Origin of the sequence: Flavobacterium sp. CF108, assembly GCF_900129795.1 — a bacterium.
Lineage (GTDB): Bacteria > Bacteroidota > Bacteroidia > Flavobacteriales > Flavobacteriaceae > Flavobacterium.
Genome location: NZ_FQWW01000003.1, coordinates 173014 through 230427 on the forward strand (window position 1 = coordinate 173014; position 57414 = coordinate 230427).

Below are 57414 nucleotides of genomic sequence, written 5' to 3' on the forward strand. Positions count from 1 at the left end.
ATGCAATTGCCAAACGCTGTTTCATTCCCAGAGAAAAAGTACTGAATTTGCTGTTTTTTCTTTCAGATAAACCAACAAGATCAAGCTTTTCTCCAATTTTAGAATAATTGATGCTTTTAATTTTGCAGACCAATTTTAGGTTTTCTTCGGCGGTCATGTACGGATAAAAGTTCGGGCGCTCGATAATAGCACCTACTTTTTTCAAAGCTTCATGCGTTTGTACATTTCCGTCAAACCATTTATAATCGCCTGATGTTCTGTTTACAACACTTAAAACAATTCCTAAAGTGGTCGATTTTCCACTTCCGTTAGGGCCTAGAATTCCGTAGACGTGGCCTTTTTGTATACTAAAAGATACATTTTTAAGCGCCTGAATGCGCCCGTATCTTTTACTGAGATTCTGAATAGTAAGGATGGTTTCCAAATTTATTTCGGTTTTAGTTTTTAGTATGACGATTCAAATTCTATATTGTTACGCCAAATTTATTTTTATCAGCTTATTGATGTAAATTTGTAATAAAGATATTCAAAATGAGCGAACCGTTGATGGTGTTAAAGAAACCTTCTTTTCCTTTAACACAGCCACTTTTAAGTTATTTAGACAGATACGAGCGTATTTCGAAAGTATCTGTGTTTTATGATGACTTATTGCGATTTTCGGGTTCGGTTAACGTTTATGATAAAAATGAAACCGATACGCTATGGATTCGGGTTTACTATAATGAATTTGAACGAAATGAAATTGACCTCAATTTAAAGAAAATCTACTCGCTTTTGCATTCTGATGGAAACAACGAGATTATTCAGTTTCTAAATATTGATGCCATCGACTATTGTACTTTTGGAAATTCAAAACCTTTTAGAATTAAAGTCCGTAATATTCTCAACGATAACTACGTCCACTTTTATATTAAAAAAGCCGATGCTTCAAGGATTTACGGATTAGAATTAGAAGATATTCTTTCGCCGGATAAAATCAACTTTTTGGTTTACAACGACACTTTAATCGAAGAACATATTATTGGGATTCCCGGCGATGTTTTTATGGATACGCTGCTCGATAAATGTACCGAAATGGAGAAAGCGCAAATCGCCAAAGAATTCGTTAAATTTAACGAACGCTGTATGATTAGGCTTTTGGGCGATATGAGAGCGTATAATTATGTCATTGTCCCAATTCACGATTTCGATCAGGTAGTTTATAAAATTCGTCCTATCGATTTTGACCAGCAGTGTTATGAAGGAAACTTCAAAGTATATCGTCCGCAGTTTTTTAAAGAAAACTATCCCATGATTCAGCTGATTAAAGAGAAGCTAGAAGAACGTTCGATCATCCAATATAAAGATGAAGAAAGAGCGATTCTGGCCAAACGAATCCATTCTGCCGAAAACAGAATTAAGAAATTATTGAATATAATGTGTCACGATACCATTTCGACAGAGGAACATCTAAATCAATTAAAAATGGAATTGTACCGATACACAAACGATATGAAATTTAAAAACGCAAGATCAATGGGACACATCATGCAGGCGGCATTTGAATTTATCATCCGTAATTTTAAAAACACGAACTTAGTTTAAAGTTATTGGGCCACAGATTACACAGATTGAACGGATTAAAGAATTAAAAAAAAAATCATTTTAATCTGTGGCTAAACAAAAAAATCAATCTTATGAAAAAAACTTTTTTAGTAGCCGTTTCTATTGTTTTATTAGCTTGTCAGCAGCAATCTGGTGATGATTTGAAAACGCTTTATTCGCTTCCGAAAAAATTAAAAGAAGTTTCGGGAATTACGTATTTTCCGCAAACCAATGTGATTTATACTTTGGAAGACAGCGGAAATAAAAATGCCATTTATGCTATTAATTCTAAAGGAAAATTAGAAAAGACAATTACAATTTCAAATGCCACAAATGTGGATTGGGAAGATATTACCAAAGATAAAACAGGAAATATTTACATTGGTGATTTCGGAAATAACGATAACGAACGTAGAGATTTGTGCATTTATAAAGTGGCCAAAAATCAATTGAATAAAGATGTGGCTTCCGCCGAATATAAAATCTCATTTTCATATCCGGAACAAACCGAATTTCCTCCAAAGAAAAAAGAACTATTCTACGACGTTGAAGGTTTTTTTGAACACAACGGTTATTTTTATCTTTTCACCAAAAACCGAAGCAAAGGTTTTGACGGAACTGCTTTTATCTACAAAATCAAAAATGCAAAAGGAACCCAAAAAGCAGTTAAAATAGGAGAGTTTAAAACGTGCAGTAATTATAATCATTGTGTTTTAACAAGCGCAACTATAAGTCCAGACGGGAAAAAAGTGGTTTTATTAAGTCACGATAAAATAGTTCTGTTTAAAGATTTCAAAGGAGATTTATTCCACAAAGGAACCCAAGCCGAAATAAGCCTAAACCATTTCTCTCAAAAAGAAGCAATAGTTTTTAAAGACAACAACACCTTAATCGTAGCCGACGAAAAAACAAACAAAATAGGAGGGAACGTCTACGAATTTAAGCTCTAAGTTGCTAGGATTCTAAAAAAAAGTTTGCCACGAATTACACAAATTTCCACGAATTAATTTTAAACAAAAAATTAGTGAAAATTAGTGAAATTAGTGGCAAAAAAACTTTGAACCTTTGTCGCTCTGAACCTTTGAACCTTTTTTAAAAACTGTAAGCTGCTCCAAAAATAACTCTCCCCACTTCATCAGGAGATTTAAAGTAAGAGATTCTGGCCGTTAAAACATTAATAGCATTCAGCCAAAAACCGCCGCCGTAATCTTGATGCCATTTTCTGGATTCTTCACCGTCAAGCCAAACTCTTCCGTAATCAAAACCACCTAAAATTCCGTACGTAAATGGAGCAATCGTTTTACGGATTTTACCCAGACTTAAACGCAAATCAGAGCTTTGAGAAAAATAAGAATTTCCTAAAAAACGCTCATTTCTAAAACCGCGTAAATCAGTATCGCCGCCTAAAGCAGCGCCTTGATAAAATTCGTAATTATTATTAAAAATAGCTTTTCCTTTTACATAAGTTGCCAAAACCAGTTTTCCGTTATGATCCAATTTATGGGTGAAACCTAAAAAGCTTTCCAGTGTTGGGAAATTTTTCTTTGTATCATCTAAATTGGTTGTCCATGTTGCGGCAATCATAAAAGCCATCCCTAGATTTGGTTTTGCAGCAAAATCAGAGTTTTTAAAAAGATATTTTATTTTTAAACTTCCATAATTCTGACTGTTAAATACATCAGGATTTACAATACTTGGGATGTTGATAAATCTGTTTTCTGTTTCTTCAACCGTCATTCTCTGGAAAATTGGCTGAACACTAAACTCACTTCCATATCTTCCAACGTGGCGAATGGCAGTCGAAGCATTAAATTTTCTGATTCGCACACGGTTATAATCCATTCCTAAATCATCATTATATTGAGATTCATTTCCGTAACCAAAATAATTCATCGCAAAATTTGGAGTCGTATAAAGCGATTCAACATCAATAACCCATTTTCCTAATAAACCCGGGAAATGTGCAGCATAATTGAACTCTAAACCTCCAGTTGCGAAATAGTAAAAAGCATTTAAAACATGTCTTTGTGTGTACGGATTCTGCTTAAAGTTATTTACCGTGTAATTTAAGTTAACACCTAATTTTACACCATCATCTGGATTAAAACCAATATTTGGTAAACCGGAAACAACATTATATTTTGGTTTTTGAAAATTATATTGGTTAACGTCATAATCGTCTGTTAACTGCGTTTGGGTTTTAGAATCTAAATTATAAGTATTCTCTTTTGATTTAAAATCGTAAACAATAACTTTTCTTCCGTTTTCAATATTGTACGTATCATTGTTTTGACCGCCAATTAAACGAACTTTAATTCTCGATTTTTGATCGCCTTTTACTTCAAAAACATCATTATCATCTAAACCATAAATCCATAAATTTTTGGTTTTAGCATCGTTTACTGTTTTGGTATAAACTAATTCATCGCCTTCTTTCTTCACTCTGAAAACCTGAATTTCAATACTTTTTCTGGCATTATGATTCAAAACAAACTTGTCTTTTTTATCTGTCCCCGCAATCATAACCGTTTTGCTCAAAACATCAGAATATTTTGCCGCATATTTTTGAAGATCTCCTTTTCGGATTTTTAATTTTCGAATGATATCGTCAACCGTTCCATCCTGAACTTCTTTTGGCATCGCTTTAAAAGCATTTTCAATATCACTGTCAGATAAATTATCCTGAATAAATTTAGCCTGTTCAATCCAGTCTTTTTCTTCTGCAGTTTTTAGAAAAGCCAAATCCATAGGATAAGGTTCTCTGCTCAGCCATTTTACATTGCCAATTTTATCTTTAAAAGTACGCATGTGTCGCAATGCCGGAATGTTCATTAAAATAGAAAGCAGCGCACCATCATATTTTGCAAACGCCTGATCCCTGTCTCTTGGAATTGGCCTGTAAATAACTTTGCCGTCTTTTTTAAACTCAGCCCAGCGCCATTGATCGGCGTGACGGTCCCAATCGCCAATCAACATATCAAACAAACGTGCTTTTATATATTCTTTTTCGTCAACAGAATATTTTTCATCTTTATGAAGATTAGCCATCATATCATCTGTACCAATAATATCGCTTGGATTGCCGAAGTCTTTGCCGTCTAAATGATTATCAGCTGGTCTTTCTTCCACCATATACAATTGATCTCCAAAACCTGCATTAAATTCGCCTAAACCGTTTTGTTTTGGGATATAATATAAAACAGGATTGGTATGCAAAACACCAATTTTGTCTGACATACTGCCAGTTACAAATGGAGCGTATGGATGTGAAGTGGTATAAAAATCAAATAAGAAACTTTCTGTATAAGTATCTTCAAAATCATTAACAATGTATTGATCTTTAAAAGCTACAGATTGTAAAAATACCGATGCACTTTTTTTCATGCCGCGCATTACATATTCACGTTCTTTTGGATCAGACATTCTTAAAGAAACAGATTGATGCCCGCCGCCTTCGCGAATAGGTTTCAAACCGCCTTTTAAAGTATCTAATGTGGCTACAGGAACATTTATAGGCATGCTGTAATATTTTCTGTAATGCTGTCCGAATAAAAATTTATGGACCAAACTTTTATCTGTCATTTTAGTAGAATAGATAGAAGTTGTAATTCTTGGAGGGAAATTATTCGGAATATTTGAAGCCCAGTTAATTTCTTTTGCTTTTATAATTTCACGTTCAAAAAGCAGTTTTTCTTTATTGTTTTCATTTCCATAAAATGAAACTTTAGCATCGCCTCTTTTATATAAAGTTAAAGCGGCATAACCGTTTCCGCCATACGAAAAATCAAACGGATTTATAGCTCTTGCAGCTTCAGATTTTGATCCGGCGCCGCTGATAATCTGTTGAATATTTTCTTTGCTGATATATTGCAGGTTATGATCGTGTCCGGAAACTACAATTACATTTTGCTGCTTTTGCAAAAGTGTTTTTATTCGTTTTGCATATATCGTATATTGTTTATTTTGAAGATCCTGAGGACTTACTCCAGATGTTTTTCTCAATAAATTAATGAAAGATCCAATTACCGGAAGAGGGATTTTTTTCTCTAACGGAAATAGTTGTTTTTCCCAAGAATATTGACCGCCGTGACTTCCGTTGGTTAATAAAGGATGATGGATTGCCAAAACAACCGTTTTTTCCTGATTTTTGTTTAAGATGCTTTCCAGTTCCTTAAAAAAATCTTCTCTCGTTTTTATGCTGCAATTATCATTTATTGTAGGGTGATTATCCCAATCTTCCAGAAACCATTCACTGTCAATAGCTACTAACGTTGTTATACTATCAATTTTTACATCTTCGATTGGGCAGGATTTCCTTGGCAGAAAAGCTTTTTTATCATTTAAATTTTTTGTCACAAAATCGGCCTGTAATTCCAGACCTTTTATACCGCTGTACCAATCGTGGTTTCCGGGAATAAAAATTGTTTTTCCTTTAAAACCCTTAGCTAATTTTAACTGGTTCGTTAATTTTGTTTCTGCCAAAGCTTTATCATCAGCATTGTCAGTAGGAAAACCTTTCGGATAAATGTTGTCTCCTAAAAAAAGTAAAGTCGATTTTTTACTCGCTGTTTTAAGTTTTTGATGTAAAAGTTCAAGTGTTTGCTGTGCCTGCTCTTCATCAGCATTTCCGGCATCTCCAACAAGATAAAAAGTGTGGGCAATTTTTATAGTATCTGTTGCGTTTTCTGTTTCGTTAGCGCTAACATCTTTTCCGTACTGCGCCTTATGTGTGGCACAAGAATAAATAAATGTTAAAGTTATAATTGCTAATGAAAATTTTTTAACCTTAGCAATAAAATGATTATCCAAAAACAATTTCATAATTTAGTGGTATAAAAATATTCTTTTATGAATCTAATAGAACAATCCGAGGATTTCGTCGGTAATTTACTCAAAGATAAACTTTCTAATTTATATTCTTACCATAATTTTAACCATACTTTCACGGTAGTTACAGCGGTAAAAGAGCTTTGCAAAAAGGAAGATGTAGAAAGTGATGACAAAGAGGCACTTTTAGCTGCAGCCTGGTTTCATGATACAGGATATATTGAAGGTTACGAAAATCATGAAGTTAAGAGCGTAAAGATTGCAGCTGATTTTTTAAAGGAAAAAGGAAAATCAGAAAAATTTATCGAATTGGTTTCCAGTTTGATTTTGGCTACAGCCAGAGACTACCATCCAAAAACACATTTAGAAAAAATAATTAAAGATGCTGATTATGCCCATTTAATGGGAACAGAATATGTTACAACCATCGAGTTATTGCGTTTAGAGCTAAAAAACACCGGAATTGTAAATTTTTCGAATGCCGAATGGACAAAAGAAAATCTGGACTTTTTACTGAATAAACATAGGTTCTATACGGATTATGCTTTAAGAAAATGGCAGCCTTTAAAAGAAAAAAATCTCATTTTGATTCAGAAAAAAATAAGCAAACAGGAATTGAAAGCTGCAGAAGAACTTGAAAAAGAAACCAAAAAAAGTGAAAAAGTTGAAAAACCAGATCGAGGCGTTGATACATTATTTCGTGTTACGCTTGGAAATCATACCCGTTTAAGCGGAATTGCCGATAGTAAAGCGAATATTTTATTATCTGTAAATGCCATTATTATTTCGATTGCACTTTCATCTATCATTCCAAAATTAGACAGTCCGAAAAATGCACATTTAGTTATCCCGACATTTATTATGCTGATGTCGAGTGTAATCACTATTATTTTTGCGATCCTTTCTACAAGACCAAAAGTAACATCGGGTGTTTTTACAAGAGAAGATATCGAGAATAAAAAGATTAATTTATTGTTTTTTGGAAATTTCTACAAAATGCCTTTAGAAGAATACGACTGGGCTATGAACGAAATGATGAAAGACCGCGATTATCTTTATTCAAACATGATTAAAGATTTATATTATCTGGGATTGGTTTTACAGCGAAAATATAACCTGCTCCGTATTGCGTACAACCTATTTATGTTTGGAATTATTGTTACTGTAATTGCGTTTGTAATTGCATTTAAGTCGATTTAAATTTTAAAACGTATAAAAATTAGACGCGGATTATACGGATTCGCTTCGCGAAGACGCGGATAAAAACAGATTTTTTATGTATTTATATAAATCCGTATAATCCGCGTTCTATTTTTATAAAATTTGACTATAAGAAAAAGCTCAACTTTTAGTTGAGCTCATCTAATAAATCCTGATAGGTAATTTTCTTTATTTTCGAATTATTTACGTTATTAATTACTTTTACACGAATCGCTTTTAAACCAGAAACTCCCTGAAGATCTTCAACTTCAAATTGTTCAATTGATGGTTCCAAAACTTTCTTGTGCTGCAAATATTTGATGTATTTTAAATATTCTGCCTCTTCACTGTTTTGAGAGTAAACGATTGTAATTTTCTCTTTTTCAGTAATTCTTTCAGTTGTTCCTTTAATGTTCGATTTGTCGATACGTTTTTTAACGACTTCATATCTTGCATTATAAGTTCCGTCAACGTCGAAACGTTTTTCATCCATTCTAAAACGGATAGAAAGCGGCGAACTGAAAACCAAAATCAGCGAAGTAACATCTAATTCATACGGAAGCGATTCCTTAAGCTGATGATGCTCTAATTCCATTTCGCATAAAGTCTGTAACTGCCACAAACGTAAATTGTGCAGGTACATAATGTCAAACGGTTTTGTTGGCGAAATCGAAGCTCCAATATATAAGTTATGCTCAACACCATCCGTTTTAAAACGTTCGTAATAATGCGGATAAATTTGCTGCGCTTCAACCTGTTTTTTGTCTAATACAGAAGCCAGCCTTTTATTGATAATCGACATTGCATTGTCAAACTTCTTTCTTTCCTGATAAAACATTCCGGTTTTTTCATCCAGACTTTCAAAGTACAACTCTTCTAACTTTTTATTTTTAGCATTGTCTTTGGTATTTTTCAATATCGGATGAATTTCATCTTCAATATAACGCTGAATATGCTGTTCCATATCTGCTTTTAGCGGAAAATCCAATTCACTTCGAAGAGATTCCAATTCAAATTTTCTTTGCTCTAAAAGTACCAGATTTGAATTCGGTTTTTGATTATCGAAAATTTCCAAAAGAGCAGTAAGCTGATTTTTCAAGTCGATTTTAACCGTTTCATTTCGGTGTTCAGATGAACCTTTAATATCAATTTGTCCGTATAATGGGAATACATTTTTAAATACAATTTCCTTAAAAATATAATCTTTAGTGTGATTTATATTTTGGAAATAGTTTTGAGATTCTTTTCTGAATTTCCAATAAACGCTTGGGTGAATCGTAGTATATTCACGCTGAATAATAGCTTCAACCTGATGCTGCATATCTGTATTATAGCGATCAATAGTATCTGTTAAATACGGTAAAACCAATTCTAATTTAGTCGCATTTACACTGTTTAATTCGCGTATATTATCAGAAACCAATTCGACAACGCCCAATAAATGGTCGTCTTTTATAACTGGAGCAAAAACACAGCTTTGAATTCCTTGTTTCAATAAATGCTCACCAAGTTTTTGGTTTGAAGATTCTTCGATAAATTTTTTCACGTTTGAAATTACAAACGGTTCCTTTTTATCTAAAAGATTTTCAAATGAACATCCAAAAAATGCGTTTTTACAATCCACTTCCTGAGCAGATGAAAGTAAAAAACTCTGCATTTGGTTGTCAAATTTTATTGGTCGTATAAATTTTTCTTCCTCAGGGTTATAGATAATAAAACCAACTTTTAAACTCGGAATTTTAAAAATAGATCTAAAGATGTTCTCTATAATTTCTGTAGAGGCAACTCTTGAAGTTTCTGGTTTTAAAAGATTACTTTTTAAATTAGAGATTGCACTTTCTGTAGTTGCATCAAATAAAGAAACAATTCCGAAGCCTTTTAAAATCCAGCTTCTTGGCGGAAATTTAGATTTCCATAAATCAATATCGTTATAATTATCAATCAAAACATCAATATCGTCCTGTGTAAGCTGTGGTGCATTCTCTGTAGGTGTGATTTCCATGAAATCGGCATTGTACAGAATACGATAATGTTTTTCTACACCTTCTTCATCCGGAATATCGTAGAAAAAAGGTTTATTAAAATCAATATTTTGACGATAATAAGCGCTTAAAATCAAACAGCAGTTATTGATATAGAATTGGTGATCATCAAAATCACGAATTTCCATGTAAAACTCATCACCGGCATTACGTAAAATTTTCTTGAAACGCTCTGTATAATTAAATGATATATTTTGAAAAGGTATTGTTATGGCTTTTATTTCATTGTTTGTTAAAGCCGTAGGGAATAAGTCAGCAGCAATGTTTTTAATTAAAGCTTCATTATCCTTAATAGTGCTGTAATCGCGAATTCCTGTTCTGAATTCCGGATACGCTTCAATTTCTTTTAAAATCGCTTTGGCGTAGTTAGATCGGTAATCAACATTAGATAAAGCAATCTGCTCAAAAGATTCAATTAGTTTATGAAATGAGATTATCGTTTCGAAAGGACTTTCGGTTGGTAAAAGACGATCCATCTGTTTTTTGTTTTTAGAATTACAAAATTAAGCATAAATTAAGAATTGGCGACATTTTACGATTTGTTTCGTTTATAGTTTCATAGGTATAAACCCTTATAAAATGGCACTTTTAGAAGTAAATAATTATTTTAACAAAAAATTAACTTTATAAATAACGGAACGATCGTTCCGTTATTGTATCTTTGTACCATAATAATTGAATAATCAATAACTTAAATAACAAACAAAATGAAAAATTTAGAAAACAAAGTAGCTATTGTAACAGGAGGAAATAGTGGAATTGGATACGCAGCAGCAGCTGATTTAGTATCAAAAGGAGCAAAAGTAATTGTAACAGGAAGAAACAAAGAAGCTTTGGCAAAAGCCGAAACAGAATTGAACGTTACCGGAATTGTTGCAGATCAATCTGATTTAAAATCAATTGATAGTTTAGTAGAACAAGTAAAAGCACAATTCGGAAAAGTGGATATTTTATTTTTAAATGCAGGAGTTGCCTCTTTTGCTCCGGTAGATTCAGCTTCAGAAGAACATTATGACAGTATTATGAATGTGAATGTAAAAGGAGTTTATTTTACAGTTCAAAAAGTATTACCAATCCTGAATGATGGAGGTTCTATAATTTTTAATACTTCGATCAATGCTCATGTTGGTATGCCAAATTCTAGTGTATATGCAGCAAGCAAAGCAGCAGTATTATCTTTAAATAAAGTATTCGCTACAGAATTAGCACCAAGAAAAATTAGAGTAAATGCTGTTTCTCCTGGTCCGGTTGAAACACCGCTTTACGGAAAACTAGGTTTAGAAAAAACAGAAGTAGAAGGTTTTGGAGCTGTTTTAGGAGAAAAAATATTATTGAAACGTTTTGGTCAGGCTTCTGAGATTGCAAAAACAGTTAGTTTCCTTGCTTCAGATGATGCATCGTTTATTACAGGAACTGAAATTGTTGTTGATGGCGGACTTACGGTAAACGCTGTAGTATAATTTTTTCGACCTATTCAGGAACGATTGTTCCATTTAATTCTTATATTTGTAAAGAAATTTAATTTTGATGTCATGGCTAGAACGAAGGAATTTAATGAAGATCAGGCTTTAGATAAAGCAATTGAAATTTTTTGGCACAAAGGTTATAACGGGACATCTGCCCAGGATTTGGTAACACATTTAGGTTTAAGCCGCTCTAGTTTGTATGATACTTTTGGCGACAAGCAAAAACTGTTTTCAAAGTCTTTACAACGTTATCAGCAACAGAATCAAGATGCTGTAAAAGAGCTTTTGGATAAATCTGAAAATGTCAAAGAAACTCTGCATGCTATTTTTAAACAAGCGGTTATAGAAAGCCTCGAAGATAGAATTACAAAAGGCTGTTTTATGGTAAATTCTTCGGTAGAGTTGGCTATGCACGATGAAGAAATTGCTAAGATTGTAAAAAGCAACAGCCAGACAATGGAAGAAGTTTTTACAAATGCAGTAAAAAAAGGGCAGCAGGCTGGACATATTTCAAAACAGTTAGATGCGAAAATCTTAGCCCGATTCATCTTTAATAACTATTCCGGAATTAGGGTTTTGGCCCGCGCCGGAGAAAGAGATAAACAAGTTTATGATGATATTGTAAAAGCAGTTTTTTCTCTTTTATAATATCGAAAATAAGAACAATAAAAAAATGGCAATTACATTTTGTAACTGCCATTTTTTGTTTTAAGTAAGTAATAGAAAATGAAAACTTCTTAGCTTTTTTCTTCTTTATTGAAATACACTAAGTAGTAATACATTTGTTTTTCTTCATCCCAGCCTTTTTCAACAAATTTTTCTGCACTTTCTGGATTGATAAAATCCATTTTAATCTGAATGTGAGTATCTAGGTTAATTACGTTTTTAATCGATTTTCTGGCGTCAGAAACTGCTGCGTTGGCAATTGGGAATGAGGTTACATCTTCGATGCTGTATTTTTCTCCTTTATCAACTTTATAGTTTTTGAATTCAGGAATCAAGTCTGGATTGTCTAATACTTCATTCAGGAAATTTTGCTCTTCAAACTGATCATTTTTAGCAAAATAATTCACAGATCGGTTCATAAACATTACTTCCTCTTTTTTGTCTTCTGCTGGTAAAACTACATCTTTTGCGAAGTTCTGGCAGAATTTCAAGTATTTTTTAGTGATGAAGTTCTCATCTTCAAAAGCATCTACAGATAAAAAATGTTCTAACCAATAACGCGCGTCGTAACGGTTGCTGTCTACAGTTAGAATTTTGTACCCTTCTTCTTTTTTATAATTAAAAATCAAACATCCTTTATCTAATTTGCTCAGGTTGATTCCTTGCTGCAAAATCATTTCAAGGTTGCTGTTTTTTTCTTCAAATTGTAAAAAGTCTGACTGCAATTCGCTTTTAAAAATTCCGATTGCGTCAACTACATTATTATCAATACTTAAGTTTGTTAAGTACGTTACATAAACCTCTCCGTTTTTAATATGCGGATGATTCGACTGTTCAAATAAATGTGTCGTGATTTTTTTTGAAATCTCCTGTAAATTAGAAGGATTAGTAAAAATCTCCGTCGCATATTTAAACATATCGTTGTAATCCAAGTCCACTTCGTGCGCAAACTGATAATAGTTTTCTTCTTTCTCTCTAAAAGGTTTAAAGAAGTACTCTTTTATCAAAGGCACAATTTCATCATTTAGATTAAATGGCTGCTCTGATAAAAAAATAGCTTCGTTACGGCTTTTGTTCCCTACGCGGTGTATCGCAAGCGTCTCGATGTGGGTGTTGAATAGGTTTATCATATATTTTAGGTTCAGAGTTGCAGAGGTTCAAAGGGACAAAGGTTATTTTCTGTCTTTTATTTTTCTTATAAAAGAGCTTAACATTCGTTCTATTTCTCTGCTTTCTCCATTTATTTTATTGAATTGATACTTGGTTATATATTTTAAATTGAATGAAATTTCAAGCTGAGTCTGCATTTCAAACAGTGATGAAATTGAAATATTTAAGAATCTCAAATAATCATTATTTCCGTCTCTTCCGTATCCCTCAGCAATATTACTCGGTATTGATATTGAACATCTTCTAATTTGTGAAGATAGTCCATAAATTTCTTCTTTCGGGAATGAATTTGTTAATTGGTAAATTTCGGTAACTAAGTTCATTGACTTCTGCCAAATCAAAAGATCTCTAAAAGTATTCATATTTTGTATTTAAAAATAAAACACAAAAATAAAAATATTCCTACAATAAGAAATCGGAGATTCTAAAGAAAAAACCTCTGAACCTTTGTAACTTTGAACCTCTGTCCCTCAAAAAGATCAATTCCAATTTTCCTCAAATCCATAATCTTCAAAGCTGTCGTCGCCTTCGAACATATCAAGATCATCTTCGTCTAAATCATCTTCAAATTCTCCGTAGATATCGTTGTGCATATCATCTGCTTCGAAGTTTTTTTCAAGTGCTTCGTCTGGCATTTCTCCGTGAGAGAATAAAGTTTCAGGATATGTTGCCCCAATTGCTTCATCTTCAATTGCAGCTAGTTCAACTAAGAAAGTCCACATGCTGATGAAATCATAAACGTAGATAATCTTCGTATTTTCTTTATCTAAAATGCTAGACAATGGATAATCGTTCATGGTTCTTTGTTCACCCGGAACATCGCCAGTATCAAAAAGAGGAATTTCATCTTCCTGATTCCAAGTCTCGTCACAAGTATAAAATGAAGCAACTTCTGATCCGTCAAAACCAAAAGCGTTGAAGATCGCATTGTGTAAATCCTCAAGCGTATCGTCTTCAAGAATAGCAATGTCTCTAAAAATATCTTCTTCGGCGTCTAGAATTACTCTAAATTTATAAACCATAATCTTTGTTTTTATTGAGAGGTCAAAGGTAAAATATAAAAAACGAAATACGAATTGTGAATTACGATTTGTTGAAAATATTTTTCTCTTGTAAAGAAGAGAGGGAAATCAATTGTCAGGCTGAGCGAAGTCAATTGTCAGGCTGAGCGAAGTCGAAGCCCAGATCCAATAGGAGCGCCCTTCGACTTCGCTCAGGGTGACAACCGTATATTCTACATTCCTGCAAGGTTTTCAAAACCTTGTAGGTTTTAATAATTATCAAAGAATATAGCCAAAATTATACCTACAAGGTTTTGAAAACCTTGCAGGAGAATACGAGGAAACATTTACTTCCCAATCAATCTCTTTCTAATTTTATGATAATGTTTGTGGTAAGTACTATGATTAGGATAACTTCTGCTAGAAGTCATATTATTAAAAATCAAAGCCGTTAAAAGTAAAATAAGTACACCGCTTAAAACTGGAGAAAGCACATACATATATCCCAAACCTTTTACTTTTTCTGTTCCAATAACAGCGATTAAAGCCGTTGCGCCTCCAGGTGGGTGAAGCGTTTTGGTAATCTGCATTAAAATTATGGCAAGAGAAACGGCTAATGGTGCAGCGATATACATAATATCCGGAACCAGTTTGTGAACGGTTACACCAACTAGAGCAGAAATTACATGTCCGCCAACTAAATTTCTGGGCTGAGAAAACGGACTCTGAATAATTCCGTAAACCAAAACGCTCGAAGCTCCAAAAGAACCAATTAAATAAACGGCATCGCTTCCAGAAAAATGTAAAGACTGTACATAAGCCAAAATCCCAATTCCGACAAACGATCCTAAAAACGACCAAAAATGTTCCTTATAATCAATTAAAGTTTCTTTATAAAGAATGTAACGTGTTTTGCGATAGCTTCTTTTAATTTTAGGAGTTGGCATAATAATATAATCTGTGGCTATATAATTTATTTCGTTAAGCTTGGGGCATAACTATATACAGTATAAGGATAAAGCGTTTTTGCGGTGTATTTTGAAATTAAACAAACAACAAGAATTGGTAAAAACAATGTATAATCGTTTGTTAATCCACATACTAGGAATATTGCTGTAAACGGAGCATGAATACTGGCACTCAAAACTGCTGCCATTCCGATAATCATAAAATTAACCGGAATTACATTTACATGGAAAAAACTGTTTAAAACCGAAGCCAATAATAATCCTAAAAAAGCCCCAATAAACAGACTCGGAGCAAAAACGCCGCCATCGCCGCCAGAAGCTAATGTTATAGAAGTTACAATTGGTTTTAGAATTAAAATTCCGATGAATGTTAAAGCTAATGTTATCGTTAATGGAATTTGTGCCGAATTTCCGAAAATGCCTTTTATAGCGTGATAACCTTCGCCATATAATTGAGGGAAAATAAATAACGAAATACTTAAAACAGCTGAACCGATAATAATTTTATAATAATGAGTTCCGATTTTTCCAAATTGAGATTTAAAAAACAATACACATTTGGTTAAGTAAACCGAATTCATTCCGGCTAAAACTCCTAAAAGAATAAAATACGGAATCGCTTTTAAATGCCAGGTTACAATAGAAACCGCAAACAAAGGTTCTTCATTTAAAATAGAAAGTAAACTAAAAGCAATGGAAACCGCAATAACATTTGAAATGATAAAAGCACGTGTCACTTTTCTTGAAATAACTTCAAGGGCAAATAAAACTCCCGCAATTGGACTGCTGAAAAGTGCTGTAACTCCGGCAGCAACTCCGGCGCAGATTAATTCTGTTTTATATTGACGGAAAACATTTTCTTTTTCGTGTGCAACTGAACCAATTGTGGCTGTGGCAACTACAGTAGAAACTTCGATTCCGGTAGAGCCTCCAAAAACTACAGTAAGTAATCCGTTGATAAAGTGTGATGGAATTTTATAAGATGGAAGATTTTTTGTGGTTTGTGTGCTTTCAAAAACTTCTTTGATTCCTTTGTTTTCTTTTTTCTTAAAAAGATATTGTCTCAGAAAATAAATTACAGATAATCCGAAAACCGGAAAAAGGATGTAAAACAGTGGGTTTACCGAAACTTGATGAAAGAAGATTTCTTCGTAATACTCTGTGATTTTTTTAAGTGAAATTCCGAGGAAGGCAGAAAGGAAGCCAATTAAAATAGAAACAATAACTAATTTTCGGAACTTAATGAATTGATGATTTTTTTTGATTTGCGCCGTTTTGTTCATCAGAAGTAAATTTGATTCGCACTTTTTTTATGCGGATTACAAAATTAAGAATCAAATTCGGTTTTTTATAGCAAATATTCATTTTAATGTGTTAAAACTGATAAAAACAGGAAAATTCTTGCAGTGTGTTTTTCTTTGAATATTGCTTATTTAGGAGCAAAGGTTCAAAGGAGCAGAGGTTCAAAGTTTTTACTAGCTTAAAATTATTAAAGAAAATAAATTGCCTCTAGCTTTAGCTGGGGGAATAAAATTTGAATAGAAAAAGGCTTTAGCCGAAAATGTATGTTTGGCTAAAGCCTCTCAAGCTTGGCTTTTTAAATCATCCAGCTAAAGCTGGACGAAATTGAAATATTCCTTTATACACGAAGGTAAAAACAGCATTTATACTTATTTTTAAAAGAAAACTTTGTGCCTTAGTGCCTTCGTGGCAAAAAAACTTATCTCTCATAAAACTCTATCGGCAATAAATCAGGATCTGCGATAAAAGTAAAACGTTTTTGAGTCGTTTCATCAATTCTGATAGGTTCTGATTCTATGTTTTTTGAAGTTAAAAAAGCAACAGTTTCATTTAGATTAATTACTTCAAATGCTAAATGACGCAATCCAACGGCTTCTGGTCGTGAAGGTCTTTTTGGTGGATCTGGGAATGAAAATAATTCAATTACATAAATTCCATTTAAAGCCAAATCTAATTTATACGACTGGCGCTCTTCTCTGTAAATTTCTCTTATAATCGTCAAGCCTAAAATTTCGGTATAAAAGGTTTTTGATTTTTGATAATCAGAGCATAAAATGGCAATATGGTGAACTTTATTTAGGGTAAGCATTATTTTTTTGATTCAGGTTCTTGATTTAATTTTCGGATTACTTTTGCCGGATTTCCAACAGCTAATGAATTGTCAGGAATGTCTTTTGTTACAACAGATCCGGCGCCAATAACACAGCCTTTTCCAATTGTCACGCCCGGACAAATAACAGAATTTCCGCCAATCCAGCAATCGTCTCCAATTGTAACTGGATAAGCATTTTCCAGAGATTTTCTTAATTCAGCGTCAAGCGGATGCGATGCTGTATAAATTTGAACATTTGGCGCAATAAATACATTGGAACCAATATTTACAGGCGCACAATCCAGAACAACGCAATTCACATTAAAATAAACGTTTTCTCCACAAAAAATATTATAACCGTAATCACAATGAAAAGGCGGTTCGATATAAAAACCGGCTCCAGTATTGGGAATCAGCTCTTTTAAAATTTCTTTTGCTTTTTTAGTTACTCTGTATTCTTTTACATTTAAACTGTGCAAAAGATTTTTTGCAGTTCGGCGGCCTTTTACTAATTCCGGGTCAAAAGCGTTGTAATATTCACCCGAAATCATTTTTTCTTTTTCAGTTTTCATTATAAGGTATTACATTTTCGTCTTGGCAATTTTCTCATGAATTTTTACAGTTTCCTGCAAAGCTGCGGTGCAGTACCAAGGCGTTAATTCGGCTTCGAGTAAATTGGCTTTTATGGCAGGATCTGTTGCTACGAGTGCTTTTGCTTCGTCAACAGTTTCTACGTTAAAAATATAAATGCCTCGATAATTTCTATCATTTTTCATAAAAGGTCCGGCAACAACGAGTTTTCCTTCTTTTACCAATTTGCCAATGTTTGCCATATGTCCTTCAAACAACTTTTTGGTTTCTTCTTTTGAAGCCGTTGTATTGGTTCCCGATTTTAAAAGACAGAAGACATATTTCTTCATTCCGTATTCATCGGCATTCAGAGATTTTGCCAGATTTTCATCGAATTTGACTTCAGTTTCTTGTGAAAAACCAATTGCAGTCATCAATAAAAAAACGAGTAATAAGAAGGATTTTTTCATAATTAATATTTTAAAGAAGTTTTTTCAAAATCACAATCTGTCCCAAATGATAAACGTCATGCTGAATGATTCCGTGAATATCTTCATAAAAATTATGATTATTATTTTGATCTATTTTCTCAAAATCCGCATCATTAAAATTACTCAAACAATCATTCCACATTTCCTGAGATTTTGCCAGACTTTGCAATGATTGTTCCCAGGCCGGCTCTGATGAATCTAAAATGGGTACAAAATAATTATGATCGGGAGTTGTGATTATTTCACCCTGAACACGTTTTAATATGTTTCTTCTCCATTGTATTAGGTGATTGACAATTTCCCAAATCGTGTTTAAATTAGGGTTGATTTTTTTATAAGCCTGAGCCGCAGTTACATCTTTTAGAGTATCTGCTAAGGTAACTTCAAGCCACGGATTTCCATTATAAATGGATTGATACAAATTCGAAACTCTTTTACTTTCTGACATGATTAACGATGTTTTTCAATTTCTAGCTAAGATACAAATTAGTATTTTACAACTCATCCTTAAAATTCTACAATTGGGTTATTATATATTTTTTAACAGGAAATGTTAAAATACATTTGCCTCATCAAAAACCAGTATTATGAAAACCAGAATTACTTTTATTTTATTATTACTAAGCACTTTTACTTTTGCACAAAATGTTATCTCAGGAAAAGTTTTGGACCAAAAAGGAAAACCAGTTGCCGGAGCAAATATTTATATAGACGGAACTTACGATGGAGCAACAAGTTCTGAAACTGGAGATTTCTCTTTTGAAACTTCTTCAACAGGAAATCAATTTTTAGTAGTAAGCTTTTTACTTTTCGAAACTTTCAAAAAAGAAATTGACGTTGTCAATTATAAAGATCAAATAGTAAAGCTGAGAGAAAATGTAAACACTCTTGATGCCGTTGTCATTACAGCCGGAACTTTAGAATCTGGAGATAAAGCAAGAGTTTCGGTTTTAAAACCTTTAGATATTGTTACAACAGCAGGTTCTGCCGGAAATATTATAGCGGCTTTACAGACTTTGCCGGGAACACAAAGCGTAGGCGAGGACGGACGTTTGTTTGTTCGTGGAGGAGAAGCGAGCGAAACACAGACTTTTGTTGACGGAATTCGCGTGGCACAACCTTACGGAGCAACAACCAATAATTTACCAACAAGAAGCCGTTTTTCTCCTTTCTTATTCAGCGGAATTGCTTTTTCTACAGGAGGTTATTCGGCAGAATATGGTGAAGCTTTATCAAGTGTTTTACTTTTAAATACACAGGATGAAGCAGATCATAATAAAACAGATATTGGTTTAATGACCGTTGGTTTGAGTTTAGGAAATACTCAAAAATGGACAAAAAGTTCGTTAAGCGTAAATATGGCTTATATTAATTTAGCGCCTTATCAAGCAGTAATTCCACAAAATGTTGACTGGAATAATCCATATCAATCTCTTGGCGGAGAAACAGTTTATCGATACAATTTTACAAACGGAATTTTTAAATTATATGCAGCTTTTGATTCTGAAAAATTCGATTTGAATCAGAAAAACATCAATTTCGAAAATCCAATAAGAACAGATTTAAACAATAATAACTTTTATTTAAACTCGTCTTATAAAGGAACTTTTGGAACAGGATGGCAGTTAACGTCTGGAATTAGTTATGGTTACAGCAAAAACAAAACGAAATACGATATCAACGATATTAATACAGATGAAAATGCAGCGCAGTTGAAATTGAAATTGGGAAAGAAAGTTTCGAACTATTTCAAATTGTCTTTTGGAGCAGATTATTTTATTACCAAATTCAATGAAAACTTTGATGACAATATTTCTGTTGAGGTGAAAAACGGATATGATTCTAACATTTTTGCAGCTTATACAGAAGCAGATATTTTATTCTCTAAAAAACTGGCAATGAAAGTTGGTTTAAGATATTCTAACAACAGTTTATTAAATGAAAATAATATTGCACCAAGAGCATCATTAGCTTATAAAGTTTCAAAAAGCAGTCAGTTTTCATTTGCTTACGGAGACTTTTCTCAAACGCCTGTTGTTGATTATATTAAGTATTCAAAATACCATCAGTTTGAAAGCGAAAAAGCACAGCATTATATTTTAAATTATCAGTTTACACAGCCGGGGCAAACTTTTAGAGCCGAAGCTTATTATAAAGATTACACCAATTTAGTGCAATACGATACAAGAGATATTCAGTACAATTCGGTTTTCAATAATAACGGAAAAGGGTATGCAAAAGGATTGGATTTATTTTGGAGAGACAGCAACTTGTATAAAAACTTAGAATATTGGATATCCTATTCTTATATCGATTCAGAAAGACAATATAAGAATTTCCCAGCAATGGCAACGCCGAGTTTTATTGCAAACCACACATTGTCTGTTGTAACGAAATATTTTATTACAGACTGGAAATCACAAATTGGATTTACAAACAGTTACAGTTCAGGTCGTCCGTACAATGATCCAAATCAAACACAATTCATGAACGGAAAAACTAAATCATACAATAGTTTGAGTTTTAACTGGGCGTATTTATTGACAACACAAAAAATCCTTTATTTCTCAGTTTCAAACCTTTTGGGAACACAGAATATTTTTGGATATGATTATGCAAAATTACCAGATCCAAACGGAGTGTATAACAGACAAGCGATTACACCAACCGCAGACCGATTTTTCTTCGTAGGTTTCTTCTGGACCATCAGCCAGAATAAGAGTGAGAATCAGTTGAAAAATCTTTAGTTTGAGGTTCAGAGGTTCAAAGTGACAAAGGTTCATAGGTTTTTGAAATGATAATTTTTTAAGTTTTTTAGAATAAAAACCTTTGTTGCTTTGCACCTCTGGACCTTTGCACCTTAAAAAGAAACAATTCAGCAGCAAAAATCAACAACTCAGTATCATTTAATTTTAAAACAGTAAAATCAGATATACTTTTGAAGTATAAATTAAAAGGTACAAAGAAACAAAGGGACAAAGGTTCAAAGTTTTTTAGAATGTCAATAATAAGAAAATCAAACCTTTGTCCCTTTGCAACTCTGAACCTTTGAACCAAAAAAAAAAGAGTTTTAATCATCAACAAAAAAACTTAGAACCTTTGTCACTTAGAATCTTAGAACCTTAAAAAAAAGAACCATGACCAAAATTATTACAATTACAATGTTATTTATCTGCAGCTTAATGTCTGCTCAAAATGTAAAATTAACTGTTGCTGTTTCTCGTTTAAAAAATAATGCAGGAATTGTAAAAGTAGGTTTGTATAACTCAGACGGTACATTTCTTAAAACGACTTACAAAAGCCTTGCTTCTGAAATTAAAAATAATGAAGTTACCGTAACATTTGACAATCTTCCGGCGGGAGAATATGCAATTACAACGTATCACGATGAAAACAATAACGGAAAACTGGATAAAAACGTGATGGGAATCCCTTCAGAAGATTATGCAGCTTCAAACAATGCTAAAGGATTTATGGGGCCGCCTGCCTATAAAGATGCTAAATTTGTTCTTGATAAAGATTCAAAAATTGAAATTATATTATAAATAGTAACTAACAAACAAATTAATTAACCATTTAAATTACTTATAAAATGAAAAAAATCATCACTTTAATCGCATTATTTGTTGTTGTAATAAGTTCAGCTCAAACTCAATTTGAACAAGGAATGACTAAAGCCTTTGCACTTTGGAAAGAAGGAAAAAATACAGAAGCTTCGGCATTATTTGAAAGAATTGCTTCTGCTGATAAAACCAGTTATCTGCCAAATTATTATATTGCTTTAATGAATGCAACAGCGGTTTTTACTGAAAAAGATAAAACAAAAATCGATTTGTTATTGACAAAAGCGCAAGATGCATTAGATGTTGAATTTATTAAAGATCAAAACAATGCTGAACTTTATGCTTTGCAAGCTTTAATTTATACAGGATATGTTGTGGCTGACCCAATGACAAACGGAATGAAATATTCGGCTAAAGTAATGGAAGCTTACGCAAAAGGAAAAGCGATCGACCCAAACAACCCAAGAATTGTTTTTGGCGAAGCTGATTACCAATTAGGCGGTGCAAAATGGACAGGTGTTGATACAAAACCACTTTGTGCTCAAGTTGATAAAGCTATAGAACTTTTTGCTGCTTTTAAACCAGAAACTCCTTTTTCTCCTAAATGGGGATTAGACAGAGCTTTAGAAGCTCAAAAAAATTGTAAAAAATAAAACTAATATAAGCTACATTATTATAATGAAAGACAATAGAAATGTATATGCAGATTTAAAAAGCGGAACCATAGTTTCGTTTAAGATTTCTATGATCTTTACCGTAATATTTTCAGCTTGTTTAGGAGATGACTTAAATGTACAAAACGTTCTTATTACTTTTTTTATAAGCTGTCTTTATTCTTTTCTGGTAGGTTTTGGTAACGGATATATTAATGTACTGTTAGACAAAAAATGGGATTGGTTAGAGCAGACAAACTTAAGAGTATATTACGGAATTCTGGTTACAGTTTTGTACACGGTTCCGGTAGTTTTAGGAATAAATTATTACATCTATGTTATTCTTCAAAACGTTTCGTTAGAAAAGTTTTTCAGCGAACGAATGATTTGGGTGCATCTGTTTTATATCATGCTGGCTTTAGCGGTTTCTACTTTTATGCAGGCGCGAAGCTTTATGGTAAAATGGAAACAAGCATCAAAATTTGAAATCACGCAGCAAAAGATTATTGCGGGAACGGCAAGTGCTAAATTCGAGAGTTTAAAAAACCAGATTGACCCGCATTTTCTTTTTAATAGTTTAAATGTTCTTAGTTCTTTAATTGAAGAAAATCCGGATAATGCACAGCGTTTTACGACTTCATTATCTAAAATTTACCGATATGTTTTAGAACAAAAAGATAAAGAATTGGTTTCGGTAGAAGATGAATTGTCGTTTGCAAAAACGTACATGAATTTACTGAAAATGCGTTTTGAGAATAGTTTGTTTTATGAATTACCTTCAGTAGATATTAACCCAGACGCAAAAGTGGTTCCGTTATCGTTACAGCTTCTGCTTGAAAATACAGTAAAACATAATGTAGTAAGTGAGCAAAAACCACTGCACATCAGGATTTTTATTGATGGAGATTATTTAGCCATTCAAAATGATTTTCAAAAGAAAGAAGTGTTACAGGACAGGCAAGGCGTTGGATTGCAAAATATTGTAAACCGCTACGAAATTGTAACGAACAGGAAAGTTATAGTAGAACAAAACGAGAAAAATTTCACGGTTAAGATTCCAATTTTAACCAAACAAATTACAGTTATGGAAACAAGTGCAGATTATAGCGACGAAACTAAAGCTTATTTCAGAGCAAAAAAGAGAGTTGAGGAATTAAAAGGATTTTATGCAAACGTAATTTCTTATTGTTGTGTGATTCCGTGCTTAATTTTTGTAAATTTAACGTACTCTCCTGGATTTCAATGGTTTTGGTTTTCGGCTTTAGGTTGGGGATTTGGAGTTGTGATGCATGCTTTTAAAGTATTTGGATACAGCTCTGATTGGGAAGAACGAAAAATTAGAGAGATTTTAGAAAAAGAAAACCAACAGAAAAACTGGAAATAATCATGGAAACGAATCATACAAAAGGAGAACGTTATTATGAAGCTCAGAAAAAAGTGGCTGAAATTAAGAAGTTTTATCAGCATTTAACGGTTTATCTTCTTTGTAATCCCATTGTAATTGTAGTAAATCTTATGACTTCGCCAGGTTATTTATGGTGTTTATATTCTGTACTGGGATGGGCAGTTCCGATAATTTTACACGGAATGAAAGCTTTTAATTTCTCTCCAATTTTTAATAAAGACTGGGAAGAACGAAAAATTCAGGCAATTTTAGACAAAAAAAATCCAAAACAAAAATGGGAGTAATCATGGAAAACAATTCTACTAATAATATCGAAGAAAATGAATTACAGCAATTAGCAAGTAAAAAAGTAGCTAAACTGAAATCATTTTATAAATATACATTTTTTTACATCATTGCTTTAATTGTTTATGTTTTAAAAGAATATACAGAACTGCCTTTGCATTCTTTCCCTTTTCAATTTATAAACGGAGTTGTAATGAGTCTTTGGACGGCAGTTTACATTAGTTGTGTAATTGATATGGTGGTTTCTTTTAAATTTCTTGGTCGAGAATGGGAAGAACGAAAGTTAAGAAGCCTCTTAGAAAAGAAAAATAAAGTACAAAAATGGGAGTAATCATGGAAACGAATTGTAACAACGAACATGAAAGATTTGAGTTTGAGCAAATCTTTAGAAAAAAAGTAGTTAGACTCAGATCCTTTTATATTCATGCTTTAATGTTTGGAGCAGGATTGGCAGTTTTTGTGTTAAAGGAATATTATGGAGCTCCGTTGAACTTTTTTCCGTTAAACTTTTTAAACGATGTTGTAATGGTAATTTGGAGTTCGGTATTTGTATGTTCTGCAATTGATTTATTTGTTTCGTTTAAAATTCTTGGAAACGAATGGGAAGAACGCAAGCTGAAAAGTATTTTAGAGAAAAGACAAAAAAAACAAAAATGGGTATAATCATGGAAATAAAATATAACGAAGAAGACAGATACTATCTTGCAAAAAAGAAAGTAGAAAATATAAAAGGTTTTTATGCTAATCTTACCTCTTATATTGGTGTAAATATTATTTTGATTGTCATTAATTTATGGACATCACCAGAATATTTATGGTTTTTCTGGCCCTTATTGTGGTGGGGAGTTGGAGTTCTTTTTCACGGATTAAAGGTTTTTGAAGTATTTCCGGTTTTAGGTAAAGATTGGGAAGAAAGAAAAATCAAAGAACTGATGGAAAAAGAAAAAGAGAATAAAAATAAATGGCAATAATTTAATTCAAATAAAAATGGGACGATTTAGAAGACGCATGTACGAAGACTATGCACATGAATTTAGTACAGATGAAAGTTACAATATCGCATACAGAAAAGTAAAAAGAATAAAAGGCTTTTATTCGCATTTGAAAGTTTATCTTATAGTAAATGCGATTATCATTATTTCTAGTTTGAATAGCAGAGGCTTTATAGGAAGTCATTTTGAAATTAGAGGTTTTAGAGATTGGGAAATTTTTTCAACGGCGTTTTATTGGGGAATTGCTTTAGCCATTCATGCATTTTCAGTTTTTGGACCTGATCTTTTTTTCAATAAAGAGTGGGAGGATAAAAAAATTAAAAAATATATGGAGAAAGAAGTTCAGAATAAGAATAAATGGGAGTAATTTTAAATTATATTTTTTTTCAAATTTTGCACATTAGTCAATGACCACATTAATTATAGAAGACGAAAAACCCGCTGCGCGATTGTTGCAGCGAAAGCTTGAAAAGTTAGATATTGCTGTAAAAACAATGTTACATTCTGTAGAAGAATCCCTTCATTGGTTTAGCAATAACGATCATCCGGATTTGATTTTTCTGGATATTCAATTGTCAGATGGTTTATCGTTTGAAATTTTTGAAAAAATAGATATCAAAAGCGCCATTATTTTTACAACAGCTTATGATGAATATGCCTTAAAAGCATTCAAATTAAACAGTATTGATTATCTCCTCAAACCAATTGACGAAGACGATCTGGAAGTGGCGGTTACTAAATTTAAAACGCGCTTGCCAAAACCAAGTTCAGAAACTCAAAATCTGCAGCTTGACTTTGAACAGATCCGCCAAATGCTGTCAAATCCTTTTGAGAAAGTTTATAAAAAACGATTTACGGTTAAAATTGGTCAGCATTTAAAAGTAATTACTACAGAAGAAATTGAATGTTTTTTTAGTGAAAACAAAGGAACTTACATTCATACCTACGACAATCGAAACTACTTAATAGATTCGACTTTAGAGATTCTGGAGCAGGAATTAGATAAGAAGGATTTCTTTCGCGTAAGCAGAAAATTTATTGTCCCGCTTCAGGCCATTAAAGAAATTCAGGTGTATACCAATTCACGTTTAAAAGTAATTTTACCAACTTACAAAGAAGATGAGGTTGTTGTAAGCCGTGAAAAGGTACAGGATTTTAAAACCTGGCTGGGGTAAAATTGATTTTTGTTTTAATGATTGCGTGAACGTATGTGTTTATGATTATCATTTCTGACGGATTGAAATCCGTCTCTACAATATAGATCGTTCCTTCGGAACTTTTTATGGCGTATCATTACGATTTCTACGTATTAAATCCGTCATAGCAATATTTATTATTCCGCCTAAAATTTCAAAATTATCCCAATAAAGAGCCAACGGCTCGATTTATATTGTAGAGACGGATTTCAATCCGGTTAACGAAACATAATTTTTTTATTTTATTCAAAACATTATTTGCTCAATCGGTGCAATGTATAAGTCATTGCGCTTAAAAGGAAAAACGCCATAATTTGGTGAATTAATCCTAAAGCCAAAGGCACGCTGTATAATAATGTAAATACTCCAAGAAGGAATTGTATAAAAACAAAAACTACTAAAGTATTGATCCCGTTTGCCTGCGTATTGGTAAGCGTATATTTTTTGCTTTTAAAGAAAAGAAAAAGAATAATTGCAACTACTACATAAGCAAAAGTTCTGTGTACAAACTGAACACCGCTTTTTCCTTCAATTAAATTTTTAATCAAACTAGACTGCTCAATAAAAACCGATTCGTGAATAAATTCTCCATCGCTCATTAAAGGCCAGTGATTGTGAATTAATCCGGCGTTTAATCCGGCAACAAATCCACCATAAATAATCTGGATTAATAAAGCGACTAAAGCATATCTGGCGATTTTGCGAAGCGGTAATATTTTATTAATATTTCTTTCCGGATAAATCAAATCCAGCGCAACCCAAAGTGTATAAGCGAAAGTGATAAACGCAAAAGTTAAGTGTAATGAAAGTCTAAAATGACTTACATCTGGATTATCAATTAATCCGCTTCGAACCATAAACCATCCCAAAAATCCTTGAAAAGCGCCCATTGCTAAAAGCACAATACATTTTTTAATTGTTGGCGTATCTAATTTTTTTCTGATTAAGAAGTAAACAAAAGGCACGAAGAAAACTAACCCAATTATACGACCGATGAAACGGTGAAACCATTCCCAGAAATAAATAAATTTATAATCTGCTAATTGAAAATCGTTGTGAATATTGATTTTTTGGTACTCAGGAAACTTTTTATACTCATCAAAAGCAGCCTGCCATTTTGCATCAGTTAAAGGCGGGAATGTGTCGGTAACCAAATGCCAGTCCGTCATTGATAAACCTGAATTGGTTAAACGCGTGATTCCGCCCACGACAACCATTAAAAATAATAAAACACAACCTGATAGTAACCAAACGATTACTGATTTATTCTCTTTTTTCATTCTTTTCCGATTAATTCGATTTCGTTTGTTTTGTTTATTTTTCTTAAGTAGATTCTTGAAATAAATATATTTAGAATACTATTTAGCAGAATAATTATTAATAATGTAATGACCCTTCCTCCGTTTGTAATATCATCAATATCAAGATGCATTAAATCTATTAAAACAGCATTTTGAATAAATAAATAGAATGTTATTACTAGTGCTAATAAAACAATACTAATAAGTACAAATATTAGTTTGTGTCTTATTTGATTTTTATTGTTGTTTTTTAAGTTCTTAATGAAAAGAAGGTTTAGAATTGTAATCATTATCAAAAGCACAATTAAAAAAACAAAACCTAAAATATCCATTATTTCTTAAGAGTTAAATTTAACTTTGCAGCTCTTTTAATTACAAAATCATACGCAGCCTGATATTCATTCGGAATATCTCCTTCTAAAATAGCTTCTTTTACCGCTTCTTTTAAAACTCCAATTTCACGAGAAGGTTTTAAATCGAACATTTCCATAATTTCTTCGCCTGAAATTGGCGGTTGAAAATTACGAACATGATCGCGTTCCTCAACTTCAACAATTTTCTTGCGAACAATTTCAAAGTTTTTATGATATTTCTTAAACTTCGCGGGGTTTTTGGTTGTGATATCAGCTTCGCATAAAGTCATTAAATCCTCAACATCTTCACCAGCATCAAAAACCAAACGACGAACTGCACTGTCGGTTACAATATCCTGAGCCAAAACAATTGGACGTGAACTCATAATCACCATTTTTTGCACAAATTTCATTTTGTGATTCAATGGCATGTGCAAACGTTCGAATATCTTTTTAGCCATTTTTCCACCCAAAAATTCATGTCCGTGAAAAGTCCAGCCTTGTTTTTTGTTGAAACGTTTTGTGGGTGCTTTTCCAATATCGTGTAATAAAGCCGACCATCGTAACCAAACATCATCTGTATTTGGGCAAATGTTGTCAACTACTTCAAGTGTATGGTAAAAGTTATTTTTATGTGTATGACCTTCAATTTCTTCTACCTGATTTAAAGCTGTTAATTCAGGTAAGATTAAATCTAAAAGTCCGGTTTTATATAAAAGTAAAAAACCGGTAGACGGTTTTGGTGTAGAAAGAATTTTATTTAATTCATCTACGATTCTTTCGCCTGAAATAATCTTGATGCGATCAGCATTTTTTGAAATCGCATTCAAAGAATTTTCTTCGATTTCAAAATTCAACTGCGTGGCAAAACGAATGGCACGCAGCATTCGCAGCGGATCATCAGAATAAGTAATATCCGGATTTAAAGGCGTTTTGATGGTTTTACTTTCTAAATGTGCCAATCCATTAAACGGATCCAAAAGATCTCCGAAGTTGCTTTTGTTTAAAGATAAAGCCAAAGCGTTAATCGTAAAATCACGACGATTTTGGTCATCTTCAAGCGTTCCGTTTTCTACAATCGGATTTCGGCTGTCAAAATTATAAGATTCTTTTCGGGCACCAACAAATTCAATATCGGTATCTTCAAAACGAAGCATTGCTGTTCCGTAAGTTTTAAAAACCTGAACTTTTGGTTTATTCGGAAGTAAGTCAGAAACTTTAAGCGCTAATTCGATGCCGCTTCCAACTGCTACAACATCGATATCTTTTTTAGAACCTCGGTTTAAAAGCAAATCACGAACGAAACCTCCTATCACATAAGAGTCTACATTTAATTCCTGAGAAGCTTTCGAAATAATATCGAAGATTTTGTTTTGTAAAGCAGTTTTATAATTTGTTTGTATAGCCACGAATTCACTAATTTTTGAATAAAGATGATTTCAATTTTCGAAGAAATGAAATGCATGCAAATTTACAACATAGAAAATCGCTATTATAATCTATAGCTCACTTTTTTGAACAATTTCACATTTTGATGCGTTGATTTTTATGAATTGAGAAAGGGCTGCCACGAATTACACTAATTTTCACGAATTATTTTTTTTTCTGCCACAGATTAAAAGGATTAAAAAGATTAAAAAAATCTGTGGAAATCTTCTTAATTTGAGCAAAGAATAATTAGTGAAAATTCGTGGCAGAAAAATATAGCCACAGATTAAAAGAATTAAAAGGATTAAAAAAAATCTGTGAAAATCTTTTTAATCTGTGGCAAAAATCTTCGCAATCTATGTGAAAGAATAATTCGTGAAAATTAGTGTAATTCGTGGCAAAAAAAATATACAACAATAAAACAAATCAATTGCAATAACATATTTTTAAAAATTCAATTTGTATTTTTGAATCATATAAAAATGCACAAATGAAAATTGTTATATCGCCGGCGAAATCACTGAATTTCGAAAAAGAATTACCTACTGCTCAACATACTGAACCTTCATTTTTAAAAGAAGCGCGTCAGGTTCATAAAATATTAAAAGGAAAAAAGCCAGCTGAATTATCCCATTTAATGTCAATTTCAGACAAACTTGCCGATTTAAACTGGAAACGAAACCAAGACTGGAAAACACCATTTACAGTTGAAAACGCCCGTCCGGCAGTTTATACTTTTGATGGTGATGTTTATACAGGTTTAGATGCCTATTCAATTCCGTTAGAAAAATTAGATGTTCTTCAGGATAAACTTAGAATTTTATCTGGACTTTACGGTGTTTTAAAACCGCTTGATTTAATGCAGGCATACCGTTTAGAAATGGGAACAAAATTACCTGTTGGAGAATATAAAAACCTGCATGAATTTTGGAAACCTGTTGTTACAAAAGCTTTAAATAAAGAATTGACAAAAGGGGAGTTGTTCGTGAATTTAGCCAGTAACGAGTATTTTTCGGCAGTTGATGTTAAAGCTTTAAAAGTTCCTGTAATTACTCCGGATTTTAAAGATTACAAAGACGGAAAATTAAAAATGATCAGCTTCTTTGCAAAAAAGGCGAGAGGTATGATGGTTCGTTATATTATTGATACAAATGCTGAAACTATTGATGACTTAAAAGGTTTTAATTACGAAGGTTATCATTTTGATGCGAATCTTTCGAAAGGAAATCATTTGGTTTTCACGAGATAGATTTTTTAAAGGTGCTAAGGTTCTTAGTTGCTAAGATACTAAGAGTTTTTACTTACTTTTTAACCGCAAAGAACGCAAAGATTTACGCAAGGTTCGCAAAGTTTTTACACAAAGCTTTGCGAACTTTGCGTTTTTAAAACATCTTAGAGATAAATTCTTTGCGCTCTTTGCGGTTAAATTAAAAAAATAAACGCCGAATTCTAAATTGAATTCGGCGTTTTTGCGTATTATAAAATTATTATTATTAGTGCATTGCGTCGGCTGCGCTAATCTTGTTCTTCCCTTTTTTGATAAAGAGAATAATCGGTATACAACATAAAAACATAATTCCCAGATACATAAAAATATCCATGTAAGCTAAAACAGTACTTTGTTTTAATACTGAATATTCTATTCCCTGATAAGCTTTTTTAAGTGCAACATCGGCGCTATATCCTTTAGACATAAACGCTCTTTGCATTCCTGCGATACGCTGTTGAACATCATATCTTGCAGGATCTAGATTGTTAATCAAATCAACTCTATGTTCCTGGCTGAAACGTGTGATGAAAGTGGTAATAATTGCAATACCAAATGAACCTCCTAACTGACGCATCATTCCGGTAAAAGCAGCTCCTTCACCAATTTGTTTTCCTTTTAAGGTTGAAAGCGAAAGTGTTGTAATGGGAACGAAAAGTAAACCTAAACCAATTCCTCTCAAAATTAATGGCCAGTACATATGTTCAACACCGGTATCAGGAGTCATACGACTGTACATCATAAAAGTAAAGAGGAAAAATACAAAAAATCCAACTCCAACCATGTATCCTTGCGGAACACCTTTTTGAATCATATTTCCAACAAATGGCATCATAATCGCCGTTGTGATAGATCCCGGAATTAATAATAATCCCGCATCAGTTGCTGTCCATCCTAAAATCGACTGCGTGTAAATAGGGATAATTAACGTTGAACCATATAAACCGAAACCAAGAATGAAACACATTACAGTTCCAATTCTTAAATTCCCATCTTTTAAAACACTTAAGTTTACAATTGGATGTTTGTAAGTCAGCTCTCTCCAAATAAAAAGAACCAATCCTAAAACAGTCACAACACTTAAAGTCACAATAAGTGAATCGTTAAACCAATCATCTTGCTGTCCGTGTTCAAGAACGAATTGTAAAGAACCAATAAAGGCGCTCAACAAGAAAATTCCCCACCAGTCAACCTGATTTGCTTTTAATTTCTCTCCATATTTCGGACTTCTTACGAAAGTTAAAGCTAAAATAGTAGCGATAATTCCAAGCGGAATATTGATGTAAAAGATATAAGGCCAAGAATAATTATCTACTAAATATCCCCCCAAAGGCGGACCCAAAGTTGGACCTACAATTACACCCATTCCGTAAATTGCTTGTGCCATACCACGTTTTGCAACCGGATAACTTTCTGTAATAATCGTTTGGGCTGTTACAAGTAAAGCTCCACCACCCATACCTTGTACGAATCGGAAGGCAACAAGTTCCCAAATATTACTGGCATTTCCACACAAAAAGGAACAGACGGTAAATATAATGATAGAAGCCACAAAATAATTACGTCTTCCAAATTGCTGAGATAACCAGCTCGTCATCGGAATTACAATAACATTCGCAATTGCGTATGCTGTAATAACCCACGCCACATCGGTCAAGGTAGCACCAAGACTTCCGCGCATGTCTGTTAGAGCTACGTTTACAATCGTCGTATCTACAATTTCCAGCAAGGCACAAAGTACTGCCGTAATGGTAATAATTACGCGTCGGTAACCGTATTCTACTAAATCGTCGTCTGCTTGTACTGCTGCTGCCATTTATTTATTTTAAATGTACGTCTACGTCAACATTCATTCCTGGTCTTAAAAGTTTTACTTTTTCAGGATCGTTTGCTTGATCTAAACTAATTTTTACTGGTAATCTCTGAATTGTTTTTACGAAGTTTCCCGTAGCATTATCAGGAGGTAACAATGAAAAACGTGATCCTGTTGCTGGAGAAAATGAAGTTACAGTACCTTTAAACTCATAGTTTGGATAAGCATCAACTTTTAAACTTACTTTTTGTCCCACAACCATTTTGTTTAATTGTGTTTCTTTAAAGTTAGCTACAACCCAAGCTTCAGTATTGTTAATGATGTAGAATAAAGATTGTCCTGGCTGAACTAGTTGTCCCGGCTGAATATCTACTTTAGAAACCTGACCGTCAATTGCTGCTGTAACTACTGTATAAGAAAGGTTTAAGTGAGCAACATCAAGCATTGTTTTTGCTTTTTTGATATTTGCAGAAGCTACTTCTGTTTGTTTGTCAGAAACTTTAGATTTTGACTGAATTACAGATTTTTGGTAAGAACTTGCTCTTTGTTGTTGCTCTAAAACACGTACTTGATTTTCAGCTTCATCTTTTGCAGTTTGAGCTTGTTCAAATTGTTGTTTTGTAATAGTATGTGTTTTATATAAATTGCTGTAACGGTTAAAATCGTTTGTAAGCTGTCTCAATCTAATTTTAGCACTTTCGATAGAACCACCAGCAGATTTCATTTGAGCGTCTGAAACAGAGATGCTTGCATAAGCACTTCCAATATCAGCTTTTGCAGCTTCGTATTGACCTTCAGCTCCTAGTAATGCAGCGTTTGCTTCATCGATTTTTAACTGATAATCTCTTTTATCGATAGTAAATAAAGTATCTCCTTTTTTTACATAGTCATTATCTTTCACATATACTTTGCTGATATATCCTGATACTCTCGGAATAATTGGGTTCATTTTTTTCTCAATTTGAGCATCATCCGTTTCTTCGTGAGCCAATGAGTGTAAGTATTTTGATATTCCGTAAGTTCCTCCCACTAAAACCAAAACGGTTAGTATGATGATGAATTTTTTATTTGTCTTTTTCTTTTCCATGAGAGCTTCGATTATATTTTAGAAAGATTGAATGATTGTGATAATTGTCCTGATACTGAAAGTAATTCGTAATATTTTTGAATGATGGTTGCTTTTGCTACAGCAGTATTGATTTTTGCACTTAACTGCTCAACATCGGCTTCAACAAGATCATTGGTATCTGAAAGACCATTGTCGAATTTATCTTTTACCAGTCTGTAATTTTCTGCAGCCTGTTGAAAAGCTTCTTCATAAACCACACTTTGATTGATCGCTAAGTCATAATCTTCAATAGATTTTTGAACTTCAACTTTTATACGGTCAGTCATAATAGCCTCAGTATTTTTTACTTCTAAAGCTTTGCTTTCTGCTTCTTTTACGTGTGCGCTGTTTTTAAGAATCCCAGATAAATCATAAGATAAACCTAAACCAAAATTCATAGCATATTTTACCGTAATAATATCTTTAAGATCTAAAGCAGTATAACCTCCAAGTAATGAAATTGTTGGATAATATCCGGCTTTTGCAATCTTAACATTAGCTTCTGAAACTTTTTGCTGCAAACGAATAGCCTCTAGATCTTTTCTGCTTTCAAGTGCCAAAACATCAGATGTTGGAGCACCAGTTGTTTTTAAGTTAAAGAAATCATCTTCGTTAACCTGAATTTTTACAGATGGCTCTAATTTAAGTAATGTCGTAAGATAAAAATTGATGTTGTTGATGTTGTTATTAGCTTCATCAATAGATAATTGCGTTTTTGAAACCAGTAATTGTGCTTTCAATAAATCATTTCTTGGGATGATTCCGTTTTTCTCTAATTCAATAAAATCAGTAACACGCTGTTTAGCACTTTTTTGATTTTCAGTTAAAACATCTAAAGTTTTTTGTGCTTTGTACAAAGCTGTATAATAAGTAATTACTCTTAAAGCAACATCTTCTTTTGTTTTAGCGGCAGTAACGCTTTCAGCTTCATATAAGCTTTCATAAGCGTCAATACTGTTTTGGATTTTAAATCCTGCAAAAAGAGGTAAACTTAAATTTGCCATTCCAAGCATTGCACGATCCGGAGAAGCTAAAGAAGCACTTTCTCCCTGATTTGGCATATCGATTGAAGCTTTTGTTAATCGCTGATATTGCCCTGAAACTTTTAAATCTGGATATTGATTATTCTTAACCGTTTGTAATTCATATTTCTTTGAGTTTACCTTAGTGTTGGCAAGCGTAACTTCGTTACTCTTTTCCCACGCCATTTTTACGGCTTCATCTAAAGTTAAACTTGTTTTTTCTTGTGCTTCTATTGAAGAAATTCCTATAAAGAAAACTCCAAAGAGCATTAATTGACTAATTTTCATAAACAAGTAGCGCTTTTATAGTTTGTTGAATGTGCTTTGTAAGACTGTTTTTAATGTAATCGTTGTATAACGTTTCTGTTTTTAGATTTAAGAGTTCTTCAAAAAATGATTTGTTCATATGGAAATGAAAAAAAGTTCCCATAATCGTTGGTGTAATCAACGGAATAATGACATCTTTTCTAAAAATTCCTTTTGACTGGCCTTCTTTAATAATCGTTTCAAGAGATTTTAGATTTCCCTTTTTCAGCTCCGTAAAAGCAGCAAGGCTTTCCTCTCTTTTTTTAGAATTAAGTTCGAAGTGTAAAACTCTGAAAATCCCTCTGTTGCAATTAATTCGATTAATATAAATTTCGACTAATTTATTGACTTTATCAAGAGGGTGAAGATCTTCGTGTTGCAAACTTTCAATTTGCAGTTTTAAATCGGCTGTTTTATGAATAATTAAAGATTCAAGTAATTTATCTTTTGAACCGAAATAATAGGAAACCATGGCAATATTAATTTTTGCATGTTTCGAAATATCCCGTATTGACGTCCCTTCAAATCCTTTCTCAGAAAATAGCTTTTCAGCAACAGTAAGAATCTGAATTTTTTTATCGTTTAGTTCAATGTGTGACATGGTATTTTTTCTAATTGGGCACAAAATTAAACACTTGTTTAATTTAAACACTTGTTTAATTTTGTTTTAACATAATATTAACATAAAACGGTTTCGACAATTTTAGGCAAAAAAAAAGCTGAAACACTTAGTATTTCAGCTTTTTTTACAATCTTTTCATTCCGATTTCTATGATAAACTAGACGTTTATAAAATATTTATAAGATATAATTACCTAATCTCTCCAACAAACTCACTAATTTTTCCAGAACCGCTTTTACTCAAATGTTTGATAAAAGCACTTCCAATAATAGCGCCTTTTGCATATTTAGTGGCTTGATTAAAAGTTTCTTTATTTGAAATTCCAAAACCTACAATTTGTGGGTTTTTTAAATTCAAATTTGATATTCTTTCGAAATAACTTTCCTGAACATTTCCGAAACCAGATTGAGAGCCCGTAACACTTGCAGAACTTACCATATAAATAAATCCATTTGAAACGCTGTCGATAAAACGAATACGCTCGTCTGAAGTTTGGGGTGTAATAAGGAAAACATTAATTAATCCGTATTTTTCGAAAATTGCTTTGTATTCTTCAGCATAAACATCAACCGGAAGGTCTGGAATAATTAAACCGTCGATACCAATTTCAGCACATTTTTGACAAAAAGCTTCAACTCCGTATTGTAACATCGGATTAAAATATCCCATAATAATCAACGGAATTTTTACGCTTTCGCGGATGTTTTTCAGCTGGTCGAAAAGAATTTGAGTTGTCATTCCGTTATGAAGTGCCTGTGTAGAACTCGCCTGAATTGTTGGCCCATCTGCCAAAGGATCACTAAAAGGAAGTCCAATTTCGATTAAATCAACTCCGTTTTTTTCTAAATCCTGAATAATCTGCACGGTATCATTTAAGTTAGGATATCCCGCAGAAAAATAGATCGAAAGTATCTTTTTGTCTTCTTGTAATTTTTGAGTTATTCTGTTCATTTTAATATCTTTTATTTCTCCTGCAAGGTTTCCAAAACCTTGTAGGTGTTTTATTTTAAGTAATTTTATTTATACCTACAAGGTTTTGGAAACCTTGCAGGAATTCCTGCTAATCGATAATAATTCTACTTTTCCAAATATCATTTTGCTTTTCTACCAATAATAAGCCGGAATCTGAGTCATTCATTTGTCCAATCAATTGACCTTTATTATTCCAAAATGCACTTTGACCTGCGGAAGGAGATCCCCAGGATTCGCCGCTGAAATTCGACATCAAAACATTCATTTGATGTTTCTCTGCATAACTTTGTAAATGGCTGTATGCATTCGGAATCCCGTTTGGTGAAAAGAAAATACTGGCAATATAAATGTCAGTTTCTCTTTTATGCGCATTTTCCGGATGCAGCGGATTGTCAATATCAGCACAAATAGCAAATGAAATCTTTTGATTTTCAATTGAAATGATCGGATTATTGTCAAAAGAAGATTGAAAATATTCATCTTCGCCTTCGTGTAAAAACTGCTTCGTATAAATGGAAACCGAATTATCCGGAGCAATTACAAATTCACCAATAAACAAATTGGAGTCAATTTCAATAGGCGCTCCGGCAATAATTACAATATTATTTTCTACAGCTAATTTTTTCAAATGATCCAAACGCGAATCGTTTTTCTGGAAAGCTAATTTTTGTGCCTGTTCTCTTTCGTAGCCTGTAATAGACATTTCAGGAAATGCAATTAATTGCGCTTTATTTTTTACAGCCAATTCTATAAGACGATAATGATCTGATAAATTGGCATCAATATCCCCTCGAGTTGGTTTTGTTTGTGCAGCTGCAAGAATCATTTTTATATTTTCAATTATTAGTTTTCAAGATAAATCCAGGCCGAAATACCTGATTTTAAAGTAACCTTAACTCTTTTATAAGCATTAGATTCGAATAAATCTACTTTTGCTAAATCAGCGATAGTAACATTGAAAACAACTCCATGAATAATTTCCGAAGGATTTTCGCTTGGTACAACGACAACATAATCAGCCATTCCAAATTCTTCCTCAATTTGAAGGCTTTTTAGTTTGTAGCCAAGAAGCTGGTCTGCAGTTCCCGTTAATACTTTATTGAAAACCTGCATTTGAATTTGTTTTGATCGTAATGTTCCGTAAGAGAATAACTTTTCCATATCTACTTTTTTCTCGTTATTTGTTTGCGTTAGCGAATGCCCAAATTACGATTTTTATTACAATTTAAAATAGTCAATATAATTATCTAAATCTTTATCGCCACGACCTGAAAGACTGATTACCACAACATCTGTAGGTTTAAATTTCTTTTGATCTAAAACTGCAAATGCATGCGCGCTTTCAATAGCAGGAATAATTCCTTCTAATTTTGTCAATTGCAAACCTGCATTCATAGCATCATCATCGGTTACAGAGAAAAATTCGCCGCGTCCCGTTTGTGCCAAATGTGCGTGTAGAGGCCCAACTCCAGGATAATCTAATCCTGCAGAAATAGAATACGGTTCAGTAATTTGCCCGTCTGGAGTTTGCATTAAAAGTGTTTTACAACCGTGAATAACACCCACTTTTCCTAATTTACTTGTTGCAGCACTGTGTCCGCTGTCAACACCTTTTCCGGCAGCTTCAACAGCAATAATTCCAACTTCCGGCTCGTGTAAAAAGTGATAATACGTTCCTGCAGCGTTACTTCCGCCGCCAATACAAGCGACCACATAATCAGGATTTTCACGTCCTTCTTTTTCTTTTAACTGCCATTTTATTTCTTCTGAAATAATACTCTGAAAACGCGTCACCATATCCGGATAAGGATGAGGTCCAATTGCCGATCCGATAATATAATGTGTATCAACCGGATTATTAATCCAGTCACGAATAGCTTCGTTTGTAGCGTCTTTTAAAGTACGTGAACCCGAAAGTGCCGGACGAACTTCGGCACCTAACATTTTCATACGAGCCACGTTTGGAGCCTGACGCGCAATGTCGATTTCACCCATATAAACGATACATTCAATTCCCATTAAAGCGCATACTGTTGCCGTTGCAACACCGTGCTGACCCGCTCCGGTTTCGGCAATAATTCTTTTTTTACCTAAACGTTTTGCTAATAAAATCTGCCCAATTGTATTGTTGACTTTGTGCGCTCCGGTATGGTTTAAATCTTCTCTTTTTAGATAGACTTTGGCATTGTATTTTTCAGATAATCGTTTTGCAAAATACAACGGACTTGGGCGTCCTACATAATCTTTCAGCAATTGATTGAACTCAGCTTTAAAATCTGGTTCATCCATTATGCTTAAATATTTCTGGCGTAATTCTTCTACATTTGGATACAGCATTTCAGGAATGTAAGCTCCTCCAAATTCTCCGTAATATCCTTTTTCGTTGACGTTAAAACTCATTTTGTTTAAAGTTTAAAAGTTGGCAACATCAAATTTTCGTTTGAAATTGCTAAATAAATTTCTGTTTTTCAGCCCGGGTTCGATTTCAAATTTACTATTTACATCGATAGCATAAATAGGTAAATTGCTTTTTGAAATTTCTTCAATGGCTTTTAATTCGTTAATTCCGATTCCGCCGCTCAAAAAGAAGGGTTTATCCGAATTGTATTTTTTTAATATCGTCCAGTCGAATGTTGTTCCGTTTCCGCCCGGTAGTTTTCCTTTTGTGTCAAATAGAAAATAATGACAGACTGGTTCGAAAGGTTTTATCACTTCAAAATCGAAATTTTCATCTGCGGAAAATGCTTTAATGATTTCGATTTTTTTTGATAATTGATTTTTTAGTTCCGATACAAATTCAACGGATTCATTTCCATGTAACTGAACGGCTTGCAAATTGTATTTTGTTACTTTTTCCAGAATTTCTTCCTGACTTTGGTTTACAAAAACGCCCACTTTTTTGACTGTTTTTATAAGTTCAGGAATGGTTCCGTTAAAATATCGCGCGGATTTTTCCCAGAAAATAAATCCCATATAATCGGGTAGGAGCGCGCCTACTTCGAGAATGTTTTCGGGATATTTCATACCGCATATTTTGAGTTTCATTTTATATTTGTTTTTGCCACGAAGGCGCTAAGACACTAAGTTTTTTTTATTAATTTCACAAACTGACACAAATTAAATTTGCGCCTTTGTGACTTTGTGGCAAACCGTCAAAGACTTAGTTTGCTTATAAATTCCGTTGCGGCTTGTCCGGCGTTATCGGTTTTCATGAAGTTTTCCCCAATTAAGAAACCTTTGTAACCGTAAGGTTTTAGTTCCTGAATGGCTTCGATTGATGAAATGCCGCTTTCGGAAACTTTTACAAAATCATCTGGAATTTGTGAAGCCAGTTGTTTGCTGAAATCTAAACTTACTTCGAAAGTTTTTAGGTTTCTGTTGTTTACGCCAATCATGTCTAAAGTCGGCATAATCGATTTTTCCAGTTCTTCTTGATTGTGAACTTCTAACAGAACTTCTAAACCTAATTTTTTTGCAAATTCAGATAATGATTTGATTTCTTCGCGGGTTAAAACTGCAGCGATTAATAAAATTAAATCTGCTCCGTGTGCTTTTGCTTCTAAAATTTGGTATTCATCGACAATAAATTCTTTTCGCAAAAGCGGAATATTTACACTTGCTCTTGCCAGAAGTAAATCGTCTAGAGAACCTCCAAAATACTTTCCATCTGTTAAAACCGAAATTCCGCAAGCTCCGGCATTTTCATAACCTTTAACCACTTCTTCCACTGTAAAATTGTGATTAATAACTGATTTTGAAGGAGAACGACGCTTGTGTTCTGCAATAATTCCAGTTGAACTTGCTTTTAGTTTCTGGCTTAAAGAAATGATTTGTTTTCCAAAAAAGACAGAACTTTCCAATTGTGAAACCGGAATGATTGATTTTTTGAGAACGACTTCTCGTTGTTTGTCAAATATTATTTTATCTAAAATATTCATTGTTTATTTTGTTTCAGGTTTCAGGTTTTAGGTTTCACGTTCCAACAACTTGAAACATGAAAGAAAGAAAACTTGAAACTATTTTTTATTTACTTAATTCCTGTAATGTCTGTAATGCTTTTAATCCTTTTCCAGACAATAAACTTTCTTTTGCTAATTCAAATCCTTCAAGCGGAGAACATTTTGTAACCGTTGCGATTGCCATTGCAGCATTGGCACAAACCACATTATTCTGCGCTTCGTTTCCTTTTCCAGAAATAATATTAGTAAATATTTCAGCCGATTCTTCGATTGTTTTTCCACCTTCAATTTCTGTTTGGGATAAAAGTCTAACACCAAAATCTTCCGGTTTTAACATTCCTTCCATGTGTGATGTAATCGTTTTGGTTGGGCCGGTTAAAGAGATTTCGTCATATCCGTCAAGCGAATGTAAAATCGTGAAATTGATATCGGTATTTTGATATAAATAAGCATACATTCGAGCTAATTCAAGATTGAAAACTCCAACTAACTGGTTTTGTGGGAATGATGGATTTACCATTGGCCCTAACATATTGAAGAAGGTTTTTACAGCCAATTCTTTACGGATTGGTCCAACATTTTTCATTGCCGGATGGAATAGGGGAGCGTGTAAAACACAGATTCCGGCTTTGTCGATACATTTTTCTAAAAACGAAGGATCGTTGCTGAATTTTATTCCCATTTTTTCCATCACGTTGCTCGATCCTGAAATAGATGAAACTCCGTAATTTCCGTGTTTGGCAACTTTAATTCCGGCTCCAGCCGAAATAAAAGAGGCTAAAGTCGAGATATTGAAAGTGTCTTTTCCATCACCGCCCGTTCCGCATAAATCGATTGTATTGTAAGCTGATAAATCAACCCGAACACATAATTCTAATAAAGCTTCGCGAAAGCCAGAAAGTTCTTCAATTGTAATGCTACGCATCATAAATACGGTCAAAAATGCCGAAATCTGACTCGGATTGTATTGTCCGCTTGAAATATTAATCAATACATCTTTTGCTTCTTCTTTAGAAAGCACTTCGTGATTGATTAATTTGTTTAATATAGTTTTCATTTTTTTTAAAGTTGCTAAGGTTCAAAGGAACTAAGTTGCTAAGTTTTTTACTGTGACTGAGACTGAATACTTTTAATTAATGTTCATTTCCTTGATAAATCCACATGGGTTCAGTTTTTCCGGCGCGTTCAAAACCGTTTTTTTTATAAAAATCAACTGATCTTCCGTCTGCAGTCAGCATTTGCATGTGAAAGTGTTTGTATTTCTCCTGCATTTTGTCCAAAATCATTTTCCCAATTCCTTTTCCCTGATAATCCGGAAGTACCAATAAATGTGGATAATAAACGGTTAAAAATCCATCAGAAATCGCATTTCCGAGTCCGACTAACTTTTTTCCTTCCCAAGCCGTCACAAGAGTTTCCGAGTTTAATAATCCGTTATAAAGTTCATTCGGTTTACTGGCTGAACTCCATTCATTAGCTTTATATAAAACTAAAATGTCGTCAATGCTTATTTCTCTGGTTTCTAAAATTGTTATTTCCATTTTTTAAGGTTCTAAGTTGCTATCCCGATAGCTATCGGGACTAAAGTTCTGAGTTTTTACTGCGACTGCGACTGAATACTGTAAACTAGCTCTTTATCCAATTCTCTAAAATCCTTTTCCCGTTTGGAGTCAAAACACTTTCTGGGTGAAATTGAACACCTCTCACATCAAAAGTTTTGTGTCTTAATGACATAATTTGTCCGTTTTCATCTACAGAAGTTGCTTCTAAACTATCAGGTAAATTGGCATCGACAACCCATGAGTGGTATCTTCCAACTTCAAATTCGTTTCCTAAACCTTCAAATAAAATTTCATCTGAAACAACCGTTTTTACATTCGTTGCAACTCCGTGGTATACTTTATCAAGGTTAGAAAGTGTTCCGCCAAAAACTTCTCCAATTGCCTGCTGCCCTAAACAAACGCCCAGAATACTTTTTGTTGGCGCATATTTTTCGATAACCGCTTTTAATAAACCCGCTTCATCAGGAATTCCAGGGCCTGGCGAAAGTAATATTTTATCGAAAGAAGCAATTTCGTCAATTTCGAATTCGTCGTTTCTGTAAACTGTTACTTCGCAGTTTAAATCTTCCAGATAGTGTACTAAATTATAAGTGAAACTATCGTAATTGTCTATAACTAATATTTTTTTCATTGTGTGTTTTGTTTCAAGTTTCAGGTTTCAGGTTTCAAGTTCCAACAACTTGAAACTTGAAACAAAGAAAACCTGAAACTAAATTTTCTTTTATTTTTCTCGAACGTACTTTTCAGTAATAATTCTATCGATTCCTAATTTTTCTACTTTTTCAACTCCTTTTTGAGTTAAAGTGTCGTTTTTAATTTTTACTACAAACTCAAATTTTCCATTTTCCCATTGACGGTTATTGAAGTACTCCAGATTCTCAGTATAAATACTATCCTTTAAAGTATATTTTCCGCCTCCGCCAAAGAACACTGCATTTGTTGAATCTTTACCATTATTTAAATCATGATTGAAAAAAGCAAAATGTGTATCGTTTATAATTTTAATCATTTTTGTTTTTGAATTGAAAGTCGAAAACGTTGAATCTTTTTCAGTCGTTTCTGCTGATATCAGACGCCAGGTTCCTTTAATAGGATTTTCTTTTTTTTCCGAATTACAAGAGGTTATAGTAATGATTAAAACTAGAATTGATAATGCTTTTCTCATGGTTTTTATGGTTTTATTCTTTGTTTGTTAATTGTTTCAGATTTTACCAATCTTTGTCTCCAACGGTTGAAACCGTTGGCTATGTTTATATAGCATTCCGTATATAACTGCTTTTCAAATATTGCCCGAGGTTTCAACCTCGGGAGACATCGCTGATCATTCTGTGTCACTGTCACTGAAAACCGCGACTGAAAACTTATATTTTCTCCGCCATTTCCAGCGCTGTATTCAATGCTCTTAATTTATTATACACTTCTTGCATTTCGCTTTCTTCGTCAGAACTGGCTACGATTCCAGCGCCAGCTTGACAATGCAATTGGTGATTTTTGCTAAGGAAAGTTCGAATCATAATCGCGTGATTAAAGTTTCCATTAAAATCCATGAAACCAATTGCGCCTCCGTAGAAATTACGATTTGTTTTTTCGTAATCTTCAATCAATTGCATCGCTCTGTGTTTTGGTGCGCCGCTTAAAGTTCCGGCCGGGAAAGTATCGGCAACAACCTGCATAGTCGTAGCTTTTTCGTGTAAATGTCCGGTTACTTTTGAAACTAAGTGAATTACGTGCGAGAAAAACTGAACTTCCCTGTATTTTTCAACATTTACATTGTGACCGTTTCGGCTTAAATCGTTTCTTGCCAAATCGACAAGCATTACGTGTTCGCTGTTTTCTTTTTTATCTTCTGAAAGTTCTTTGGCTAAAAGAGCGTCACGTTCGTCATTTCCGGTTCTTTTGAAAGTTCCTGCGATGGGGTGAATTTCGGCTTTTCTGTTTTTTACGATAATTTGTGCTTCGGGCGAAGACCCAAATATTTTGAAATCTCCATAATCAAAAAAGAATAGGTAAGGAGATGGATTGATGCTTCTTAAGGCTCTGTAAACATTAAATTCGTCACCTTTAAAACCTTGTGTAAAACGACGAGATAAAACCAATTGAAAAACATCTCCACGGAAACAGTGTTTTTTAGCTAAAGCCACATTGTGTTTAAATTCTTCATCGGTTAAATTAGAGAAACCTTCGCCTTCTTTTGAAAATTTGTATGAAGCAATATTTCTGGATTGCAATAATTGTTCGATTTCAGAAATGTTGTTTGTTCCATCAACGCTGTGGCAGAAAATATAAGCTTCATTTTTAAAGTGATTGATAGCGATGATGTTTTGATAAACCGCATAAAAAACATCCGGAATTGAAGTTGCATTGTCTTTTTTAGCAATTGAAACTTTCTCGAAATAACGAACAGCATCGTAAGAAATGTATCCGAATAATCCGTTATTGATAAATTTAAAATCGTTTTTCTCCGACTGAAATTTGCTTGAGAATTCCTGAATTACTTCCGGAATATTTGTTGAAGCATCAATTTTAATTTGTTCCAAAGTTCCGTCAGGAAAAGTTTTTGAAATCGTTTCGTTTTCGATTTTAATTGTTGCAATCGGGTTGCAGCAAACGTAAGAGAAACTGTTGTCATTTCCGTGATAATCACTACTTTCTAATAATAAACTATTTGGAAATTTATCTCTTATTTTAAAATATATACTAACCGGCGTAATGGTGTCTGCCAGAATTTGTTTGTAATGTGTGTTGAGTATAAAAGGTTTCAAAGTATGTTGTTTTTTAGTTTTTAATATTTTTCTGCTAAAGTTTTGACCCAAAAAAAGGGCTTGTCGTGATGACAAGCCCTTTTTGTTTATAGTTTTGAAAATACCATAGGAAGCTTAGTTCACGACGTTTGACGTAAATTGTTCCACCACCAAGTATTGTTCATTATTGTTCTCATATCTTATTTTGATGTGACAAAGATATAAATGTAATTTGAATTAGAATACATAAAATCTCAAAAAAAACTTTTCTAATTTTTGAAATTTGTTAAATTTTAAAATCTAAAACCTGCTTAAGGCCTTAGTTTCCAATCGCAATCGTATTGTTTACATTTGCTCTAAAATCTGGATTTCCTTTGATATTTGGCATTGTAAACAACTCACTATTCTTCCATTTTGAGTATTCTATTCCAGAATTTGGGTTGTAATAGTTTTGAATTGCAGCATCAGAACTAGATGATTCACTTGTAATTCCGCCATTGCAATTATTCACAATTATATTTTTGAAACTCATTTTTGCTAAGTTATCATTTCCATTTCCAATATTACTTTCTAATAAAACAAAAGGAGAAAAACCAGAAACAATACTATTGGTTAAACTAAAAAAAGTATTTTCTCTAATATGAACAGATTCTCTAACCAGACCTTGATTGTTTTCTTCAAGATTAACTAAAGTGATATTAGTTGCAGTGATTTTTGTCATTTTTTTACTCATATCAGTATTTTGAATCTTGTCGTATGAATCGACTTCAAAACATCTTGAACCTGAGATATCTGATGAAAAAGGATGACGAATAGCGATACTATTGCTGATGTTAATTTGTGCACCTTGCGTAAAATCGAAATCATCATCAGTTGTTCTGTATGAAACTAAGTTATTCATATTTAAATCACCGCCATAACATTCAAACGAATCGTCGTTTGAAAAACTGATCTGGATATTGCTTAAAATTGTTTTTCTTCCAACTCCAGCTAGTGAAAGTCCATTAAGTTCTTTTTCAGAGCTCAATTTTCTACCAGCAAATTCTATTCTGACATATTTTAAAATTCCTGAATTGTCTTCTGCATCCTGACCACCATAATGATTTAATATTGGATCTAAAGTAAAAGGAAGTGTATGAAGTCCTCCAAGAAAATTAATTGGAGCTTTTCCTAAAATGATTATTCCACCCCAGTCACCCGGACGTCTGTCTGCGATTTCTTTATTTGAAGTAAAAATGATCGGATCTGTTTCTAAACCTTCGGCCACAATTTTTGCACCATTTGTAATAACAAGGGTTCCGCAGGTTTTGTCATCACCTCGTATTATAGTTCCAGGTTCGATAGTTAAAGTTGCATTGTTTGTTACATAAACAATACCTACTAATTGATATGTATTTCGTTTTACTAATCTGGTATCTTTATCAATTGTTCCGGCAATTATGTTGGTCGCTTCGCTATATTCTAATTTAGATGGATTAAAATTGGTCCAATTATTCATCCAGTTGTTAGTACCGGTTATTCCTTTTGTTTGTTGTTGAGCTTGAAGTAAAAAAGTGCTTAGAAGTGTAATTATTATAACACGTATTTTTGTTTTCATAACTATAATTTTAATTTCTAGTTTTGGATTTTTAATTTGCTCAAAATTAGACCCCGAATGTTAATCAATACGGGGATAGTTATTATGAAAGCGTTATTTTATCGTTAAGAATGTTATGATTTTGAAAAGAAATAAGATATTTAACCAGAGAAAACGCTACTTCAAAATTGTTTCCAATTAAATTTTCATTTAAAGATAATTTGTAACTTTGATAAAAATAAAAGAAATGGATTTAGATACTCGAAAAGTGATTTTTATTAGAGACTTTCTTAAACTTGAAAGTGAGAAAGCTATTTCTCAATTTGAGAAACTTTTAAAAAAAGAAACGAAAATGGATTCTGAGTTAAAACCAATGTCTATAACTGATTTTCAAAAAAGAATTGATGATTCTATGAGTGACTCTAAAAATGGGCGTTTAACAGAATCGGATAAGTTAATTTCTGAAATTGAGAAATGGAGTTAAAGATTTATTGGACTGATTTTGCTAAAAAAGAACTTAAAGATATTTTTGATTATTATAAAAAAGAAGCCAATTTAAGCGTTGCAAGAAAACTTGTTATAGGAATTACGAAAGAAACAATTAAGCTGCAAGGACAATCTGAAATTGGACAAAAAGAAGAACTTTTAGAAAATTATTCTAAAGAAATTCGTTATTTGATCTTTAAAAATTACAAAATTATTTATTGGATTAATTCTGAAAGAAATTCAATTGAAATTTTGGATGTATTTGATACGAGACAAAATCCAATAAATATTAAAAGAAATAAATAAAAAAAGAAAAACCCCAATAGAATCAACTATTGGGGTTTTTCTTATATATAAATTAGGTAAGCCTAAAATTAGAATTTTAAAGCTACTGTTAATTCGAAATCATCGCTGATAGTTTTGTCTCCTAAACCTTCGAAGAAACTTCCTGAACCGTATTTAATATCATATTTAGTTCTGTCAACTTTAAATGCAGTTGTAGCAGTGTTTCCACTTACAGTAATATCAAAAGTTACTGGTTTAGTGATTCCTTTAATAGTTAAATCAGCAGTTACTGTGTAAACGTCAGCAGATTTAGCACCAATAGTTTTGAAAACTAATTTTGAAGTTGGGAATTTTTCAGTTCCAAAGAAATCGTCAGCTTTTAAGTGACCGTTTAATTTACCTTGGTATTCTCCAGTTAAATCTGTAGAAGTTAATGAAGTCATATCAACTGTAAAGCTTCCTCCAACTAATTTTTTTCCTTTGAAAACTACAGCACCTTCTTTAAAGTTTACTGTTCCAGAGTGCTCTCCAGTTACTTTTTTACCTACCCATTTGATAGTAGATGCTTTTACGTCGATTTTTTTAGTTTGTGCGTTTACTGAGATACCAGCTGCTGCTACGAATAATGCAATTGCAATTGTCTTTAAATTTTTCATGTTGTAAAATTGAATTTGATTAATAATAATTATATAGTGATAAATAATTCCTCGTGAGATTTTCTAACTTTTTTGTAATGCTGAGTATCGTCCTCATCATGTCTGTAACCTACAGCAGCAATTACTGTAGCACTTAGGCCAAGTTTGTCAAAACCTAAGATTTTATTAAACTCTGCTGCATTGAAACCTTCCATAGGCGTAGCATCGATTTTTAATTCAGAAGCTGCAGCTAATAATGTTCCTAAGGCAATATAGGTTTGTTTTGCTGTCCATACATTTTTAGCATCATCAGATAAGTTTGCAACAGTACCTTTCATCATATCGCTAAATCCAGCCAAAGCACCAACAGGAATGCCTCTTGTTTCGCTGATATTATTGATATAACTGTCTACAGAATGTACTCCAAGATTTACATCATTTGCAAAAACAAATATTTGCGAAGCATCTGTAAGCGGGGTTTGTCCGTAAGCTGCAGCTTTTAATTGTTCTCTAATTTCCGGATTTTCTACAATAACAACTCTGTATGGTTGTAATCCGTATGAAGAAGCACTCAATCTAACAGCTTCTTTTAAAGTATTTAAATCTGCTGAAGATACTTTTTTAGATGCATCATATTTTTTAGTTGCATATCTCCAGTTTAAATTATCTAATAATGTACTCATAATTTTAATTTTGTTGGGTTCGGTATTTTTCTAATAATGTGTTTAATAATTCTAATTCTTCTTGGCTTATATTCTGGGCAAACAAACGCTCGTGCTCATCTACCTTTGGGTCTAATTCTTTTAAAACATCTAATCCTTTCTGCGTAATCAAAACTTCTATTTTTCGTCGGTTACCTGGACAGACATTTCTGGTTACAAAATCTTTCAGTAATAATTTATCAACTAATCGGGTTGTGTTACTCGTTTTAGCTAACATACGCTCTTGTATCACACACATATTAGCAGGATTTCCTTTTTGTCCTCTTAATATGCGCAGTACATTGTATTGCTCTCCGGATAAATCATACGGTTTTATCAACTCGTTAAAATGATCCTGAATCACATTTTGTGTGTACATGATATTTAGAATAACTTTTTTCGCATTATCCATCTTAACTGTACTTTTAATAACTTCTTCAATTGTCATAGTCGTAAGTGTATAATTTGTATATACAAATGTATGAGTTTTAATATTTGTATATACAAATGTTGTGTTAATTTTTTGTTAATTCAAAATGAATCAATTTTGAATGGAAAAAACTGGAATAAAAATAGCTTATTTTTTGATTTTAAGATGTTGATTTTTAAATATTTAACTAAAAATTAAACTTGCTGTTGCCAACTTTGTCTAAGCTCTAAACCCGGATAAAGAATTATTGAAATTCAGACAAAAGAAAACCCTTTGTAGTTTTTTTGAAATTTAAAACTTCCTTATTTATCCACATTTCGTCATGTCCAAGCTCTTTAGCAAGTAATTTTGCTACTTTTTCTGAAGATTGAATTGCAGCCCTTGCATCTAAAAACAATAAGCGAACACGTCTGGCTAATATATCATCTACAGTTCTTGCCATTTCATATCGAATCGCCCAAAGCACTTCTGTCATAGTAAATTCGTGATCAGGATGAACTTTTTCTTTTAATTCAGGATTGTTTTGTTGTAACTCGATTATTTTAGGAATATCAGAACCATATATATACAAATGATTTTCTCTGTCTAAAGTCGTCGTAGTTTTATTTCCATGAATGGGAAGATGTTCTGTAACACATGGTTTTTTAGGCAGTTTACCAATAGTAATTGCTTTGTTTATAATATCCTCAGCGATTTTTCTGTACGTTGTCCATTTTCCTCCTGTAATCGTTATTAAGCCGGTTTTTGACACAATAATTTTATGGCTTCTGGAAACTTCCTTGGTTTTTTTACCTTCTTCTTCGGGTGCGGCCAAAGGTCGTAAGCCTGCAAAAACAGATAAAACATCTGCTCTGGTTGGTTTTTTTGCTAAAAAGTGCTGGGCCGTTTCTAGTACAAATTTGATTTCACTTTCTAAAGCAACGGGTTCTAAACTTTGTTTTTTAATTAAAGTATCTGTTGTACCTACTACAATTCGGTTATGCCAAGGTACTGCAAATAAAACTCGTCCGTCACTTGTTTTCGGAATCATTAAAGCATGATCGCCTGGTAAAAAAGATTTATCAAACACAAGATGAATCCCCTGGCTCGGAACAATATATTTTTTATAAACAGTATCGTTCAGTTTCATTATGGCATTTGTAAAAACTCCTGTAGCATTTATAATTGCAGCGCCTTTTAAGCTGTATTTATCTCCTGTTTCCTGATCTTCTGCTTCAACACCAATAATTTGGTTTTTATCGTCTTTTATTAAATTTACAACTTTTGTATAGTTTAAAAGGCAAGCTCCTTTTTCTACAGCAGTTTGAGCGATATTAATGGCTAAACGCGAATCATCAAATTGTCCGTCATGATAAATAACGCCATTTAGTAAATCAGCTTCTTCTACGTTAGGAAGCATTTCGATTGTTTTTTTCTTAGAAATATATTTTGAACGGCCTAAACTTAAACGTCCGGCTAATAAATCATAAACTGTTAATCCAATAGTATAAATGAAAGTGCTCCACCAATTGTAGTTTGGGATCACAAAAGATTGGTTTTTGACTAAGTGACCCGCATTTTTAGCTATTAAACCTCTTTCTTTCAATGCTTCTATGACCAAGTGAATATTTCCTTGTTCCAGATAACGCACACCGCCGTGAATCAGTTTAGTGCTTCTGCTCGAAGTTCCTTTTGCAAAATCAACTGCTTCAAGTAAAATTGTTTTGTACCCTCTGCTTGCGGCATCAAGAGCAGTTCCTAAACCGCTGGCACCGCCTCCAATTACAATTACATCCCATTTTTCAGTGTTCTTTAATATCAATAGCTGTTCTGAACGGTTCATATATTATGTTCTATTTTTGGGGATTTATTGTTTAAAGCAAACTTAACGAAACGAAATTAGATTTAGATGAAGAAGTTTCTTGATTGTTAAAGTTTGTTTCAAGTTTCAGGTTTCAAGTTGATTCACTAGGTTAAAAAAAATAAACCCGACAGGTTTTTAAAACCTGTCGGGTTTGATGTAGATTATATTTTCATTTAAGTTAGTCTAAAGACAATTTTTAATATTCCGTTAGGAATATTTCATCGGTAGAAAAAACAGAATTGTTTTGAATCCGTGTCCTGTAGAGACACTTGTTTCACCAGAATAAAAACACCTAGCTCGTTAATCAAACGTTCCAACGGAACGTATTACCACAACTCAAATTTAATTCTACCAACTAGACATTCCTACGGAATGAAATTGAATTTTCTTTTCTTTTAAGTTTCGTAAACAACTTGAAACCTGAAACCTGAAACAAAAAATTAATGAGGAAGTTTGTCTTTAATCAAACCATAAAACCAAGTTCCTGCAATGGCACTTAATAAAGTAACAATAATTACAGTTGCACCAGTCCCAATTTGAGCGAAAAGCGGGCCCGGACAAGCTCCAGTAATTGCCCATCCAAAACCAAATAGTAATCCGCCATAGATTTGTCCTTTGCTGAAAGTCTTTGGTTGAATTTCGATTTTTTCGCCCTGAAGTGTTTTAATATTGAATTTTTTAATGATGAAAACTGATATAACGCCTACAGCAACTGCGCTCCCAATTACGCCATACATAAAGAATGACTGCAGGTGAAACATTTCCTGAATACGAAACCAGCTGATGATTTCGGCTTTTACAAATACAATCCCGAAAAAGATTCCGACGATTAAATATTTAAGGTTAGCAAATACTGTTTCTTTCTGATGACTGGCATTGATTCCTTCGCCGTCTGTATTTTTATTTTCTAAATTGCTCATTTTTGAAATTTTAAAGTGAAAGAATATAAGGTAAAATCAAAAGTGACATTACAAAACCGCCAATCATAAAACAGATTGTTGCAACAAGAGATGGCCATTGCAGATTTGATAATCCCATTATGGCGTGTCCGCTTGTACATCCGCCCGCATAACGTGTTCCGAAGCCGACTAAAAATCCGCCCACAACAATCATGATGAATCCGCGAAGCGTTAATAAACTCTCCCAGGAAAATAACTGCACCGGAACTAAACCTGAATGATCTGTGATTCCGTAAGATGATAATTGCTGCGAAAGTTCTGGAGTAATTTGAACGTCATTTGGATTTGAAAGAAAGTAAGCCGCAATAACACCGCCAAGAAATATTCCCAAAACAAAGAATAAATTCCAGCTTTCTTTTTTCCAGTCGTATTTAAAAAATGAAATATTCGCCGGAATACAAGCTGCACAAATATGACGAAGCGAGGAACTAATCCCGAAAGATTTATTTCCGATAATCAATAAAATAGGAACAGTCAATCCGATTAAAGGACCAGCAACGTACCAAGGCCAAGGCTTTTGAATAATTTCCAGTATATTCATTTGTTAGTTTTTTTGCCACAGATTTCACAGATTCAAAAGGATTTCTTTTTTATCTGTAGAGTCTGTCTGCTAATTTATATTTAATTTTAATCTGTGTTAATCATTTTAATCTGTGGCAAAATCTATTTTAGAACTTTGCTTTGGCAAACGAAATCAGATTTTGGAATTTCAGTTTTTGCGATGGCTCCAAAACCGCCATCAATTTCGCTAAAATTTCTGAAACCGCGTGCCTGTAAAATCGAAGCTGCGATCATACTGCGATAACCGCCAGCACAATGTAGATAAAAATGCTCATTTGGATTAATGTCTTTTACCCAATCATTAATATAAGCAAGAGGTTTGCTGTAAGCATCTTCAATATGTTCTGCCTCGTATTCCGTTTCTTTACGAACGTCAATAACTTTATCTTCTTTAATATTAAATTTAGCAGCAAATTCTTCTGCCGAAATTCGGTTAACGATGTCAATTTCAAAACCGGCTTTTTCCCAAGCTTCAAAACCACCTTCTAAATGTCCGATGATAGAATCAAAACCAACACGACTTAAACGTGTAACTGTTTCCTCTTCAAGACCCAATTCGGTTACTAATATAATAGGTTGTTTGACATCGCCCACTAAAGTTCCAACCCATGGAGCAAAATCACCGTTGATTCCAATATTAATAGACTGCGGAATAAATCCTTTGGCAAAATCACCGCTTTTTCTTGTATCTAAAATCAAAGCTCCGGTTTCTTCGGCGACAGCCTCAAATTCTTCGGCTTTTATAGCTTTCATTCCGTTATGTAAAACCGTTTCAAAACTTTCGTAACCTTGTTTGTTCATGGCAACGTTCATACTGAAATAGGCTGGAGGAGGTAATAACCCGTCCGTTACTTCTTCAATAAATTCAGCTTCCGTCATATCCGAACGCAAAGCATAATTCGTAACTTTTTGATTTCCAATTGTTGAAACCGTTTCTTTACTCATGTTTTTTCCGCAGGCGCTTCCGGCACCGTGCGCAGGATAAACGATGACATCATCACCCAGCGTCATAATTTTATCTCTTAAAGAATGAAATAAAATTCCGGCTAATTGGTCTTGCGTCATTCCTGCCGCTTTTTGGGCCAAATCCGGACGGCCAACATCGCCTATAAATAAAGTATCACCAGAAAAAATTGCATTATCTTTTCCGTCTTGGTCAATCAATAAATAAGTAGTGCTTTCCATTGTATGACCCGGAGTATGCAAAGCTTTTATCGTTACATTTCCAAGTTTAAATTCCTGTCCGTCTTTTGCAGAAATGCAGTCAAACTCACAGGCAGCATTTGGTCCGTAAACAATTGGAGCTTCTGTTTCCTTGCTTAAATCGATATGTCCGGAAACAAAATCAGCGTGAAAATGCGTTTCAAAAATGTATTTTAGTTTAACATTGTCGCGTTCTAAACGATCTAAATAAGGCTGGATTTCTCTTAACGGATCAATAATTGCGGCTTCTCCGTTAGAAGTTATATAGTATGCACCTTGTGCGAGGCATCCGGTGTAAATTTGTTCTATTTTCATGATATAAATTGAAAAATATTGGGAATACAAAGATAACTGTGTTTTCTTTTAAAATAGGTGACTAATGTTACAGAAGTTTGATTTTTGTGTAAAAACAAGGAATTTAACCATATAAGAGATATTAGTAAAATTAAGACGCCGTGTAATTTGCGTTTTGCTAAAATGAACTTATATAACTTATATGGGACAAAAAAAATCTATGTAATTTTACAACTGACGAAAATTATTGATATGAATACAGCAGACTTATTAGATCAAATTGCCTTTATAAAAGAAATTGATAAAGTAAAATATATTCAGCGCAAAACGAAGCTGTTTAACAGCGACCGATGTGAAAATGATGCCGAACACAGCTGGCATTTAGCTTTAATGGCTATTGTTTTGGCTAAACACTCCAATGAACCAATCGACGTTTTAAAAGTGGTAAAAATGGTTTTGATTCATGATATTGTAGAAATCGACGCAGGAGATGTTTTTATTTATGATACGGTGAAAAGTCATGATAATACAGATGAAGAAAGATTGGCAGCCAATAGAATTTTTGGCCTGCTTCCGAAAAATCAGGCAGAAGATCTAATTGCTATTTGGGAAGAATTTGAAGCCGGAGAAACCAACGAAGCTAAATTTGCAAGATCTATGGACAGGTTAGAACCTTTATTACAAAATACTTCTAACAATGGCGGAACCTGGAAAGAGTTTGGTGTAAATTATAACAAGGTTTACGAGAAAAAGAGCATTATAAAAGAAGGTTCAACATCTTTATGGAATTACGCAGAAGGTTTGATAAATGAAAGCGTAGAAAAAGGAATTTTGAAGAAATAGATTAAACATAGCCCACGGTTTGAACCGCGGGAAACGTATCAGGATCAAGCATGAGTTCCCGCGGTTCAAACCGCGGGCTATGTTTAAATGCGCATAGCTATGTGTGGAAACTAGTTTCTTTTTTAATCTTTATAAAAATAGAAAAAGTTCTATGTTTCTATGTGTTTAAAACTTCATACCCAAACTTTGACAAAATTGCTGTAAGTATAAGTGCAATTTGCACATTTAAATTGTTGAAAAGTTTAACAAATATCAGGCGATAAACTTCTTTTAAAAGGCATTAATTCGGGTTGTAATGGTTAAATTTGTGGAACTTCATAAACAAATTACCACTTATGGAAGAAATGCTCTTTTATGATCGAATGCAATTCGCGTTCACCATTACTTTTCATTATCTTTTTCCGCAACTTACAATGGGTCTTTCGCTCATTATTGTTTACTTCAAATGGAAATACCTAAAAACTAAAGACGAACAATACAATCATGCCACCCATTTCTGGATGAAAATCTTCGCTCTCAATTTTGCAATGGGCGTTGTAACCGGAATTCCGATGGAATTTCAATTTGGGACGAACTGGGCAAAATTCTCCGAGTTAACAGGCGGAATCATTGGACAGACTCTCGCAATGGAAGGAATGTTTTCCTTCTTTCTCGAATCCTCTTTTTTAGGAATATTTTTATTTGGAGAAAAACTCCTCGGGCATAAATGGCATTTTGTAACCGGATTATTAATTTGCATTGGTTCCTGGGCCAGCGGATTTTTAATTATTGCCACACATTCGTGGATGCAGAATCCGGTGGGTTATGAAATCCTTGAAAACGGAAAATTTGTACTCAATAATTTTCAGGCTTTATTTTTAAATCCGTGGCTTTGGCCTTCTTATTTACACAATCAGGCCGCTTCTTTGGTGACAAGTTCATTTGTTGTGGCCGGAATTGGTGCTTTCTATATTTTGAGTCAGAAGAATGTTTCTTTTGGAAAATTGTTCCTGAAAACAGGAGTTATCTTCGGATTGATTTCAAGTTTAATAGTGGCTGTTCCAACAGGAGATTTATTAGCGAAAAATGTCGTAAAATACCAACCCGTAACTTTCGCCGGAATGGAAGGAATTTTTCATACCGAAGAGAAAGGTTCTGAAATTGTTTTAATTGGTCAGCCCGATGTAAAAGATAAAAAACTCGATAATAAAATTGCTGTTCCTAACATTTTGAGTTTCCTGACTTATGGAAATTGGGATCAGGAAATTAAAGGTTTAGATCAGTTTGAAGAAGATTTACACCCAACCAATATTTCAGGATTGTATTATGCGTACCATATTATGGTAGGACTCGGAACGGTTTTTATTGGTTTAATGGCTCTTTCTCTTTTTCAATTAATCAGAGGGAAATTGTTTGAAACCAAATGGATTTTATGGTCGCTTATGTTCATGATGCCGTTTCCGTATATCGCGAATACAACAGGCTGGTACACGGCCGAATTAGGAAGACAGCCGTGGCTGGTTTACAATTTACTACGAACGGCTGCCGGAGCTTCACCAACTGTTTCTTCCGGAAATACCTTGTTTACATTGCTTGGGTTTATTGGTTTATACCTTTTACTGGGAATGTTGTTTTTACTTTTGATTGGAAAAATTATCAATAAAGGGCCTCATCATGTGGAACTTTCAACAGAAAAAATATAAGTATGGAATTTTTTTGGTACATAGTTTTAATGGGAATCCTGGCTGTTTATCTGGTTTTAGACGGTTATGATTTTGGGGCAGGAATTATTCATTTATTTTTTGCCGATACAGAAAAAGATAAAAAAGCAATTACAAGTGCTATTGGCCCGTTTTGGGACGCTAATGAAGTTTGGCTGATTGCGGCAGGAGGTGTTTTGTTTTTTGCTTTTCCAACTTTATATGCTTCTTCTTTCAGTGGATTTTATCTGCCTTTGATTATGATTTTATGGCTTTTGATTTTCCGCGCCATCGGATTGGAAATGCGCGGACAGATTCATAACGCAATGTGGGAAACCATTTGGGATAAAGCTTTCGGGATTGCGAGTTTACTCTTAGCACTGTTTTTTGGAATCGCTTTAGGAAATATTGTTCGTGGCGTAAATCTCGGAATGGTTCAAAATGGTGTTTCAACACAGGAAGCGCATTATTTCTTTCTGCCTTTGTGGAATCCAACTTTTAGTCCGCAGGCAAATGAATTGGGAATTATAGACTGGTTTACACTTTTCCTTGGAATTGTAAGCACTGTCGCTTTAACAATTCACGGTGCCAACTGGATTATTTATAAAACGAATTCATCTCTAAATCCGAAGCTTAAAAAGGTTGTTTTTGCATTGAATATTGTATTACTGGTTTTAGTTTGTATTTCATTACAGGTTTGGCATTTTATCGAACCTAAACCGTTTCATAATTTCGTTGAAAATCCTATTCTTTGGTTTTTCCCGCTTTTGACTTTCGTTGGAATTCTGGGATTATTCAAAGTTCGTTCGTTTCAAAAAGACGGTTACGGATTTATGTTTTCTACTTTCTTTTTAGTGGGAGGATTTGCTTCGACAGCCGTTTCAATTTTTCCGAATGTTCTGCCTTCGACCAATAAAGTAAATCCGTCGTTAACAATTTATAATACTGCCGCCGGAGAATACGGATTAAACGCCGGAATGAGCTGGTTTTTTGTGGCTTTGTTTCTTGTGATTATTTATTTTATTATTCAGTATAGAGTTTTTAGCGGTAAAATGGATGATATTGGGTATGGGGAACATTGATTGTTTTTTGCCACGAATTACACTAATTTTCACGAATTTTTATTTTGATATAAAATCAATAACCTCCAGTTTTAACTGGAGGTTTTTTATTGGTGTTCAAAAGGCTTTAGCCAAAATCGTAAAGTTTGGCTAAAGCCTTTTATTTGTATAGATTTGTTTACCTCCAGCTAAAGCTGGAGGCAATTGAAAAA

General features: G+C 33.4%; 59 protein-coding genes (1 of these 59 only partly in view). 21 read left to right on the forward strand and 38 right to left on the reverse strand.

Annotated features, from left to right (window positions below):
- A protein-coding gene (locus BUE10_RS09375; protein ID WP_073484508.1) for an ABC transporter ATP-binding protein crosses the window boundary here: on the reverse strand, positions 1-424 show its beginning. Its footprint begins 485 nt before the window's first position; the window shows 424 of its 909 coding nt (coding positions 1-424); its start codon is at positions 422-424; the stop codon falls past the left edge of the window.
- Positions 425-531: 107 nt separating this feature from the next.
- Between BUE10_RS09375 and BUE10_RS09380 the strand changes: the two genes are divergently transcribed.
- Entirely contained in the window at positions 532-1584 is a 1053-nt protein-coding gene (locus tag BUE10_RS09380; protein WP_073484510.1) for a hypothetical protein, read from the forward strand.
- A 92-nt stretch (positions 1585-1676) separates the two neighbouring features.
- On the forward strand, positions 1677-2534 hold the full coding sequence (locus BUE10_RS09385; protein WP_073484511.1) for an SdiA-regulated/phytase-like domain-containing protein: 858 nt from the start codon (positions 1677-1679) through the stop codon (positions 2532-2534).
- Between the two features lie 142 nt (positions 2535-2676).
- Here BUE10_RS09385 and BUE10_RS09390 read toward each other — a convergent pair whose 3' ends face one another.
- Positions 2677-6405 carry a metallophosphoesterase gene (locus BUE10_RS09390; RefSeq protein WP_073484513.1) on the reverse strand — a complete coding sequence of 1243 codons (3729 nt, stop codon included), beginning with the start codon at positions 6403-6405 and terminating at the stop codon, positions 2677-2679.
- Between the two features lie 27 nt (positions 6406-6432).
- Here BUE10_RS09390 and BUE10_RS09395 point away from each other — a divergent pair, with 27 nt between their 5' ends.
- Positions 6433-7611 carry a Pycsar system effector family protein gene (locus BUE10_RS09395; RefSeq protein ID WP_073484515.1) on the forward strand — a complete coding sequence of 393 codons (1179 nt, stop codon included), beginning with the start codon at positions 6433-6435 and terminating at the stop codon, positions 7609-7611.
- 148 nt (positions 7612-7759) lie between these two features.
- Here the strand turns inward: BUE10_RS09395 and BUE10_RS09400 are convergent, their stop codons facing one another.
- Entirely contained in the window at positions 7760-10129 is a 2370-nt protein-coding gene (locus BUE10_RS09400) for a GAF domain-containing protein (RefSeq protein ID WP_073484517.1), read from the reverse strand.
- A gap of 231 nt (positions 10130-10360) precedes the next feature.
- Between BUE10_RS09400 and BUE10_RS09405 the strand changes: the two genes are divergently transcribed.
- Together BUE10_RS09405 and BUE10_RS09410 are read left to right on the forward strand one after the other, a co-directional pair.
- Positions 10361-11113: a glucose 1-dehydrogenase gene (locus BUE10_RS09405; RefSeq protein WP_073484519.1), complete on the forward strand. Its 753-nt coding sequence runs from the start codon at positions 10361-10363 to the stop codon at positions 11111-11113.
- Positions 11114-11185: 72 nt separating this feature from the next.
- The gene (locus tag BUE10_RS09410; protein ID WP_073484521.1) at positions 11186-11767 is read left to right on the forward strand and encodes a TetR/AcrR family transcriptional regulator; all 582 of its coding nucleotides are present in this window, start codon (positions 11186-11188) and stop codon (positions 11765-11767) included.
- Between the two features lie 89 nt (positions 11768-11856).
- On the opposite strand, the gene BUE10_RS09415 is transcribed toward BUE10_RS09410, so the two are convergent.
- The 9 genes from BUE10_RS09415 to BUE10_RS09455 form a co-directional block, all read right to left on the reverse strand.
- A complete protein-coding gene (locus BUE10_RS09415; protein WP_073484523.1) occupies positions 11857-12915 on the reverse strand; it encodes a nucleoid-associated protein in 1059 nt (352 codons plus the stop codon).
- A gap of 42 nt (positions 12916-12957) precedes the next feature.
- Complete coding sequence (locus BUE10_RS09420; protein ID WP_073484524.1) at positions 12958-13317, reverse strand: four helix bundle protein; 360 nt, start codon at positions 13315-13317, stop codon at positions 12958-12960.
- A gap of 117 nt (positions 13318-13434) precedes the next feature.
- The gene (locus tag BUE10_RS09425; RefSeq protein ID WP_073484526.1) at positions 13435-13977 is read right to left on the reverse strand and encodes an IS1096 element passenger TnpR family protein; all 543 of its coding nucleotides are present in this window, start codon (positions 13975-13977) and stop codon (positions 13435-13437) included.
- Positions 13978-14303: 326 nt separating this feature from the next.
- The gene (locus BUE10_RS09430) at positions 14304-14903 is read right to left on the reverse strand and encodes an HPP family protein (protein ID WP_073484528.1); all 600 of its coding nucleotides are present in this window, start codon (positions 14901-14903) and stop codon (positions 14304-14306) included.
- Positions 14904-14929: 26 nt separating this feature from the next.
- A complete protein-coding gene (locus BUE10_RS09435) occupies positions 14930-16207 on the reverse strand; it encodes a chloride channel protein (RefSeq protein WP_073484530.1) in 1278 nt (425 codons plus the stop codon).
- A gap of 437 nt (positions 16208-16644) precedes the next feature.
- A complete protein-coding gene (locus tag BUE10_RS09440; RefSeq protein ID WP_073484532.1) occupies positions 16645-17034 on the reverse strand; it encodes an SMU1112c/YaeR family gloxylase I-like metalloprotein in 390 nt (129 codons plus the stop codon).
- Positions 17034-17609, reverse strand: coding sequence for a sugar O-acetyltransferase (locus tag BUE10_RS09445; protein ID WP_073484534.1), 576 nt, complete (start codon positions 17607-17609; stop codon positions 17034-17036). Before BUE10_RS09445 ends, BUE10_RS09440 begins: the two co-directional genes overlap by 1 nt.
- A gap of 9 nt (positions 17610-17618) precedes the next feature.
- Complete coding sequence (locus BUE10_RS09450; protein WP_073484536.1) at positions 17619-18077, reverse strand: YciI family protein; 459 nt, start codon at positions 18075-18077, stop codon at positions 17619-17621.
- 10 nt (positions 18078-18087) lie between these two features.
- Complete coding sequence (locus tag BUE10_RS09455; protein ID WP_053473872.1) at positions 18088-18546, reverse strand: DinB family protein; 459 nt, start codon at positions 18544-18546, stop codon at positions 18088-18090.
- A gap of 139 nt (positions 18547-18685) precedes the next feature.
- Between BUE10_RS09455 and BUE10_RS09460 the strand changes: the two genes are divergently transcribed.
- The 10 genes from BUE10_RS09460 (at position 18686) to BUE10_RS09510 (ending at position 26171) form a co-directional block, all read left to right on the forward strand.
- The gene (locus tag BUE10_RS09460) at positions 18686-20845 is read left to right on the forward strand and encodes a TonB-dependent receptor (protein WP_073484538.1); all 2160 of its coding nucleotides are present in this window, start codon (positions 18686-18688) and stop codon (positions 20843-20845) included.
- A 390-nt stretch (positions 20846-21235) separates the two neighbouring features.
- Positions 21236-21643: a DUF2141 domain-containing protein gene (locus BUE10_RS09470; RefSeq protein ID WP_083598016.1), complete on the forward strand. Its 408-nt coding sequence runs from the start codon at positions 21236-21238 to the stop codon at positions 21641-21643.
- Positions 21644-21690: 47 nt separating this feature from the next.
- A complete protein-coding gene (locus BUE10_RS09475; protein ID WP_073484541.1) occupies positions 21691-22314 on the forward strand; it encodes a hypothetical protein in 624 nt (207 codons plus the stop codon).
- Positions 22315-22339: 25 nt separating this feature from the next.
- On the forward strand, positions 22340-23698 hold the full coding sequence (locus tag BUE10_RS09480; RefSeq protein ID WP_073484543.1) for a histidine kinase: 1359 nt from the start codon (positions 22340-22342) through the stop codon (positions 23696-23698).
- A 2-nt stretch (positions 23699-23700) separates the two neighbouring features.
- Positions 23701-24003: a 2TM domain-containing protein gene (locus BUE10_RS09485; RefSeq protein WP_073484544.1), complete on the forward strand. Its 303-nt coding sequence runs from the start codon at positions 23701-23703 to the stop codon at positions 24001-24003.
- 2 nt (positions 24004-24005) lie between these two features.
- On the forward strand, positions 24006-24335 hold the full coding sequence (locus BUE10_RS09490; RefSeq protein WP_073485245.1) for a 2TM domain-containing protein: 330 nt from the start codon (positions 24006-24008) through the stop codon (positions 24333-24335).
- Positions 24336-24337: 2 nt separating this feature from the next.
- Complete coding sequence (locus tag BUE10_RS09495; protein WP_073485247.1) at positions 24338-24667, forward strand: 2TM domain-containing protein; 330 nt, start codon at positions 24338-24340, stop codon at positions 24665-24667.
- A gap of 2 nt (positions 24668-24669) precedes the next feature.
- A complete protein-coding gene (locus BUE10_RS09500; RefSeq protein ID WP_234984729.1) occupies positions 24670-24975 on the forward strand; it encodes a 2TM domain-containing protein in 306 nt (101 codons plus the stop codon).
- A 16-nt stretch (positions 24976-24991) separates the two neighbouring features.
- Entirely contained in the window at positions 24992-25363 is a 372-nt protein-coding gene (locus BUE10_RS09505; RefSeq protein ID WP_073484548.1) for a 2TM domain-containing protein, read from the forward strand.
- A gap of 40 nt (positions 25364-25403) precedes the next feature.
- On the forward strand, positions 25404-26171 hold the full coding sequence (locus BUE10_RS09510; RefSeq protein ID WP_073484550.1) for a LytR/AlgR family response regulator transcription factor: 768 nt from the start codon (positions 25404-25406) through the stop codon (positions 26169-26171).
- A 275-nt stretch (positions 26172-26446) separates the two neighbouring features.
- Here the strand turns inward: BUE10_RS09510 and BUE10_RS09515 are convergent, their stop codons facing one another.
- The 3 genes from BUE10_RS09515 to BUE10_RS09525 are packed head-to-tail and all read right to left on the reverse strand — an operon-like array spanning position 26447 to position 29255.
- Entirely contained in the window at positions 26447-27472 is a 1026-nt protein-coding gene (locus BUE10_RS09515; protein ID WP_073484552.1) for a COX15/CtaA family protein, read from the reverse strand.
- The gene (locus BUE10_RS09520) at positions 27469-27825 is read right to left on the reverse strand and encodes a hypothetical protein (protein ID WP_073484553.1); all 357 of its coding nucleotides are present in this window, start codon (positions 27823-27825) and stop codon (positions 27469-27471) included. Before BUE10_RS09520 ends, BUE10_RS09515 begins: the two co-directional genes overlap by 4 nt.
- Positions 27825-29255 (reverse strand): CCA tRNA nucleotidyltransferase, encoded by a 1431-nt coding sequence (locus BUE10_RS09525; protein WP_073484555.1) that lies wholly within the window; start codon positions 29253-29255, stop codon positions 27825-27827. Before BUE10_RS09525 ends, BUE10_RS09520 begins: the two co-directional genes overlap by 1 nt.
- A gap of 509 nt (positions 29256-29764) precedes the next feature.
- Between BUE10_RS09525 and yaaA the strand changes: the two genes are divergently transcribed.
- Positions 29765-30523: a peroxide stress protein YaaA gene (gene yaaA, locus BUE10_RS09530; protein ID WP_073484557.1), complete on the forward strand. Its 759-nt coding sequence runs from the start codon at positions 29765-29767 to the stop codon at positions 30521-30523.
- 244 nt (positions 30524-30767) lie between these two features.
- Here the strand turns inward: yaaA and BUE10_RS09535 are convergent, their stop codons facing one another.
- The 16 genes from BUE10_RS09535 to BUE10_RS09610 all read right to left on the reverse strand — a co-directional run bounded on the left by BUE10_RS09535 (position 30768) and on the right by BUE10_RS09610 (position 46243).
- Positions 30768-32357 (reverse strand): DHA2 family efflux MFS transporter permease subunit, encoded by a 1590-nt coding sequence (locus tag BUE10_RS09535; RefSeq protein ID WP_073484558.1) that lies wholly within the window; start codon positions 32355-32357, stop codon positions 30768-30770.
- A 4-nt stretch (positions 32358-32361) separates the two neighbouring features.
- Complete coding sequence (locus tag BUE10_RS09540) at positions 32362-33441, reverse strand: HlyD family secretion protein (RefSeq protein WP_073484560.1); 1080 nt, start codon at positions 33439-33441, stop codon at positions 32362-32364.
- 11 nt (positions 33442-33452) lie between these two features.
- Positions 33453-34772, reverse strand: coding sequence for a TolC family protein (locus BUE10_RS09545; RefSeq protein ID WP_073484562.1), 1320 nt, complete (start codon positions 34770-34772; stop codon positions 33453-33455).
- Positions 34762-35391, reverse strand: coding sequence for a TetR/AcrR family transcriptional regulator (locus BUE10_RS09550; RefSeq protein ID WP_053473889.1), 630 nt, complete (start codon positions 35389-35391; stop codon positions 34762-34764). The genes BUE10_RS09545 and BUE10_RS09550 overlap by 11 nt, the downstream gene beginning before the upstream one ends.
- A 210-nt stretch (positions 35392-35601) precedes the next feature.
- Positions 35602-36363 carry a tryptophan synthase subunit alpha gene (gene trpA, locus BUE10_RS09555; RefSeq protein WP_073484563.1) on the reverse strand — a complete coding sequence of 254 codons (762 nt, stop codon included), beginning with the start codon at positions 36361-36363 and terminating at the stop codon, positions 35602-35604.
- A gap of 109 nt (positions 36364-36472) precedes the next feature.
- Positions 36473-37210 carry a carbon-nitrogen hydrolase family protein gene (locus BUE10_RS09560; RefSeq protein ID WP_073484565.1) on the reverse strand — a complete coding sequence of 246 codons (738 nt, stop codon included), beginning with the start codon at positions 37208-37210 and terminating at the stop codon, positions 36473-36475.
- Between the two features lie 17 nt (positions 37211-37227).
- On the reverse strand, positions 37228-37545 hold the full coding sequence (locus BUE10_RS09565) for a gamma-glutamylcyclotransferase family protein (RefSeq protein ID WP_073484567.1): 318 nt from the start codon (positions 37543-37545) through the stop codon (positions 37228-37230).
- A 57-nt stretch (positions 37546-37602) separates the two neighbouring features.
- Positions 37603-38784, reverse strand: a complete 1182-nt coding sequence (trpB, locus tag BUE10_RS09570; protein ID WP_073484569.1) for a tryptophan synthase subunit beta — start codon at positions 38782-38784, stop codon at positions 37603-37605.
- 12 nt (positions 38785-38796) lie between these two features.
- Positions 38797-39429, reverse strand: a complete 633-nt coding sequence (locus BUE10_RS09575; RefSeq protein ID WP_073484571.1) for a phosphoribosylanthranilate isomerase — start codon at positions 39427-39429, stop codon at positions 38797-38799.
- Between the two features lie 107 nt (positions 39430-39536).
- A complete protein-coding gene (trpC, locus tag BUE10_RS09580; protein ID WP_073484573.1) occupies positions 39537-40322 on the reverse strand; it encodes an indole-3-glycerol phosphate synthase TrpC in 786 nt (261 codons plus the stop codon).
- An 85-nt stretch (positions 40323-40407) separates the two neighbouring features.
- Positions 40408-41400, reverse strand: a complete 993-nt coding sequence (gene trpD / locus BUE10_RS09585) for an anthranilate phosphoribosyltransferase (protein ID WP_073484575.1) — start codon at positions 41398-41400, stop codon at positions 40408-40410.
- Between the two features lie 76 nt (positions 41401-41476).
- Entirely contained in the window at positions 41477-41884 is a 408-nt protein-coding gene (locus tag BUE10_RS09590) for a GNAT family N-acetyltransferase (RefSeq protein WP_073484576.1), read from the reverse strand.
- A gap of 85 nt (positions 41885-41969) precedes the next feature.
- A complete protein-coding gene (locus BUE10_RS09595; RefSeq protein ID WP_073484578.1) occupies positions 41970-42536 on the reverse strand; it encodes an anthranilate synthase component II in 567 nt (188 codons plus the stop codon).
- A 90-nt stretch (positions 42537-42626) separates the two neighbouring features.
- Entirely contained in the window at positions 42627-43070 is a 444-nt protein-coding gene (locus BUE10_RS09600; protein ID WP_073484580.1) for a hypothetical protein, read from the reverse strand.
- Between the two features lie 196 nt (positions 43071-43266).
- The gene (locus BUE10_RS09605; RefSeq protein ID WP_073485248.1) at positions 43267-44667 is read right to left on the reverse strand and encodes an anthranilate synthase component I family protein; all 1401 of its coding nucleotides are present in this window, start codon (positions 44665-44667) and stop codon (positions 43267-43269) included.
- 298 nt (positions 44668-44965) lie between these two features.
- The gene (locus BUE10_RS09610) at positions 44966-46243 is read right to left on the reverse strand and encodes a hypothetical protein (RefSeq protein WP_073484582.1); all 1278 of its coding nucleotides are present in this window, start codon (positions 46241-46243) and stop codon (positions 44966-44968) included.
- A 226-nt stretch (positions 46244-46469) separates the two neighbouring features.
- On the opposite strand from BUE10_RS09610, the gene BUE10_RS09615 reads away from it, so the two are divergent.
- Positions 46470-46706: a hypothetical protein gene (locus tag BUE10_RS09615; protein WP_073484583.1), complete on the forward strand. Its 237-nt coding sequence runs from the start codon at positions 46470-46472 to the stop codon at positions 46704-46706.
- Complete coding sequence (locus BUE10_RS09620) at positions 46697-47014, forward strand: type II toxin-antitoxin system RelE/ParE family toxin (protein ID WP_073484585.1); 318 nt, start codon at positions 46697-46699, stop codon at positions 47012-47014. Before BUE10_RS09615 ends, BUE10_RS09620 begins: the two co-directional genes overlap by 10 nt.
- Before the next feature lie 68 nt (positions 47015-47082).
- On the opposite strand, the gene BUE10_RS09625 is transcribed toward BUE10_RS09620, so the two are convergent.
- The 7 genes from BUE10_RS09625 to BUE10_RS09655 all read right to left on the reverse strand — a co-directional run bounded on the left by BUE10_RS09625 (position 47083) and on the right by BUE10_RS09655 (position 53640).
- Positions 47083-47649: a YceI family protein gene (locus BUE10_RS09625; protein WP_073484587.1), complete on the reverse strand. Its 567-nt coding sequence runs from the start codon at positions 47647-47649 to the stop codon at positions 47083-47085.
- Between the two features lie 29 nt (positions 47650-47678).
- The gene (locus BUE10_RS09630) at positions 47679-48311 is read right to left on the reverse strand and encodes an NAD(P)H-dependent oxidoreductase (RefSeq protein ID WP_073484589.1); all 633 of its coding nucleotides are present in this window, start codon (positions 48309-48311) and stop codon (positions 47679-47681) included.
- 4 nt (positions 48312-48315) lie between these two features.
- Complete coding sequence (locus BUE10_RS09635; protein ID WP_073484591.1) at positions 48316-48777, reverse strand: MarR family winged helix-turn-helix transcriptional regulator; 462 nt, start codon at positions 48775-48777, stop codon at positions 48316-48318.
- Between the two features lie 226 nt (positions 48778-49003).
- The gene (locus BUE10_RS09640; protein WP_073484593.1) at positions 49004-50581 is read right to left on the reverse strand and encodes a glycerol-3-phosphate dehydrogenase/oxidase; all 1578 of its coding nucleotides are present in this window, start codon (positions 50579-50581) and stop codon (positions 49004-49006) included.
- Positions 50582-51042: 461 nt separating this feature from the next.
- On the reverse strand, positions 51043-51522 hold the full coding sequence (locus BUE10_RS09645) for a DUF6691 family protein (RefSeq protein ID WP_073484595.1): 480 nt from the start codon (positions 51520-51522) through the stop codon (positions 51043-51045).
- 10 nt (positions 51523-51532) lie between these two features.
- Positions 51533-52102 (reverse strand): YeeE/YedE family protein, encoded by a 570-nt coding sequence (locus tag BUE10_RS09650; RefSeq protein WP_369826597.1) that lies wholly within the window; start codon positions 52100-52102, stop codon positions 51533-51535.
- A 122-nt stretch (positions 52103-52224) separates the two neighbouring features.
- Positions 52225-53640, reverse strand: a complete 1416-nt coding sequence (locus BUE10_RS09655; RefSeq protein WP_073484597.1) for an MBL fold metallo-hydrolase — start codon at positions 53638-53640, stop codon at positions 52225-52227.
- A gap of 231 nt (positions 53641-53871) precedes the next feature.
- On the opposite strand from BUE10_RS09655, the gene BUE10_RS09660 reads away from it, so the two are divergent.
- The 3 genes from BUE10_RS09660 to cydB all read left to right on the forward strand — a co-directional run bounded on the left by BUE10_RS09660 (position 53872) and on the right by cydB (position 57223).
- The gene (locus BUE10_RS09660) at positions 53872-54462 is read left to right on the forward strand and encodes an HD domain-containing protein (protein ID WP_073485252.1); all 591 of its coding nucleotides are present in this window, start codon (positions 53872-53874) and stop codon (positions 54460-54462) included.
- A 335-nt stretch (positions 54463-54797) separates the two neighbouring features.
- Complete coding sequence (locus tag BUE10_RS09665; protein ID WP_073484599.1) at positions 54798-56144, forward strand: cytochrome ubiquinol oxidase subunit I; 1347 nt, start codon at positions 54798-54800, stop codon at positions 56142-56144.
- 2 nt (positions 56145-56146) lie between these two features.
- A complete protein-coding gene (cydB, locus tag BUE10_RS09670) occupies positions 56147-57223 on the forward strand; it encodes a cytochrome d ubiquinol oxidase subunit II (RefSeq protein WP_073484601.1) in 1077 nt (358 codons plus the stop codon).
- Positions 57224-57414: the final 191 nt, after the last annotated feature.

What these genes read in the sequence shown, in the direction of transcription:
- BUE10_RS09560 (WP_073484565.1), bottom strand. Translation starts at nt 37,210, where the DNA reads ATGATTCTTGCAGCTGCACAAACAAAACCAACTCGAGGGGATATTGAT.
- BUE10_RS09645 (WP_073484595.1), bottom strand. Translation starts at nt 51,522, where the DNA reads ATGAGCAATTTAGAAAATAAAAATACAGACGGCGAAGGAATCAATGCC.
- BUE10_RS09590 (WP_073484576.1), bottom strand. Translation starts at nt 41,884, where the DNA reads ATGGAAATAACAATTTTAGAAACCAGAGAAATAAGCATTGACGACATT.
- BUE10_RS09460 (WP_073484538.1), top strand. Translation starts at nt 18,686, where the DNA reads ATGAAAACCAGAATTACTTTTATTTTATTATTACTAAGCACTTTTACT.
- BUE10_RS09650 (WP_369826597.1), bottom strand. Translation starts at nt 52,102, where the DNA reads ATGAATATACTGGAAATTATTCAAAAGCCTTGGCCTTGGTACGTTGCT.
- BUE10_RS09385 (WP_073484511.1), top strand. Translation starts at nt 1,677, where the DNA reads ATGAAAAAAACTTTTTTAGTAGCCGTTTCTATTGTTTTATTAGCTTGT.
- BUE10_RS09480 (WP_073484543.1), top strand. Translation starts at nt 22,340, where the DNA reads ATGAAAGACAATAGAAATGTATATGCAGATTTAAAAAGCGGAACCATA.
- BUE10_RS09440 (WP_073484532.1), bottom strand. Translation starts at nt 17,034, where the DNA reads ATGCTTACCCTAAATAAAGTTCACCATATTGCCATTTTATGCTCTGAT.
- BUE10_RS09510 (WP_073484550.1), top strand. Translation starts at nt 25,404, where the DNA reads ATGACCACATTAATTATAGAAGACGAAAAACCCGCTGCGCGATTGTTG.
- trpA (WP_073484563.1), bottom strand. Translation starts at nt 36,363, where the DNA reads ATGAACAGAATAACTCAAAAATTACAAGAAGACAAAAAGATACTTTCG.
- BUE10_RS09415 (WP_073484523.1), bottom strand. Translation starts at nt 12,915, where the DNA reads ATGATAAACCTATTCAACACCCACATCGAGACGCTTGCGATACACCGC.
- BUE10_RS09495 (WP_073485247.1), top strand. Translation starts at nt 24,338, where the DNA reads ATGGAAACGAATTGTAACAACGAACATGAAAGATTTGAGTTTGAGCAA.
- BUE10_RS09475 (WP_073484541.1), top strand. Translation starts at nt 21,691, where the DNA reads ATGAAAAAAATCATCACTTTAATCGCATTATTTGTTGTTGTAATAAGT.
- BUE10_RS09610 (WP_073484582.1), bottom strand. Translation starts at nt 46,243, where the DNA reads ATGAAAACAAAAATACGTGTTATAATAATTACACTTCTAAGCACTTTT.
- yaaA (WP_073484557.1), top strand. Translation starts at nt 29,765, where the DNA reads ATGAAAATTGTTATATCGCCGGCGAAATCACTGAATTTCGAAAAAGAA.
- BUE10_RS09455 (WP_053473872.1), bottom strand. Translation starts at nt 18,546, where the DNA reads ATGTCAGAAAGTAAAAGAGTTTCGAATTTGTATCAATCCATTTATAAT.
- BUE10_RS09575 (WP_073484571.1), bottom strand. Translation starts at nt 39,429, where the DNA reads ATGAAACTCAAAATATGCGGTATGAAATATCCCGAAAACATTCTCGAA.
- BUE10_RS09505 (WP_073484548.1), top strand. Translation starts at nt 24,992, where the DNA reads ATGGGACGATTTAGAAGACGCATGTACGAAGACTATGCACATGAATTT.
- BUE10_RS09655 (WP_073484597.1), bottom strand. Translation starts at nt 53,640, where the DNA reads ATGAAAATAGAACAAATTTACACCGGATGCCTCGCACAAGGTGCATAC.
- BUE10_RS09400 (WP_073484517.1), bottom strand. Translation starts at nt 10,129, where the DNA reads ATGGATCGTCTTTTACCAACCGAAAGTCCTTTCGAAACGATAATCTCA.
- BUE10_RS09500 (WP_234984729.1), top strand. Translation starts at nt 24,670, where the DNA reads ATGGAAATAAAATATAACGAAGAAGACAGATACTATCTTGCAAAAAAG.
- BUE10_RS09520 (WP_073484553.1), bottom strand. Translation starts at nt 27,825, where the DNA reads ATGGATATTTTAGGTTTTGTTTTTTTAATTGTGCTTTTGATAATGATT.
- BUE10_RS09620 (WP_073484585.1), top strand. Translation starts at nt 46,697, where the DNA reads ATGGAGTTAAAGATTTATTGGACTGATTTTGCTAAAAAAGAACTTAAA.
- BUE10_RS09450 (WP_073484536.1), bottom strand. Translation starts at nt 18,077, where the DNA reads ATGAAAAAATCCTTCTTATTACTCGTTTTTTTATTGATGACTGCAATT.
- cydB (WP_073484601.1), top strand. Translation starts at nt 56,147, where the DNA reads ATGGAATTTTTTTGGTACATAGTTTTAATGGGAATCCTGGCTGTTTAT.
- BUE10_RS09485 (WP_073484544.1), top strand. Translation starts at nt 23,701, where the DNA reads ATGGAAACGAATCATACAAAAGGAGAACGTTATTATGAAGCTCAGAAA.
- trpB (WP_073484569.1), bottom strand. Translation starts at nt 38,784, where the DNA reads ATGAGTTTTAACGTCAACGAAAAAGGATATTACGGAGAATTTGGAGGA.
- BUE10_RS09635 (WP_073484591.1), bottom strand. Translation starts at nt 48,777, where the DNA reads ATGACAATTGAAGAAGTTATTAAAAGTACAGTTAAGATGGATAATGCG.
- BUE10_RS09425 (WP_073484526.1), bottom strand. Translation starts at nt 13,977, where the DNA reads ATGGTTTATAAATTTAGAGTAATTCTAGACGCCGAAGAAGATATTTTT.
- BUE10_RS09565 (WP_073484567.1), bottom strand. Translation starts at nt 37,545, where the DNA reads ATGGAAAAGTTATTCTCTTACGGAACATTACGATCAAAACAAATTCAA.
- BUE10_RS09600 (WP_073484580.1), bottom strand. Translation starts at nt 43,070, where the DNA reads ATGAGAAAAGCATTATCAATTCTAGTTTTAATCATTACTATAACCTCT.
- BUE10_RS09625 (WP_073484587.1), bottom strand. Translation starts at nt 47,649, where the DNA reads ATGAAAAATTTAAAGACAATTGCAATTGCATTATTCGTAGCAGCAGCT.
- BUE10_RS09490 (WP_073485245.1), top strand. Translation starts at nt 24,006, where the DNA reads ATGGAAAACAATTCTACTAATAATATCGAAGAAAATGAATTACAGCAA.
- BUE10_RS09550 (WP_053473889.1), bottom strand. Translation starts at nt 35,391, where the DNA reads ATGTCACACATTGAACTAAACGATAAAAAAATTCAGATTCTTACTGTT.
- BUE10_RS09380 (WP_073484510.1), top strand. Translation starts at nt 532, where the DNA reads ATGAGCGAACCGTTGATGGTGTTAAAGAAACCTTCTTTTCCTTTAACA.
- BUE10_RS09660 (WP_073485252.1), top strand. Translation starts at nt 53,872, where the DNA reads ATGAATACAGCAGACTTATTAGATCAAATTGCCTTTATAAAAGAAATT.
- BUE10_RS09545 (WP_073484562.1), bottom strand. Translation starts at nt 34,772, where the DNA reads ATGAAAATTAGTCAATTAATGCTCTTTGGAGTTTTCTTTATAGGAATT.
- BUE10_RS09410 (WP_073484521.1), top strand. Translation starts at nt 11,186, where the DNA reads ATGGCTAGAACGAAGGAATTTAATGAAGATCAGGCTTTAGATAAAGCA.
- BUE10_RS09595 (WP_073484578.1), bottom strand. Translation starts at nt 42,536, where the DNA reads ATGAAAAAAATATTAGTTATAGACAATTACGATAGTTTCACTTATAAT.
- BUE10_RS09445 (WP_073484534.1), bottom strand. Translation starts at nt 17,609, where the DNA reads ATGAAAACTGAAAAAGAAAAAATGATTTCGGGTGAATATTACAACGCT.
- trpC (WP_073484573.1), bottom strand. Translation starts at nt 40,322, where the DNA reads ATGAATATTTTAGATAAAATAATATTTGACAAACAACGAGAAGTCGTT.
- BUE10_RS09435 (WP_073484530.1), bottom strand. Translation starts at nt 16,207, where the DNA reads ATGAACAAAACGGCGCAAATCAAAAAAAATCATCAATTCATTAAGTTC.
- BUE10_RS09395 (WP_073484515.1), top strand. Translation starts at nt 6,433, where the DNA reads ATGAATCTAATAGAACAATCCGAGGATTTCGTCGGTAATTTACTCAAA.
- BUE10_RS09470 (WP_083598016.1), top strand. Translation starts at nt 21,236, where the DNA reads ATGACCAAAATTATTACAATTACAATGTTATTTATCTGCAGCTTAATG.
- BUE10_RS09540 (WP_073484560.1), bottom strand. Translation starts at nt 33,441, where the DNA reads ATGGAAAAGAAAAAGACAAATAAAAAATTCATCATCATACTAACCGTT.
- BUE10_RS09535 (WP_073484558.1), bottom strand. Translation starts at nt 32,357, where the DNA reads ATGGCAGCAGCAGTACAAGCAGACGACGATTTAGTAGAATACGGTTAC.
- BUE10_RS09640 (WP_073484593.1), bottom strand. Translation starts at nt 50,581, where the DNA reads ATGAACCGTTCAGAACAGCTATTGATATTAAAGAACACTGAAAAATGG.
- BUE10_RS09515 (WP_073484552.1), bottom strand. Translation starts at nt 27,472, where the DNA reads ATGAAAAAAGAGAATAAATCAGTAATCGTTTGGTTACTATCAGGTTGT.
- BUE10_RS09405 (WP_073484519.1), top strand. Translation starts at nt 10,361, where the DNA reads ATGAAAAATTTAGAAAACAAAGTAGCTATTGTAACAGGAGGAAATAGT.
- BUE10_RS09420 (WP_073484524.1), bottom strand. Translation starts at nt 13,317, where the DNA reads ATGAATACTTTTAGAGATCTTTTGATTTGGCAGAAGTCAATGAACTTA.
- BUE10_RS09390 (WP_073484513.1), bottom strand. Translation starts at nt 6,405, where the DNA reads ATGAAATTGTTTTTGGATAATCATTTTATTGCTAAGGTTAAAAAATTT.
- BUE10_RS09630 (WP_073484589.1), bottom strand. Translation starts at nt 48,311, where the DNA reads ATGAGTACATTATTAGATAATTTAAACTGGAGATATGCAACTAAAAAA.
- BUE10_RS09615 (WP_073484583.1), top strand. Translation starts at nt 46,470, where the DNA reads ATGGATTTAGATACTCGAAAAGTGATTTTTATTAGAGACTTTCTTAAA.
- trpD (WP_073484575.1), bottom strand. Translation starts at nt 41,400, where the DNA reads ATGAAAACTATATTAAACAAATTAATCAATCACGAAGTGCTTTCTAAA.
- BUE10_RS09430 (WP_073484528.1), bottom strand. Translation starts at nt 14,903, where the DNA reads ATGCCAACTCCTAAAATTAAAAGAAGCTATCGCAAAACACGTTACATT.
- BUE10_RS09665 (WP_073484599.1), top strand. Translation starts at nt 54,798, where the DNA reads ATGGAAGAAATGCTCTTTTATGATCGAATGCAATTCGCGTTCACCATT.